Source organism: Roseovarius sp. MMSF_3350 (assembly GCF_030733425.1).
Taxonomy (GTDB): Bacteria; Pseudomonadota; Alphaproteobacteria; order Rhodobacterales; family Rhodobacteraceae; genus Roseovarius.
Genome location: NZ_JASHIZ010000008.1, coordinates 1 through 54,164 on the forward strand (window position 1 = coordinate 1; position 54,164 = coordinate 54,164).

At 64.7% G+C, this 54,164-nt stretch carries 60 protein-coding genes (1 of these 60 running past the window's edge); 28 read left to right on the forward strand and 32 right to left on the reverse strand.

The genetic code is table 11. From position 1 onward, the window contains the following. The first annotated feature begins 113 nt into the window (after window positions 1–113). Both RBB31_RS09090 and RBB31_RS09095 read left to right on the forward strand, forming a co-directional pair. Window positions 114–998: an ABC transporter permease gene (locus RBB31_RS09090; RefSeq protein ID WP_306128973.1), complete on the forward strand. Its 885-nt coding sequence runs from the start codon at window positions 114–116 to the stop codon at window positions 996–998. Next, window positions 998–1,804: an ABC transporter permease gene (locus RBB31_RS09095; RefSeq protein ID WP_306128974.1), complete on the forward strand. Its 807-nt coding sequence runs from the start codon at window positions 998–1,000 to the stop codon at window positions 1,802–1,804. The genes RBB31_RS09090 and RBB31_RS09095 overlap by 1 nt, the downstream gene beginning before the upstream one ends. 57 nt (window positions 1,805–1,861) lie before the next feature. Here the strand turns inward: RBB31_RS09095 and RBB31_RS09100 are convergent, their stop codons facing one another. From RBB31_RS09100 to RBB31_RS09110, 3 genes are read right to left on the reverse strand one after another with little or no spacing between them, the layout of a single operon-like run. Further along, on the reverse strand, window positions 1,862–2,659 hold the full coding sequence (locus RBB31_RS09100) for a DUF4336 domain-containing protein (protein WP_306128975.1): 798 nt from the start codon (window positions 2,657–2,659) through the stop codon (window positions 1,862–1,864). A gap of 5 nt (window positions 2,660–2,664) precedes the next feature. Continuing rightward, window positions 2,665–3,210, reverse strand: a complete 546-nt coding sequence (locus tag RBB31_RS09105; protein WP_306128976.1) for a peptidylprolyl isomerase — start codon at window positions 3,208–3,210, stop codon at window positions 2,665–2,667. Then, entirely contained in the window at window positions 3,203–3,709 is a 507-nt protein-coding gene (locus RBB31_RS09110; RefSeq protein ID WP_306128977.1) for a peptidylprolyl isomerase, read from the reverse strand. Before RBB31_RS09110 ends, RBB31_RS09105 begins: the two co-directional genes overlap by 8 nt. Before the next feature lie 130 nt (window positions 3,710–3,839). Here RBB31_RS09110 and pgk point away from each other — a divergent pair, with 130 nt between their 5' ends. The 8 genes from pgk (at window position 3,840) to RBB31_RS09150 (ending at window position 13,869) form a co-directional block, all read left to right on the forward strand. Next, entirely contained in the window at window positions 3,840–5,024 is a 1,185-nt protein-coding gene (gene pgk, locus RBB31_RS09115) for a phosphoglycerate kinase (protein WP_306128978.1), read from the forward strand. A gap of 121 nt (window positions 5,025–5,145) precedes the next feature. Beyond that, complete coding sequence (locus RBB31_RS09120; RefSeq protein WP_306128979.1) at window positions 5,146–6,744, forward strand: hypothetical protein; 1,599 nt, start codon at window positions 5,146–5,148, stop codon at window positions 6,742–6,744. A gap of 134 nt (window positions 6,745–6,878) precedes the next feature. After that, window positions 6,879–7,772 (forward strand): fructose bisphosphate aldolase, encoded by an 894-nt coding sequence (locus RBB31_RS09125; protein WP_306128980.1) that lies wholly within the window; start codon window positions 6,879–6,881, stop codon window positions 7,770–7,772. Between the two features lie 90 nt (window positions 7,773–7,862). After that, window positions 7,863–9,179, forward strand: coding sequence for a glutamine synthetase family protein (locus tag RBB31_RS09130; protein ID WP_306128981.1), 1,317 nt, complete (start codon window positions 7,863–7,865; stop codon window positions 9,177–9,179). A 204-nt stretch (window positions 9,180–9,383) separates the two neighbouring features. After that, entirely contained in the window at window positions 9,384–10,061 is a 678-nt protein-coding gene (locus RBB31_RS09135) for a type 1 glutamine amidotransferase (protein ID WP_306128982.1), read from the forward strand. 1 nt (window position 10,062) lies between these two features. Further along, a complete protein-coding gene (locus RBB31_RS09140) occupies window positions 10,063–11,424 on the forward strand; it encodes a glutamine synthetase family protein (RefSeq protein WP_306128983.1) in 1,362 nt (453 codons plus the stop codon). Continuing rightward, window positions 11,417–12,565, forward strand: a complete 1,149-nt coding sequence (locus tag RBB31_RS09145) for a hypothetical protein (protein ID WP_306128984.1) — start codon at window positions 11,417–11,419, stop codon at window positions 12,563–12,565. The genes RBB31_RS09140 and RBB31_RS09145 overlap by 8 nt, the downstream gene beginning before the upstream one ends. Further along, the gene (locus tag RBB31_RS09150) at window positions 12,565–13,869 is read left to right on the forward strand and encodes an FAD-binding oxidoreductase (RefSeq protein ID WP_306128985.1); all 1,305 of its coding nucleotides are present in this window, start codon (window positions 12,565–12,567) and stop codon (window positions 13,867–13,869) included. Before RBB31_RS09145 ends, RBB31_RS09150 begins: the two co-directional genes overlap by 1 nt. A gap of 6 nt (window positions 13,870–13,875) precedes the next feature. Here the strand turns inward: RBB31_RS09150 and RBB31_RS09155 are convergent, their stop codons facing one another. Continuing rightward, window positions 13,876–14,082 carry a hypothetical protein gene (locus tag RBB31_RS09155; RefSeq protein WP_306128986.1) on the reverse strand — a complete coding sequence of 69 codons (207 nt, stop codon included), beginning with the start codon at window positions 14,080–14,082 and terminating at the stop codon, window positions 13,876–13,878. 184 nt (window positions 14,083–14,266) lie between these two features. On the opposite strand from RBB31_RS09155, the gene RBB31_RS09160 reads away from it, so the two are divergent. Together RBB31_RS09160 and RBB31_RS09165 are read left to right on the forward strand one after the other, a co-directional pair. Further along, window positions 14,267–15,154, forward strand: coding sequence for a LysR substrate-binding domain-containing protein (locus RBB31_RS09160; protein ID WP_306128987.1), 888 nt, complete (start codon window positions 14,267–14,269; stop codon window positions 15,152–15,154). 186 nt (window positions 15,155–15,340) lie between these two features. Beyond that, complete coding sequence (locus RBB31_RS09165; protein ID WP_306128988.1) at window positions 15,341–16,561, forward strand: DegT/DnrJ/EryC1/StrS aminotransferase family protein; 1,221 nt, start codon at window positions 15,341–15,343, stop codon at window positions 16,559–16,561. A gap of 18 nt (window positions 16,562–16,579) precedes the next feature. Here RBB31_RS09165 and RBB31_RS09170 read toward each other — a convergent pair whose 3' ends face one another. From RBB31_RS09170 to RBB31_RS09195, 6 genes are all read right to left on the reverse strand, one after another. Continuing rightward, a complete protein-coding gene (locus RBB31_RS09170) occupies window positions 16,580–17,545 on the reverse strand; it encodes a LysR family transcriptional regulator (RefSeq protein WP_306128989.1) in 966 nt (321 codons plus the stop codon). A gap of 10 nt (window positions 17,546–17,555) precedes the next feature. Further along, window positions 17,556–18,134, reverse strand: coding sequence for a polyhydroxyalkanoate synthesis repressor PhaR (gene phaR, locus RBB31_RS09175; RefSeq protein WP_306128990.1), 579 nt, complete (start codon window positions 18,132–18,134; stop codon window positions 17,556–17,558). 227 nt (window positions 18,135–18,361) lie between these two features. Beyond that, window positions 18,362–19,069 (reverse strand): L,D-transpeptidase, encoded by a 708-nt coding sequence (locus RBB31_RS09180; protein WP_306128991.1) that lies wholly within the window; start codon window positions 19,067–19,069, stop codon window positions 18,362–18,364. 578 nt (window positions 19,070–19,647) lie between these two features. Continuing rightward, window positions 19,648–19,842: a hypothetical protein gene (locus RBB31_RS09185; RefSeq protein ID WP_306128992.1), complete on the reverse strand. Its 195-nt coding sequence runs from the start codon at window positions 19,840–19,842 to the stop codon at window positions 19,648–19,650. 488 nt (window positions 19,843–20,330) lie between these two features. Beyond that, window positions 20,331–20,789, reverse strand: coding sequence for a phasin family protein (locus RBB31_RS09190; RefSeq protein WP_306128993.1), 459 nt, complete (start codon window positions 20,787–20,789; stop codon window positions 20,331–20,333). Between the two features lie 160 nt (window positions 20,790–20,949). Further along, a complete protein-coding gene (locus tag RBB31_RS09195; RefSeq protein WP_306128994.1) occupies window positions 20,950–22,758 on the reverse strand; it encodes an alpha/beta hydrolase in 1,809 nt (602 codons plus the stop codon). A gap of 159 nt (window positions 22,759–22,917) precedes the next feature. On the opposite strand from RBB31_RS09195, the gene phaZ reads away from it, so the two are divergent. Beyond that, window positions 22,918–24,216, forward strand: coding sequence for a polyhydroxyalkanoate depolymerase (gene phaZ, locus RBB31_RS09200; protein ID WP_306128995.1), 1,299 nt, complete (start codon window positions 22,918–22,920; stop codon window positions 24,214–24,216). Window positions 24,217–24,349: 133 nt separating this feature from the next. Here phaZ and RBB31_RS09205 read toward each other — a convergent pair whose 3' ends face one another. The 5 genes from RBB31_RS09205 to RBB31_RS09225 all read right to left on the reverse strand — a co-directional run bounded on the left by RBB31_RS09205 (window position 24,350) and on the right by RBB31_RS09225 (window position 27,854). Then, window positions 24,350–25,078 carry an alpha/beta fold hydrolase gene (locus tag RBB31_RS09205; RefSeq protein ID WP_306128996.1) on the reverse strand — a complete coding sequence of 243 codons (729 nt, stop codon included), beginning with the start codon at window positions 25,076–25,078 and terminating at the stop codon, window positions 24,350–24,352. A gap of 134 nt (window positions 25,079–25,212) precedes the next feature. Beyond that, on the reverse strand, window positions 25,213–25,965 hold the full coding sequence (locus RBB31_RS09210; protein WP_306128997.1) for a carboxylesterase: 753 nt from the start codon (window positions 25,963–25,965) through the stop codon (window positions 25,213–25,215). 86 nt (window positions 25,966–26,051) lie between these two features. Then, window positions 26,052–26,228 carry a hypothetical protein gene (locus RBB31_RS09215; protein ID WP_306128998.1) on the reverse strand — a complete coding sequence of 59 codons (177 nt, stop codon included), beginning with the start codon at window positions 26,226–26,228 and terminating at the stop codon, window positions 26,052–26,054. 174 nt (window positions 26,229–26,402) lie between these two features. Continuing rightward, a complete protein-coding gene (locus RBB31_RS09220) occupies window positions 26,403–27,644 on the reverse strand; it encodes an MFS transporter (RefSeq protein WP_306128999.1) in 1,242 nt (413 codons plus the stop codon). Between the two features lie 24 nt (window positions 27,645–27,668). After that, window positions 27,669–27,854 (reverse strand): hypothetical protein, encoded by a 186-nt coding sequence (locus RBB31_RS09225; RefSeq protein ID WP_306129000.1) that lies wholly within the window; start codon window positions 27,852–27,854, stop codon window positions 27,669–27,671. A gap of 318 nt (window positions 27,855–28,172) precedes the next feature. Between RBB31_RS09225 and thrS the strand changes: the two genes are divergently transcribed. Next, a complete protein-coding gene (gene thrS / locus RBB31_RS09230; RefSeq protein ID WP_306129001.1) occupies window positions 28,173–30,152 on the forward strand; it encodes a threonine--tRNA ligase in 1,980 nt (659 codons plus the stop codon). A gap of 90 nt (window positions 30,153–30,242) precedes the next feature. Here thrS and RBB31_RS09235 read toward each other — a convergent pair whose 3' ends face one another. Then, window positions 30,243–30,611, reverse strand: a complete 369-nt coding sequence (locus RBB31_RS09235) for a hypothetical protein (RefSeq protein WP_306129002.1) — start codon at window positions 30,609–30,611, stop codon at window positions 30,243–30,245. An 18-nt stretch (window positions 30,612–30,629) separates the two neighbouring features. Further along, window positions 30,630–30,941: an arsenate reductase family protein gene (locus RBB31_RS09240; RefSeq protein WP_306129154.1), complete on the reverse strand. Its 312-nt coding sequence runs from the start codon at window positions 30,939–30,941 to the stop codon at window positions 30,630–30,632. Window positions 30,942–31,151: 210 nt separating this feature from the next. Between RBB31_RS09240 and RBB31_RS09245 the strand changes: the two genes are divergently transcribed. Further along, window positions 31,152–31,358, forward strand: a complete 207-nt coding sequence (locus RBB31_RS09245; protein ID WP_306129003.1) for a cold-shock protein — start codon at window positions 31,152–31,154, stop codon at window positions 31,356–31,358. A gap of 34 nt (window positions 31,359–31,392) precedes the next feature. On the opposite strand, the gene RBB31_RS09250 is transcribed toward RBB31_RS09245, so the two are convergent. The 4 genes from RBB31_RS09250 to RBB31_RS09265 form a co-directional block, all read right to left on the reverse strand. Continuing rightward, the gene (locus RBB31_RS09250) at window positions 31,393–31,689 is read right to left on the reverse strand and encodes a hypothetical protein (protein ID WP_306129004.1); all 297 of its coding nucleotides are present in this window, start codon (window positions 31,687–31,689) and stop codon (window positions 31,393–31,395) included. Between the two features lie 176 nt (window positions 31,690–31,865). Next, on the reverse strand, window positions 31,866–32,144 hold the full coding sequence (locus RBB31_RS09255; protein ID WP_306129005.1) for a hypothetical protein: 279 nt from the start codon (window positions 32,142–32,144) through the stop codon (window positions 31,866–31,868). Between the two features lie 292 nt (window positions 32,145–32,436). Further along, entirely contained in the window at window positions 32,437–32,925 is a 489-nt protein-coding gene (locus RBB31_RS09260; protein WP_306129006.1) for a dihydrofolate reductase, read from the reverse strand. Further along, on the reverse strand, window positions 32,925–33,716 hold the full coding sequence (locus RBB31_RS09265) for a thymidylate synthase (protein WP_306129007.1): 792 nt from the start codon (window positions 33,714–33,716) through the stop codon (window positions 32,925–32,927). Before RBB31_RS09265 ends, RBB31_RS09260 begins: the two co-directional genes overlap by 1 nt. Window positions 33,717–33,950: 234 nt before the next feature. Here RBB31_RS09265 and RBB31_RS09270 point away from each other — a divergent pair, with 234 nt between their 5' ends. The 6 genes from RBB31_RS09270 (at window position 33,951) to RBB31_RS09295 (ending at window position 38,911) form a co-directional block, all read left to right on the forward strand. Further along, window positions 33,951–34,922, forward strand: coding sequence for a thymidylate synthase (locus RBB31_RS09270; RefSeq protein ID WP_306129008.1), 972 nt, complete (start codon window positions 33,951–33,953; stop codon window positions 34,920–34,922). Beyond that, window positions 34,903–36,303 carry a surface lipoprotein assembly modifier gene (locus RBB31_RS09275; RefSeq protein ID WP_306129009.1) on the forward strand — a complete coding sequence of 467 codons (1,401 nt, stop codon included), beginning with the start codon at window positions 34,903–34,905 and terminating at the stop codon, window positions 36,301–36,303. Before RBB31_RS09270 ends, RBB31_RS09275 begins: the two co-directional genes overlap by 20 nt. 79 nt (window positions 36,304–36,382) lie before the next feature. Continuing rightward, window positions 36,383–36,811, forward strand: coding sequence for a VOC family protein (locus tag RBB31_RS09280; RefSeq protein WP_306129010.1), 429 nt, complete (start codon window positions 36,383–36,385; stop codon window positions 36,809–36,811). After that, window positions 36,811–37,419 carry a DUF1287 domain-containing protein gene (locus RBB31_RS09285; protein WP_306129011.1) on the forward strand — a complete coding sequence of 203 codons (609 nt, stop codon included), beginning with the start codon at window positions 36,811–36,813 and terminating at the stop codon, window positions 37,417–37,419. The genes RBB31_RS09280 and RBB31_RS09285 overlap by 1 nt, the downstream gene beginning before the upstream one ends. Then, window positions 37,416–38,120, forward strand: coding sequence for a DUF1194 domain-containing protein (locus RBB31_RS09290; protein ID WP_306129012.1), 705 nt, complete (start codon window positions 37,416–37,418; stop codon window positions 38,118–38,120). Before RBB31_RS09285 ends, RBB31_RS09290 begins: the two co-directional genes overlap by 4 nt. Continuing rightward, window positions 38,117–38,911 (forward strand): DUF1194 domain-containing protein, encoded by a 795-nt coding sequence (locus RBB31_RS09295; protein WP_306129013.1) that lies wholly within the window; start codon window positions 38,117–38,119, stop codon window positions 38,909–38,911. The genes RBB31_RS09290 and RBB31_RS09295 overlap by 4 nt, the downstream gene beginning before the upstream one ends. Here RBB31_RS09295 and RBB31_RS09300 read toward each other — a convergent pair. The 3 genes from RBB31_RS09300 to RBB31_RS09310 all read right to left on the reverse strand — a co-directional run bounded on the left by RBB31_RS09300 (window position 38,905) and on the right by RBB31_RS09310 (window position 40,175). Continuing rightward, a complete protein-coding gene (locus RBB31_RS09300) occupies window positions 38,905–39,405 on the reverse strand; it encodes a MarR family winged helix-turn-helix transcriptional regulator (RefSeq protein WP_306129014.1) in 501 nt (166 codons plus the stop codon). The two genes, RBB31_RS09295 and RBB31_RS09300, sit on opposite strands and share 7 nt — an antisense overlap. A 108-nt stretch (window positions 39,406–39,513) precedes the next feature. After that, window positions 39,514–39,771, reverse strand: coding sequence for a succinate dehydrogenase assembly factor 2 (locus RBB31_RS09305; RefSeq protein WP_306129015.1), 258 nt, complete (start codon window positions 39,769–39,771; stop codon window positions 39,514–39,516). Between the two features lie 8 nt (window positions 39,772–39,779). Then, window positions 39,780–40,175 (reverse strand): helix-turn-helix transcriptional regulator, encoded by a 396-nt coding sequence (locus tag RBB31_RS09310; RefSeq protein ID WP_306129016.1) that lies wholly within the window; start codon window positions 40,173–40,175, stop codon window positions 39,780–39,782. Between the two features lie 99 nt (window positions 40,176–40,274). On the opposite strand from RBB31_RS09310, the gene RBB31_RS09315 reads away from it, so the two are divergent. Continuing rightward, window positions 40,275–41,477, forward strand: a complete 1,203-nt coding sequence (locus RBB31_RS09315) for a pyridoxal phosphate-dependent aminotransferase (protein ID WP_306129017.1) — start codon at window positions 40,275–40,277, stop codon at window positions 41,475–41,477. Window positions 41,478–41,526: 49 nt separating this feature from the next. Continuing rightward, window positions 41,527–41,943 carry a hypothetical protein gene (locus RBB31_RS09320; protein WP_306129018.1) on the forward strand — a complete coding sequence of 139 codons (417 nt, stop codon included), beginning with the start codon at window positions 41,527–41,529 and terminating at the stop codon, window positions 41,941–41,943. 132 nt (window positions 41,944–42,075) lie between these two features. On the opposite strand, the gene RBB31_RS09325 is transcribed toward RBB31_RS09320, so the two are convergent. Further along, on the reverse strand, window positions 42,076–43,545 hold the full coding sequence (locus RBB31_RS09325) for a class I adenylate-forming enzyme family protein (protein WP_306129019.1): 1,470 nt from the start codon (window positions 43,543–43,545) through the stop codon (window positions 42,076–42,078). A gap of 281 nt (window positions 43,546–43,826) precedes the next feature. Between RBB31_RS09325 and accB the strand changes: the two genes are divergently transcribed. Both accB and accC read left to right on the forward strand, forming a co-directional pair. Continuing rightward, window positions 43,827–44,336, forward strand: a complete 510-nt coding sequence (accB, locus tag RBB31_RS09330; RefSeq protein WP_306129020.1) for an acetyl-CoA carboxylase biotin carboxyl carrier protein — start codon at window positions 43,827–43,829, stop codon at window positions 44,334–44,336. Between the two features lie 10 nt (window positions 44,337–44,346). Further along, complete coding sequence (gene accC, locus RBB31_RS09335) at window positions 44,347–45,699, forward strand: acetyl-CoA carboxylase biotin carboxylase subunit (RefSeq protein WP_306129021.1); 1,353 nt, start codon at window positions 44,347–44,349, stop codon at window positions 45,697–45,699. 184 nt (window positions 45,700–45,883) lie between these two features. Here accC and RBB31_RS09340 read toward each other — a convergent pair whose 3' ends face one another. Continuing rightward, entirely contained in the window at window positions 45,884–46,588 is a 705-nt protein-coding gene (locus RBB31_RS09340; RefSeq protein ID WP_306129022.1) for a bifunctional 2-polyprenyl-6-hydroxyphenol methylase/3-demethylubiquinol 3-O-methyltransferase UbiG, read from the reverse strand. A gap of 86 nt (window positions 46,589–46,674) precedes the next feature. On the opposite strand from RBB31_RS09340, the gene aat reads away from it, so the two are divergent. Beyond that, entirely contained in the window at window positions 46,675–47,325 is a 651-nt protein-coding gene (aat, locus tag RBB31_RS09345; protein WP_306129023.1) for a leucyl/phenylalanyl-tRNA--protein transferase, read from the forward strand. Here the strand turns inward: aat and RBB31_RS09350 are convergent. The 5 genes from RBB31_RS09350 to RBB31_RS09370 all read right to left on the reverse strand — a co-directional run bounded on the left by RBB31_RS09350 (window position 47,289) and on the right by RBB31_RS09370 (window position 50,878). Further along, complete coding sequence (locus tag RBB31_RS09350; RefSeq protein ID WP_306129024.1) at window positions 47,289–47,666, reverse strand: DUF2155 domain-containing protein; 378 nt, start codon at window positions 47,664–47,666, stop codon at window positions 47,289–47,291. The genes aat and RBB31_RS09350 overlap by 37 nt on opposite strands. Beyond that, on the reverse strand, window positions 47,663–48,130 hold the full coding sequence (gene mlaD / locus RBB31_RS09355) for an outer membrane lipid asymmetry maintenance protein MlaD (protein WP_306129025.1): 468 nt from the start codon (window positions 48,128–48,130) through the stop codon (window positions 47,663–47,665). Before mlaD ends, RBB31_RS09350 begins: the two co-directional genes overlap by 4 nt. A 29-nt stretch (window positions 48,131–48,159) precedes the next feature. Beyond that, window positions 48,160–48,543, reverse strand: a complete 384-nt coding sequence (locus tag RBB31_RS09360; RefSeq protein WP_306129026.1) for an NADH:ubiquinone oxidoreductase subunit NDUFA12 — start codon at window positions 48,541–48,543, stop codon at window positions 48,160–48,162. Window positions 48,544–48,791: 248 nt separating this feature from the next. Further along, on the reverse strand, window positions 48,792–50,054 hold the full coding sequence (gene clpX, locus RBB31_RS09365) for an ATP-dependent Clp protease ATP-binding subunit ClpX (protein WP_306129027.1): 1,263 nt from the start codon (window positions 50,052–50,054) through the stop codon (window positions 48,792–48,794). A 191-nt stretch (window positions 50,055–50,245) separates the two neighbouring features. Next, window positions 50,246–50,878, reverse strand: coding sequence for an ATP-dependent Clp protease proteolytic subunit (locus RBB31_RS09370; RefSeq protein ID WP_306129028.1), 633 nt, complete (start codon window positions 50,876–50,878; stop codon window positions 50,246–50,248). Window positions 50,879–51,245: 367 nt separating this feature from the next. On the opposite strand from RBB31_RS09370, the gene ctaD reads away from it, so the two are divergent. Then, window positions 51,246–52,922, forward strand: a complete 1,677-nt coding sequence (gene ctaD, locus RBB31_RS09375; RefSeq protein WP_306129029.1) for a cytochrome c oxidase subunit I — start codon at window positions 51,246–51,248, stop codon at window positions 52,920–52,922. Window positions 52,923–53,002: 80 nt separating this feature from the next. Next, window positions 53,003–53,554 carry a hypothetical protein gene (locus RBB31_RS09380; RefSeq protein ID WP_306129030.1) on the forward strand — a complete coding sequence of 184 codons (552 nt, stop codon included), beginning with the start codon at window positions 53,003–53,005 and terminating at the stop codon, window positions 53,552–53,554. Window positions 53,555–53,687: 133 nt separating this feature from the next. Here RBB31_RS09380 and RBB31_RS09385 read toward each other — a convergent pair whose 3' ends face one another. Beyond that, window positions 53,688–54,164, reverse strand: partial view of a MipA/OmpV family protein gene (locus tag RBB31_RS09385; protein WP_306129031.1) — the 3' portion only. 279 nt of this gene lie beyond the right edge of the window; the window shows 477 of its 756 coding nt (coding positions 280–756); the start codon falls outside the window, past its right edge — the gene reads right to left on this strand; it ends in the stop codon at window positions 53,688–53,690.

Sequence of the window (54,164 nt, forward strand, 5' to 3'; positions counted from 1 at the left end):
TCCGGGGCGCGCGCTTCTGGCCTGACGGGGACACATGGCCGATACCACTTGCAAAGTCGCACCCGGCGTCACGCGATGGCCGATGCCCATGAGCGGGGCCTCGGGACGTTGCCATGTTTGAGTTCTGCACCGACCCTTCCGTGCTGGGCGATGTTCAGTGGCTGGCCTGCTACCTGACCACGGCCAAGCACGCCAATCTCTATTTCGCCGTCGGACTGGTGCTGGTGTTGCTGGCAATCACGGCGCCGACCGCTCTGGCGTTCGGCTTTGCCGCCGCCTCGGCCGCGCGGTCGAAATTCCGCCCGCTCGCTTGGGTGGCGCATGGCTATATCAACCTGGTGCGCGGCGTGCCCGACACGGCGTTTTTTCTCTTTTTCATCATCGCGCTCGACCAGGGCTTCGAATGGGTCCGGCACAAGGTCAGGTGCCCGGACTGGGACGCACCGATCCGGCAAGGTAATGACTTCATCGTCTGCCAAGCGGCCAAACTGCCCCTGGGCGAGGCCGATCAGTGGGTGCACGAGATCTACGGCTTTTTCCTCGCCGTTCTTACTTTTTCCATCGTCTTCGGCGCCTTTGCCGGCAACGTGCTTTACGGCGCCATGCGCGCCGTGCCCCGCGCACAGATGGAAACTGCCGAAGCCTACGGCATGACACCGCGCCAGAGCTTCTGGCGCATTCTCGTCCCGCAGATGTGGATCTACGCCCTGCCCGGCCTCAGTAACGTGTGGATGGTGCTGACCAAGGCGACGCCGCTGCTGTTCCTGCTGGGCGTCGAGGATATCGTCTATTGGGCGCGGGAACTGGCCGGGACGGCCCTGCCGAAGTTCACCGATTACCCGCATGGCGACTGGCGCATGTGGTATTTCCTGGCGCTGCTGGTCTTCTACCTTGGCCTGACGCGGGTGTCCGAGATCGTGCTCGACCGGCTGATGATCAAGCTGTCGCACGGTCAGGCCACCACGGGCGGCGAAGCCCTGCGAAAGGCGGCGGCGTGATGAGTTGCTGGCAGACCATCCAGGATTACGGGCTGCGCTCCATCGGGCTGGGAGAACGCCTGCTGCCGCGCGAGGACTTTACCCTCTGCCAGCAGGTCACGCTGATCGGCTCCGGCATGATCTGGAACATCTATTTCGGCGTTCTGGCGATCATCCTCGGCTTTGGCCTCGCCACGGTGGTGGCCGTGGGCAAGGCCTCGCCCAACCGCCTGCTGCAAAAGCCCTCGGCCTGGTTCATCTACATTTTCCGGGGCTCGCCGCTCTTCATACAATTCTTCTTTGCTTACGCGGCCTTCCTGAACCTCAAATCCGTCTACCCGGCCTTCGACCCGTTCACCGCCGCCTGGCTGGGCGCGTTGATCGTGCTTTTCCTCAACACGGCCGCCTATTCCGGCGAGATCTTCTATGGCGCGCTGCGCTCTATCCCAAAGGGCGAGGTCGAGGCGGCCGATGCCTACGGGTTCTCGGGGTTCACCCGGTTCCGGCGGATCATTTGGCCCACCATGCTGCGACTGGCCTGGCCCGCCTACACCAACGAGGCGATCTTCCTGTTTCACGCCACCACGCTGGTCTTCTTCTCGGCCTTTCCGGCGTGGCAACAGCGGGGCGACGCGCTTTATTACGCGAACTACTTTGCGGACAAGACCTTCAACCCTTTCGTGCCCTACCCGATCCTGGCGGGGTATTTCATCCTGCTGACACTGGTGGTGATCTCGATCTTCGGGCTGGTGAACCGGCGGCTGAACCGTCACCTGCCACAGGAACGGCGCGCCAGGATGCGTTTTCGCCCGACCTTAATTCGCTGAGACCGGCAGCACGCACGAAAAAGCCTGCCTGAGCTGCGCGCCCGCCCTAAGAGCACCCTAGCGAGGGTCGTCCTTCCGCTCGCGCGCCTTCATGTCCCGCATCGCCCGGTCCCACTGGCGCGGACCGAGCAACTTGCGAAAGGCCCGCTCCAACTCAGCCGTGCCATTGCGTTCGTACCAGCGCCCGTGTGCGATGATCACGCGCCGCGCGCCCCAGCCGACGATGGTCTCGATATCCTCGGCAAAGGCCTCCTTGTCACGAAATGTCCAGCGGATCAGGGGCGGTGTCTTGCCATCGCTGTCGTCGATGCCGTTCAGCCAAACGAATGGCCGGCAGCGCGCGGGCAGCTTGTCGGTCTCGAAGGCTTCGATCAAGTCGGTCAGGATCGTCGTGGTAGAGGCCTTATGGTGGAAAATCATCTCCTTGTGCGTCCGGCTGCCGCGCACCAGGAGCTGGTCGATCTGTCCATTCCAAGGGGCCTCTGCCGCGCGGGGCATTAGTTCCTGCCCTTTTGGCAAACAGATCCCAAGCTTTGCTGCACGTTCATGCGTACCGGGTGCAGACCAGAAAGCCGCATCGGGATAGGCCTCAGCCCATTCGGGAATGTGCAGAAAATGAAACTGGTTGGGTGCAATCAGGTGCCGCACCGGCCCCAGCACCGCCAGCGCCTCCTGCAAATCGTCAGTGACCGGGGTCGGAGAATGCACCCACAGGTCGTCATTCTCCAGTTGGATCACCGTGGCCCGGGTGGGAAAGGGAAAGCCCATCACCGTCACCGGCGCACCGTCGATGATCCAGATGCGGTCGGCCACGGGTTTGAGCACGTTCAACGGCTCGTACCCCGTGGCCGTCACGCGCCTTACTCCGTGACCGTGACAGACACCATGCGGTCCGGCTCGCCGATAACGGCACCGTTGGGGCCTTCACCGCGCTTGATGTCGTCCAGCACGTCCAGCCCTTCGGTCACGCGTCCCACGACGGTGTATTCCCCGTCAAGGAACGGGCCCGGCGCGAACATGATGAAGAATTGGCTGTTGGCGCTGTCCGGGCTCTGGCTGCGTGCCATGCCCACAACACCCCGGTCAAAGGTGATGTCCGAGAACTCGGCGGCCAGGTCCGGGCGATCGCTGCCGCCGCGGCCGGCCATGGACATGTCGCCGCCCATCTTGCCGAACTCGACGTCGCCTGTCTGGGCCATGAAGCCATCGATCACGCGGTGGAAAACCACGTTGTCATAGGCGCCTTCGCGGGCCAGTTCGGTGATCTGTTCGACATGACCGGGCGCCACGTCCTCCAGCAGGTCGACCTTGATCGTTCCGTTGGCCTCGCCCGCGACCTCGATTTCAAGGCCGGTGGCCAGCGCCGGAGCGGCCAGAATGGTGAAGAGTGCAGAAAGCTTAAGCATCGGCGGCCACCTTTACGCTGATCATCCGATCGGGGCTCGCGGGTGGCTCGCCGCGGGTGATGGAGTCGACATGCTCCATGCCGTCGATGACCCGGCCATAGACCGTGTATTGCCGGTTGAGGAAATGGTTGTCAGAGAAGTTGATGAAGAACTGGCTGTTGGCACTGTCCGGGTTCTGGCTGCGCGCGGCGCCCAGCGTGCCGCGGTCGTGCGGTACGCCCGAGAACTCTGCCTTGAGATTGGGCAGATCGCTGCCCCCCGTACCCGCCATGCGAAGGTTGAAATCGTTTTCCATGTTGCCGTTGGCCACGTCGCCGGTCTGGGCCATGAAGCCGTCGATCACCCGGTGGAAGGCCACGTTGTCGTACTGACCAGACCGCGCCAGTTCCTTCATGCGTTCGCAATGGCCCGGGGCCACGTCGGGCAGCAGCTCGATCGTCACGGTGCCGTCCTTCAGCTCCATCAGGATCGTGTTCTCGGGGTCTTTGATCTCGGCCATCCGGGGCCTCCTTTTTGACTTGGGCTGGGCAATACCTAGGCGCTTGGGCCGGGATTGCCAAGCCAGAGCTTGACGCCCCTGCAAGGTCGCGCCAAAAGGCCCGCGACTGGCATCCGTGGGAGGGATCGTGATGGGCTGGAAGACGCTTGATGACATGGACCTGGACGGCAAGACGGTGCTGACGCGGGTCGACATCAACGTGCCCGTCGAGAACGGACGTGTCACCGATGCCACGCGGCTGGAGCGGATCAAGCCCACCATTGACGCGATCCTTGCCGCGGGCGGCAAGCCCTTGCTGCTGGCGCATTTCGGACGGCCCAAGGGCAAGGTCGTGGACGAGATGTCGCTGCGCCAGGTGGTCCCCGCCCTGCAAGAAGCCACAGGCCACAGCGTACAGTTCATCGAAACGCTGGAGGGGGCCGAGAACCCCACCGCAGAGGCCAAGTCGGCCGAGGTCCTGCTGCTTGAAAACATCCGTTTTCACCCGGGCGAAGAGGCGAACGACCCCGATTTCGCCGCGCGCCTTGCGGGCCTTGGCGACGTTTATTGCAACGATGCCTTCTCTGCCGCGCACCGCGCCCATGCCTCGACCGAGGCGCTGGCCCGCCACCTGCCCGCCTGTGCCGGTCGGTTGATGCAGGCGGAGCTGTCGGCGCTGGAAGCCGCTCTTGGACGACCCGAGCGCCCGTTGGTGGCGGTCGTGGGCGGGGCCAAGGTCTCGACCAAGCTGGACCTTCTGGGAAACCTTGTCGAGAAGGTGGACAAGCTGGTGATCGGCGGCGGGATGGCGAACACATTCCTTGCCGCACAGGGCCTGAGCGTCGGCAAGTCACTGTGCGAGCACGATATGGCCGGCACCGCACGCCAGATCATGGTCAAGGCCGGCGGCGCGGGCTGCGAAATCCTGCTGCCTGCCGACGTGGTGGTCGCCGAGGAGTTCCGCGCCGGTGCCGCGCACCGGACCGTGCCCGCCCACGCCTGCCCTGAGGATGCGATGATCCTGGATGCCGGGCCACAGGCCGTCGCCCGGATCACCGCCGCTTTCGATACCGCGCGGACACTGATCTGGAATGGCCCCCTGGGCGCGTTCGAGATCGAGCCCTTCGATGCGGCCACCAACACCGCAGCCGCCCATGCCGCCCAGCGCAGCCGCGACGGAAAGCTGACATCGGTCGCAGGCGGCGGCGACACTGTGGCGGCCCTCAACCAAGCGGGCGCGGCCGAGGATTTCACCTATATTTCCACCGCCGGTGGCGCGTTCCTTGAGTGGATGGAAGGCAAGACCCTGCCTGGTGTGGCGGCTTTGGGTGGTTGACTTCTTCCTCGCCCCACACAGGCGCCGTGACCGCTTTTAAAAGGTATGGATTCCCGGACTGTGGTATCTGTTGATGCGGGCCTAGCCTGCCCGCAGCACGATTTCACCGGGGGAGCCCATCATGCGCCGTTTCACATCTGCCATCGCCGCCGTACTTTGCTTCGGCCTTGCCACGCCGTGCAGCGCCGAAGGCGACCCGAAGCCGGGCCTGCTTGACCTGATTACCGTCGACAGGATCGCCGAAAGTCTCGCCAGTGTGGCCATTTCGGCGCTGCGCACGCAGATGGAGGTCGAGTACGAGCATCTGCAGACCGATATCCTGCGCGGCACCGTGGCCCTGACCGGCGTGACCCTGCGCCCGCAACTGCCGCATGACCGCGCCCGTCAGTGCGAGATCACGGTGCAGCGCATCAGCGTCGATCTGGGCCAGCCGGCGGCGGCGTTCGGCGTGGCGACGATTTCAAGCACGATGGTCGGGGCGAATGCCGCCATCGCCTGTGTGCCGCGCGATGTGGGGCTTGGCCTGCGTTCGGCCGGGTACAACGCGATCGAGGTGGACCGCCTGACCTACGAGGCCGAATACGTGCACAGCACCGGCGAGATTCGGGTCAACGGCTCGGCCGCGGTCAATGAGCTTGCGATCCTCGATCTCGCGGCGGCAGGGGCGGTCCTGCCGCGGCTGGACCAGTTCGGCCTGCCGGGCGATCCGGCGGTCCGCGTGCGCCGCGCTGTCGTGGGCCTGCAGGACCAGGGCGGCTGGGAGCGGCTGTCGTCGCTCATCCCCGAGAACCTGCGCCAGCCCGAGGTGATCCAGAGTCTTGGAACCGAAGAGCTGACCAACATGCTCAGCAACAACGGGACCCGCGCCCTGACCGCGACCGAACGGCGGTTTATCGACGACCTGATGAACCATGTCGCGGATTTCGTGCGCGACCCCGGCGAGATCACCATCGAGGCGCAGCTTCCCGCCAGCGGCATCGTGCTGGAACCCGAGATTTACGAGAGACCCGAAGAGCTCTTGCAAGCGCTGGCGCCCGATGCCCGAACCGCGTCCATCGCCCGGGCGAACTTGATGGGCGCCGACACGTTGGGGCGGCTTGATGAAGGCGATGTCAGCGCGACGGAACGTCTCGACATCGCAAAGGCGCTGTTACAGGGCGACGGCGTGCCGCGCACCGAGGCGCTGGTGCCGGATATCCTGGCTCCCCTGCTGGTCGAAGGTGGCGCCGAGGCGCCCGAGGCGGCGCTTCTGACCGCTCAGGCGCAGGCGGCGACCGATCCCGCCGCAGCCTACCAGAACACGCTGACCGCCGCGGCGGGGCGGCAGCCGGGGGCAATTGCCATGCTCGACCGGCTGGAAGAACGGCTGACCACGACGCAGGTCCTGGCGGCACAGGACGCGCATATCGAGATGCAGCCGAGCGCGCCGGCCCTGCCGGCAGGGAATGACATCCGTGCCGTGCGCTCGCAGGCACTGGCTTATTTCACCGGGCTTGGCGCGCCGCGTTCTTACCGACAGGCCTACTATTTCGCCCTGCTTGCCGAAGCGGCGGGCGATATCGGCGCCCGCCCCTTGCGCGAGGATATCGAGAACCGCTTTGCGAACCGCGGGTTGGATGTGGGTGCGACGTGGCAGGCGCTGAGGACCGAGGTGCAGACCCGGGCGCTGACCGATTGGATCGAGAGCGACCTCGCGGACCGGTATTCGGCGGCGGACTGACGGTTGCACAAGCTTGCGGCGGTGGGCGCGCGATGTTCGCGCAGCCCCGCCGCCTTGGCGTCACCGAGCATTGCGCGGCGAGCGGCCCTCACGTATGAAACGGGAAAATCTTATCTACCGGCAAGAGGGTTGGCATGTCGAAGGCGGAACAAACGGAGCAGATGCGCGCGGGACAAGGGTTTATCGCGGCGCTGGACCAGTCGGGCGGCTCGACCCCCAAGGCGCTGCGGCTTTATGGCGTCGAGGAAGACGCCTACAGCTCGGACGAAGAAATGTTCGACCTTGTCCACGACATGCGGACCCGCATCGCACAGGCGCCGGCCTTTACCGGCGACAAGGTGCTGGGCGCGATCCTTTTCGAGATGACCATGGACCGCGAGATGGGCGGGAAGCCCTCGGCGCAATACATGTGGGAAGAGCGTGGCGTGGTGCCATTCTTGAAGGTTGACAAGGGCTTGGCGGACGAGGCGGACGGCGTTCAACTGATGAAGCCGATCCCGGATCTTGAAAGCCTGTTGGGCCGGGCCAATGACGCGGGCATCTTCGGCACCAAGATGCGGTCGGTGATCAACGCGGCCTCCCGCTCGGGCATTGCCGCCGTGGTGGACCAGCAATTCGAGATCGGCAACATCATCCTCGATCACGGGCTGGTGCCGATCATCGAGCCGGAGGTCACGATTTCAATCGATGACAAGGCGGAGGCTGAAACGATCCTGCGCGACGAGATTGCAAGACAGCTCGACACCCTGCCCGAGGGGCGCGAGGTGATGTTGAAGCTGACGCTGCCCGAGACACCGAACCACTACAAGGCGCTGGTGGATCATCCCCGGGTGCTGCGGGTCGTGGCGCTGTCGGGCGGCTACAGCCGGGAGGAGGCCAATGACCGGCTGGCGAAGAACACCGGCATGATCGCAAGTTTCTCTCGCGCGCTGACCGAAGGGCTGTCGGCCCAGCAATCTGACGCGGAGTTCAATGACACGATCGCGGCGTCGATCGACAGCATCCATCGGGCGTCAGTTTCCGGGTAAACCCTTGGAATTGAGTATTTCTAGCAAGAAAAAGGCGGGCGGTCGAATGTATCTGGCCCCCCGCTTTATTCTTGGATAAAGAAACGCTTCATGGACCTTTCGACCTACCAGACCTTTCGCGTGGCGGCGTGCGACCTTAACGGGCGCATGCGCGGCAAGCGCGTGCCCGGCGACTATGCCAGCAAGCTGGAGAAAGGCGCGGTGCGGATGCCGATCTCGGCGCTGAACCTCGATATCTTCGGGGCCGACATCGAGGACAGCCCGCTGGTGTTCGAAACCGGCGACGCCGATGGCATCCTGTTGCCCACCGGGCGCGGCGCCCTGCCCCTGCCCTGGCTGGAAACCGAGCAGCCGCTGGTGCCGATGGCGATGTATCACGAGGATGGCCGCCCCTTTGAGGGCGACCCGCGCCATGCCCTGGACGCCGTACTGGCGCGCTATGCCAAGCGGGGATGGCGCGTGGTGGCCGCGACCGAGCTGGAATTCACCCTGGTCGATGACAGTGACGATACGCTCAGCCCGGTTAAGAACCCCCTAACGGGCCGTGAAATCGGGTCGGAAGAGATCCTGTCGATGGCGCAGCTGGACCTCTTTGACCCCTTCCTGTCAGAGCTTTACGACGCCTGTGCCGCCATGGGCATCCCGGCGCAGACCATGACCAGCGAAAGCGGTGTGGGGCAGTTCGAGATCACGCTGAACCACCAGGATGCGATGCGCGCGGCTGACGATACGTGGCTGTTCAAGCGGCTCATTCGCAACCTGGCGCGCAACCACGGCTTTGCCGCGACCTTCATGGCCAAGCCCTTTGCCGACGATGCGGGCAACGGGATGCACCTGCATTTCTCGGTCTGGGACGAGGATGGAAAGAACGTCTTTGACAATGGCGGGGACGAGGGAACATCCCTTTTGAAACAAGCGGTCGCGGGGTGCATCGCGGCGATGCGGGAAAGCACGCTGCTGTTTGCGCCACATGCCAACAGCTATGACAGGTTGGTGCCGGGGGCCCATGCGCCGACGGGGGTGGCCTGGGCCTATGAGAACCGCACGGCGGCCATTCGGGTGCCCGGCGGCAGCCCCAAGGCGCGGCGGATCGAGCACCGCGTGGCGGGCGGCGATACGAACCCCTACCTGACCTTTGCGGGCGTGATGGGTGCGGCCCTGACGGGCATCGAGGACGGGCTGGAGCCGCCCGAGCCGATCACCGGAAATGCCTATGATCTCAACCTCTTGCAGCTTTGCGAAGATTGGGAGAGTGCCATCGACCTGTTCGAGCAGGCGCCCATATTGGCGCGCGTTTTCACGCCGATGCTGATCGAGAACCTGGTGATGACCAAGCGGCAGGAACTGGCGCTTTTCGCAGAGTTGGACGCGGCGGAGCACTGGAAAATCTATCTGGAGACGGTCTGAGCGACTCAAATGTTAATGCCACAATCCCGCGTCGGTATTTCGTCGGTATCCGGGTGGTATCGCGTCGGTCATTTTCTCAAATCGAAATCGTTAACGTGCCGGACCCGCGGAGCCCGTGGCGTGGGCGCCGGAAATGGCCTAGAACGACCTTGAACGGGCCGTTTGGCTCGGCTAGCGTAAATTTGATCAAATTTCTGGTGTGACATGAAAATCGGCATCCTGATGACCGGCCACGCCCTGCCCGACCTGATCGAGAGCACGGGAGACTACGACGCGATGTTCGCCGACCTGCTGGGGCGGGACGGCTTTACCTTCGAGCGGTATGACGTGGTGGACGAGGTTTATCCCAAGAGCCCCGACGACGCCGATGGCTGGTTGATTACCGGCTCCAAACACGGTGCTTACGAGGATCACCCGTGGATCAAGCCGTTGGAGGCGTTCATCCGGGATATCCGCGATGCGGGCAAGCCGCTGATCGGGGTGTGCTTTGGCCATCAGATCATCGCGCAGGCCCTGGGCGGCAAGGTGGTGAAATTTCCCGGCGGCTGGTCGGTGGGGCGCACCGAATACGAGATCGAGGGCAAGCCGATGGCCCTGCATGCCTGGCACCAGGACCAGGTTGTCGAGCTGCCCGAGGGCGCGGAGGTGATCGGGCATTCGGACTTCTGCGAGAACGCGGCTCTGATGATCGGGGACACGATCCTGACGATCCAGCCGCATCCAGAATTCACCGCGCATGTGTTGCAGACCATCATCGACCAGCGCGGCGCGGGCGTGGTGCCGGACGATCAGCTGGCCCAGGCGACCGCCAGTGCCGAGACGCCCACGGACGCCGCCGCCTTTGCCGCGCGCATGGCGGCGCATTTCAGAAAGGGGGCCTGACATGGCCGAGGACTGGACAAGCGGACTGCCCGAGGCGGCACAGGCCTATCTGGAAAACCGCCGGCTGGACGAGGTGGAATGCATCGTCGCCGACCTGCCCGGCATCGCGCGGGGCAAGGCGGTGCCGGCGACCAAGTTCGCGCGGCAGGAGTATTTCCACCTGCCCGATTCGATCTTCTACCAGACGATAACCGGAGACTGGGGCGAGGCTGCGGGAGCCGAAGGGTTCATCGAGCGCGACATGATCCTGACGCCCGACCTGAGCACGGCCACCGCCGCGCCCTGGACCGGGGACTGGACGCTGCAGGTGATCCACGACGCCTATGATCGGGACCACGACCCCATCCATTTCGCCCCGCGCAACGTGCTGAAACGGGTGGTGAAGCAATATGAAAAACTGGGGCTGAAGCCGGTCGTGGCGCCGGAGATGGAGTTCTTCCTGATCGCCCGCAACCTGGACCCGCGGCAGGAGATCGAGCCGATGGTGGGCCGCTCGGGACGTCCGGCCGCCGCGCGGCAGGCCTACAGCATGACGGCGGTGGACGAGTTCGGCCCCGTGATCGACGATATCTACGATTTCGCCGAGGCGCAGGGCTTCGAGATCGACGGGATCACGCAGGAAGGCGGCGCGGGCCAGCTGGAGATCAACCTGCGGCATGGCAGCCCTGTGAAACTGGCCGACGAGGTGTTCTACTTCAAGCGGCTCATTCGCGAGGCGGCGCTGCGGCACGATTGTTTCGCCACCTTCATGGCCAAGCCGATCGCCGCCGAGCCGGGCAGTGCGATGCATATTCACCACTCGATCATCGACATGGAGACGGGCAAGAACGCCTTTTCCGGCCCCCAGGGCGGCGAGACGGACATGTTCTATCACTTCATCGGCGGCTTGCAGGAATACATGCCGGCGGCGATTGCGGTGATGGCGCCCTACGTCAATTCGTATCGGCGGTATGTGAAGGACAATGCCGCACCCATCAACCTGGAATGGGGGCGCGACAACCGCACCACGGGCATCCGTGTGCCGCTGTCCAAGCCCGAGGCGCGGCGGGTGGAGAACCGGATCGCGGGGATGGATTGCAACCCCTATCTGGGCATCGCGGTCAGCCTGGCCTGCGGTCTGTTGGGGATCAAGAACGAGCTGCGGGCCAAGCCGCAATACCGCGGCGACGCCTATGAGGGCGAGCCGGATTTCCCAGACGGGCTGGGCGCGGCGCTGGACCTGTTCGACGAGGCGGAAGAGCTGCACGACGTGCTGCACCCCGAATTCGCGCGGGTCTATTCCATCGTCAAGCGCACGGAATATGCCGAGTTCCTGCAGGTGATTTCCCCGTGGGAGCGCGAGCATCTGCTGATGAATGTCTAAGGTCCCGGTCCTTGCCGTTGGTGCGATGACCCTGTTGGCGGCAGGGCTTTGGGCGTTGCGCGACGACCCTGCCCCGGCACCGGCACCGGCGGCCCAGGACACATCCGGGATCGAGCGGCATGACTTTCTGGAGGGGCTGCCGCTGGACGAAGGTGGCTATGCGCTCATGCTGCATGAACAGGTGACCGGCGACGGGCTGCGCGTGGTGCGGGACGCCGCCGCGCTGAAGGCGGCGCAGGGGCGGGCCTATTACACCGACAATCCCGGTGCGCAGTTGAAGCGGACGTTGCTGTCGGTCGTGTTCCTGAGCCCGCCGGGCATGCCGCCCGACGGTGCCTTCGTGACGGTGCTGCAAAACAAGCAGGCGGTCGAGACGTACCGCTGTTACCGGGCCTTTTGTTCCGGTGACGAGGCCTTCGATCCGCCGCACGAGCGGGACATGGCGGGGCTGGTCGAGGCGTCGGAGCCGGTGGAACTGGTGACCGAGAGCTTCGGCCACCACGACACGGCGCGGGCGCAGATGTTCAAGCTGATGCAGGATGCGGACGTGGTGATGATCGAGTCGCCGAGCCTGCCGGCGCCGGGGACGATCGTGTTTCCCAAGCGAGTGCGGCTGAGCCTGCCCGCGATCCTGGTTGAGACCGATGACAGCGGGCACCAGCCCGTAGAGCCATTTGACGAGGCGGCGCTTGAGGCGCGGTTCATCGCCGGGTTCACCCATGCGTTTCCCGAGACCGATGCCTATCGGCTGAACCCGATGCGGATCGGGCGGCAGTATCCGTCGCCGCGGGGCTGGCCGGTCGTGGGCGAAGGGATCGACGGGTATTTGCGCGACACGAACGGAGAGCTGCGCGGGGTGGGCGGGATCATGGTGATCGAGCCGTCGCTGACGGTCGATCTGACCGAGCGGATGGTCGAGGCGCTGCAGGCCGAGGACGCGTTTGCCGCGATGCCTGAGTTTGCGCCGCCCGAGCCGCCCTTTGTGGCGGACCGGCTGGCGGAGATGGCCGAGACGCACCTAGGCCGCCCCTGCCCTGACTGTTTCAAGATCGAGTTGGATGTCGCGACGGTCGACGGCATCCGGGTGGAAACGCTCGATGCGCCCACCTATTCGCTGAGCCATTACAGGATCGGAAACTGATGAACCTGCTTTATTCCAACGACAAGCCGGGGCAGTACCCCGACAGCTGGTACGCCGCCACGACCCCGCAGCTGGAGCCTTTCGCGCCTTTGAGAGGCGAGGAGAAAGCCGATGTCTGCGTGGTGGGTGGCGGGTTCACCGGGCTGTCGGCGGCGCTGCATCTGGCCGAGGCGGGGCTGGACGTGGTGCTGCTGGAGGCGCATCGCGTCGGCTTTGGCGCGTCGGGGCGCAATGGTGGGCAGCTGGGCTCGGGGCAGCGGCAGGATCAGCGGACGCTGGAAAAGATGGTGGGCCGCGCCGATGCGGCCAAGCTGTGGGAACTGGCGGAAGGCTCCAAGGCGCTGGTGAAAGGGCTGGTGGCGAAGCACGGGATCGACTGCCACCTGAAGCCCGGCGTGGCGCATATGTGCTTTTCCAGGGCGGAGGTGCGCGAAGAGCATGAGTATGCCGATTTTCTCTTCCGCCGTTATGGCCATGACCAGATCGAGAGACTGGACCGGGACGCGGCGCAGGCGCTCTGCCCCTCGCCGAAATACGTGGGCGGGTCGCTGGACATGTCGGCGGCGCATCTGCACCCGCTGGCCTTTGCATTCGGACTGGCGCGGGCGGCGCGGGACGCGGGCGTGCGGATCTTCGAGCGGGCCGAGGTGCACCGCATCGACGAGGGATCGCCGGCGGTGGTGGCCACGGATGCGGGCCGGGTGACTGCGGATCACGTGATCCTTGGGTGCAACGGGTATCTGGGCGGGCTCGACCGCAAGGTCGCCGCAAAGGTGATGCCGATCAACAATTTCGTGGTGGCGACCGAGCCTCTGGGGGACGATGCCGACAAGGTGCTGACGCGGGACGTGGCGGTGGCGGATTCGAAGTTCGTGGTGAATTACTTTCGCCTGAGCCATGACGGGCGGCTGCTGTTCGGAGGCGGCGAGAGCTATGGCTATCGCTTCCCGGACGATATCGCGGCGCTGGTGCGCAAACCGATGACGCAGATTTTCCCGCATCTGCGGGACGTGAGAATCGATCACGCCTGGGGCGGGACGCTGGCGATCACGATGAAGCGGATGCCGTACCTGGCGCGGGTGGCGCCGAATGTCCTGTCGGCTTCGGGGTATTCCGGGCACGGTGTGGGCATGGCCACGTTCTCGGGCAAGCTGATGGCCGACGCGGTGCGGGGCGACACGCTGGGCTTTGACACTCTGGCGCGGGTGCCGGCGCCGACCTTTCCGGGGGGCACGGCGTTTCGTTCGCCGCTTCTGGTGCTGGCGATGACGTGGTACGCGACGCGGGACCGGATGGGGATCTGAGGCGGGTCAGCCGCGAGGCACGCGAAAGGCATGGCAGGCATCCGCGCCGGTGTGGCGGACGACCCTCAGGCGTCCGCGCCGCCAGGACGTGAATCCGGACGGGCCAGTGCGGATGTCCTCAAAGCCGAGGTCCGCCAGAAGGTGCGGCGAGATATCGGCGAGGCGTTCGAGATCGGCCAGCATCATCCCTTCGGTCGGATCAGGATTTCTCACGGTCCGCATCCAAAGGCGCAGACGCTGCGCGAGCGATGGGCGTGACGGTTTTGACAGGGCGAGATCAAACATGGAAAGGCCTCGGGTGATCGGGTTGCCTAGTGAGGATAGAGCGCGACGCGGCTTGCCCTCAAACCATTCTTTCTGGCATCATTGGTGAGAAAACCTCACCTCGGGAGGGATCATGAGACTGCCCCCGCTGAATGCCTTGCGCGCCTTCGAGGCCGCTGCCCGCCACGGTGGCTTTGTCGGGGCGGCCGACGAGTTGCACGTCACGCGCGGGGCGATCAGCCGGCAGATCAAGCTGCTGGAAGAGCATCTTGGCACGCTGCTGTTTCGCCGCCACGGCAAGGGCGTCGAATTGACCGAGGCCGGGCGGCGGTTGCAGCCCGTGCTGACCCGGGCGTTCGGCGAGATCCTGGTCGAGACCTCGCGGATCGGGACGGAGGCGGCGGATTTGCGGATCATCTGCCCACCCGCCACCTCGATCCGCTGGCTGCTGCCACGGCTTGAGAGATTCCGCGCCCTGCACCCAGAAATCGGTGTGCGGCTGACCACGGATTTCGTGGGTCCCTATGGCTTTGACGCGCACCAGTATGACGTGGGCTTTTCGGTCACGAACTGGCCGGACCGGCCCGATCACCTGAGGGTCGAGACGTTGTTCCCGGTGGAGGTGACCCCGGCCTGCGCGCCGGCGCTGCTGGCGGCAAAGGGACGGCCGGAGCGGCCGGAAGACCTGGCGGATTTCCTGCTGCTGCACGAAACGCCGCGCCATGCCGATTGGCGCGCATGGCTGGAGGCCTTCGAGGTGCGCGGCGTGGACCCCGACAGCGGCAGCGATTTTCCCAATCTCGACATGGCGGCAAAGGCGGCGACACTGGGCGCGGGCGTGGTGATGGCGGACCTTGCGCTGAACCGCGACGAGCTGGAGTCGGGCCTGCTGGTGAAGCTGTTCCCGGAGATGGTCTGCACCTCGCCCATGGGCGGCGTCTGCCTGATCGCGACACGGGAGAGGTGGGACGACCCGAAGGTGGCGGCGTTTCGCGATTGGGCCCTGGCCGAGACGCGGTGAACCGGTCCGCGCGGCGGAGGGGGACCAGTCCCCCGCGTCGAAACGGGTTTCGACGCCCCCCTGGGATATTTGTCGCCAGAGGAAGAGAGGCGGAGCGGCGCCGTTACCAAATCTTTGCTTTGGGGTGGGACGGTTTTGGTGTAATACTTTCGGAAAATCGAAAAACGATATACAGGAAATCCGAACATGACCCTTGCACCGAATGTCTATGACGCCGAACCCATCCCCGAGGCGGCCCGGGCCGAGATTGACCGGATGCTGCAATCGGGCGACCTGTTCCGCTATACCGCGCCCGAGGATGCGCCGGTCAGCCTGCTGGAGCGGGAATTCGCCGCGCTGATGGGGACGCGCTATGCGCTGGCGGTGTCTTCCTGTTCAGCCGCGCTGTTTTTGTCGCTGAAGGCACTGGGCCTGCCGCGGGATGCGCGGGTGCTGATCCCGGGGTTCACCTTTGCCGCGGTGCCGTCGTCGGTCATCCATGCCGATTGCGTTCCGGTGCTGTGCGAGGTGGGTGAAAACTACCGGATCGACATGGCCGATTTCGAGGCCAAGCTCGACTCGGGCATCGACGCGGTGATCGTCAGCCACATGCGGGGCCATACCTCGGACATGGATGCGATCATGGGGCTGTGCGACGTGCGCGGCATCCCGGTGATCGAGGACGCCGCCCACAGCCTGGGAACCGTCTGGGGCGGGCGCAAGATCGGCACGATAGGCCGCGTGGGCTGCTTCAGTTTCCAGTCCTACAAGCTGGTGAACGCGGGCGAAGGCGGGATCCTGGTGACCGACGATGCCGACCTGGTGGCTCGGGCGGTGATCATGTCGGGGGCCTATGAGCATAACTGGGCCAAGCATATGGCGGGCGACGACCCGATGCTGGCGGCCGCCTTTGCCGACTGGCAGAACCGGCTGCCGCTCTACAACCTGCGCATGGGCAACCTGAGCGCGGCGATCATCCGCCCGCAACTGCCAGAGGTGGCGCGGCGGGTGCGCGACGGGCGTGCCAACCACGATTACGTGGCCGGGCGGCTGAACACCTCGCCCTGGATGCAGGTGCCCGACAAGCTGGAGCCCGAGGAGCGGGCGCCGGATTCGATCCAGTTCAACCTTGTGGACATGAGCGATGCGGAGGTGCGGGCCTTTGCCGCCGCCGCCGCCGAGCGCGGGGTGAAGGTGCAGGTGTTCGGCATGTCCGCGGACAATGCGCGGGCCTTCTGGAACTGGCAGTTCCTGCCGGGGCCGACCCCGGCCCTGCCGCGGACGCGGGCGATGCTGATGCGGGCCTGTGACGTGCGGCTGCCCGCGCGGCTGAGCCGGGCTGATCTCGACTTCGTGGCCGAGGCATTGATCGCGGCGGCAGAGGCGGCGGCGGGGCCGGTGGAGCCGGAACGGGCCTACGGCACATGAAGAGTTTGCGCGACCGCGCTAGAGCAGGTCGAGCTGATCGCGCAGAAACGGATACTCGGCCAGCGCCGGGTTGACGATCGTGTCACGCAGGATCGGGCGCAGGGTTTCGGCCAGCTGGGCCGGCAGGTCCTGCAGGATGTGCTTGCGCGCGGTCAGGCTGATCGTGCGGGTCAGCGGCTCGAACGGGAGCGGCATCACATCGATCTGGTCGGCAAAGCGGCGGGCGCGCATCAGTGCGAGCGGCGGCAGGATGGTCCAGCCGGTCCCCTGCCCCACCAGCGCCAGGATGGCGTGATAGCTGTCGAGTTCGAAGCGGTGTGGCAGGCTGAGTTTCTGCCGGGCGAGATGGGCCGAGAGCAGCCGGCCCATGTAGTGGCGCTGTGTGTACTGAATGAGCGGCAGGCGCTTGAGTTGGCGCAGCACGTCGCCATCCGGCTTGATCCGGGCCCTGGGGGCGGCCACGACGAAGCCCTCGCGCAGCAGGGGATGGACCTCGGCCCAGTCGTCGCCTGCGTTGAGCTCGGCGGCCACGATCATGTCGAGCGTGCGGCTTTCCAGAAGATCGTAGAGGTAATGGCTGGCGCCGGTTTCCAGCAGGAACTGGCTGGTCTTGAGCTCGGCAGCCACGTGGGTCAGAAGCTGCGGCGTCACGTCGGCCTCGAAATCCTCGATCATGCCGAGACGGAATCGGGTCAGCATCGACATGTCGGACATTGCGAGTTCCGCGCGGGCCTGTGCGGCCTCGTTCAGGATGACCTGGGCGCGGCGTTTCAGGATCTCGCCTGCGGGGGTCAGGCGGATGGGGCGCGCGTTGCGCTGCAGCAAGGTCGCACCGACCGCGCCCTCGAGGTTGGTGAGTTGCTGGCTGACCGCCGAGGGGCTGGCACCCAAGCGCTTGGCGGCGGCGGAGATCGAGCGTTCGTCGGCCGCGGCCATGAACACCTCGATCCCCCACAGGGTGATGCGGCCGGGGCTGTCGACCATGCGGGCGCCCCTACTTGCTGAGCTTGGACAGCTTGTCCTGCAGGTCGGCCAGTTGCTTCTTGATGTCGTCGAGACCTTCGTCGCCGGTGTCGCCCTTGGCGGGCGCACCCTCTTCGGGCGCCTTGCCGGTCATGCCGGGAACGCCGCCGCCGGTCATGGCCTTGAGGAACGCCTCCTGCTGGGCGCGGATCGTGTCCATCCCGGGCATCTGGTTGAAGGATTTGGCCAGCGGGTTCGCCTTGGCCATGTTTTCCATCATCTGGGACTGACCCTGTTGCAGCATCTCGAAGCTGGCGGCCAGAAAATCCGGCACCATCGAGGTTGCCTGGGTGGTGTAGCTGCGCACGAGATCGGTGAGGACGTTGATCGGCAGCACGTTCTCGCCACGGCTTTCGTGTTCGGCAATGATCTGGAGCAGGTATTGCCGGGTGAGGTCGTCGCCCGATTTGAGGTCGATGATCTGCACCTCGCGACCCCCGCGTATGAACTCGGAAATATCCTCGAGCGTCACGTAATCCGATGTCTCGGTGTTATACAGCCGGCGGCTGGCATACCGTTTGATAAGGAGCGGTTTTTCATCTTCGGCCACGTGTGTCCTCCCCGGAATGCGTGCACTGCAGCAAAGCCTATGCCAGTGCAGAACAAAAAGAAAGAGCGTGTGGTGGTTGGGAGCGTGGCCGGACCGCCATGGGACGCAGGCCCGGCTGTCAGGCCATGCTCCGCAAAGATCGGCGGGATCACGTTAGATCCGTGCGATGCGACAGGTCGCCCGTCAGCCGCTCGCCCATCCTTGCGCAGCGAGAACGCCCCGGCGCCTCATTCGCTGCCTTCATACTCGGCCTTGCGCCGCGCCTCTTCGGCGACATAGGCATAGACGCTTTCCGGATCGACAGGTTTCGGCACCATTTCGCCGCCCCGGTTGGCCGTCTCGACACCTTCCGCAGCGACAGATTGTTCGTAGCTGCGGACAACGACCGGAGCGCCGACCGAGACGCGCGCGTGAAGGTCGATGATGTCCTGGTTGAAGAGACGGATGCATCCGGCGCTGCCCTGGTTGCCGATCGTGGCCGGGTCGTTCGTGCCGTGGATGCGGTAATAGGTGTCGCGGCCGCCCCGGTAGAGGTAAAGCGCGCGGGCGCCCAGCGGGCTGGCCTTGCCGCCCGGGATGCCCTTGGCGAATGGCGCGTAGGCCTCGGGGTCGGAGCGGATCATGTTGGCCGTGGGCGTCCAGCCCGGCCATTCCGCCTTGCGCCCGATCGTGGCGCGCCCGCTGAAGCCGCGCCCTTCACGGCCGACGGCGACGGGGTAGCGGATGGCGTTCTGGCTGTCCTGGACGTAGTAGAGGAACTTGGCGTAGGGATCGACGACGATGGTGCCGGGGGCTTCCTGCCCGTTGTATTCCACAGATGTCCGGCGGTTCGGCTCGCGCAGGTATTGCGGGTCGATGGCGTCGATGGTGAGGTGGCCTTCCTGCATCTCGCTATACTCGGGGTATGTCGACCCGCCGGGTAGGTCCGAAGGCATCGTTCCCGCGCAGGCCGCGAGAAGAAGGCTGCACGCCAGGAGAACGAGGTTTCTTGCTGCGGCAAAGGGCATGTGTCCGTCCGATGAGTCGTTGAAATCACCGGCCACCTTAAAGCCCTGCCATCTGATGGCAATCGCTCGGTCCCGCGAGTGTGGTTGTGCGGTCACAAGTGCATGTCCACCGTAGGCCGATACCCGCCAATTGTACGTGTGGTAGCGGAGGTCCTGAGTGAGCCCATATTTGCCTTAGTCACAAAGCGCCCGCGCGGAACAAGGGCGAAGCCCGCCGGGCATCGCCGGGCCGTCCCGTCACGCCAGAGGCGTGCCGACTATAGTTGGCGCACCTTTGGTGCGACGGCACGGAGATTTGGCAGATGAAGTGCTACGCTCTCGGGTTGGAAGTGCTTGGCAGGCATAAATGCCCATCACCCTCTTCGGTTCACCGCGCCACGGCCCGTCGATGCGCGTCTGCTCGGGAAATTACATCCACTTCGTCCCGCATTTGCGACCTTCATGCACCTTGCGGAGAAAGCCTGGTGCGAGCGCATGTGAAACACTGGCATCGAACCCGCAGCCGGTTAACAGCCGCGAAGCGGCCCGGCCATCGTCAGCCCCACCCTTGGGCTGGCGATTTGGCTGAGGCTGGGCGCACCGATCATTCCGAGGATGTATTTGGCAGGCATAAAGTGCTTCAGAATTGCCGTCGGATCGCCACCCCAGGGGCTGACGCTCGCCTGTGTCGTGAACAGCAGCAGAACCTGCATATCGGCCATTCATTTTTATCGCAGCGAATATATGGTGCGAACCCTTTTTACCACACTCGCGAAGCGCCCGCGCGGACCAAGCGCGAAGCCCGCCGGGCATCGCCGGGCCGTCTCCCGCGGCGCAGCGATTTGGCAGGTGACGTGCCACGCTCTGAGGTTGAATGTGCTTGGCCGGCATGAATTGCCCGTCACCATCGCCGGGTCGGCGCACCACGGCCCGTCGATGCGCCTCCTCAGCGTCAGACCATAACGGCAGCAATGTCCCGCACAGCCGAGGCTCAAGCGGCCTTGCCCGAACGGCGGCTCTGAGCGCAACCCGCTACATCAAGCAGGGACCCAGGCGGACCCGCGGGACGGCATTCAGCGCGCCGGCAGGCCCGGCCCTCTCCGACAGGGATACGAAAAAAGGGCGAGCCTGTGAGGCTCGCCCTTCGCTGTTCCGGGCCAGAAAGGGAGGAAGTTGGCCCGTACTCGGTAAACCGGTGACCGGCTGCGACTTATTTGGCAGCGGTGGTCGAGGCTTTCTTCGCCGCGGCGGTCACGTCGTCGGTGGCTTTCTTGACGGCCTTGGTGGCGTCTTCCTGAAAGTCTTTTCCAGCAGCCATCATCAGCTCGACCGTGTCCATCTGGACCTTCTTCGCGATTTCGGCGAAGGCGGCCATGTGCTCGGCAGCCGATTCAGCATTGGCCGACGCGAAGTCGGTCATGGCCTTGGCATAGTCTGCCGGCTCGGATTTCGCCTTGGTGACGTCCTGAAGCTTGGTCAGGGTGTCCTGGGTCCACTTGCCCGACAGCTCGGCCGATTTGGTGGCGGCCTCGAGGGCGACGCCCGACATCTTCTCGCTCAGCGCGGCCTGGTTCTTGAACGCTTCTTCCATCGCCTTGGTGTCGACGGGGAATGCGCCCATCATGTCTTTCATCATCGCGTTGAAGTCTTGTGCTTGTGCTTTTGCCATGGGTACGGCTCCTTAATGTTCGGTTTCGGTCGTGTTCTGTTTGCCAGCGGCTGACCCGCTGTTTGCATCTGCAGCATATATAGACGCTGCAATGCAGCATTGCAACCCCTTTTGCTGCACTGCAGCAGAACCTTCATGTAACCGAAAAAGGTATTTCGCGTCAGGAGTTTGCCTTGCGCAGCACGTAGGTTCCGGGCGCCGGGCCGAGGCTGGGATGCTCGGAATCACCGGGGTCGCGGGCCTTTACCTTGGTGCCCGAGCGCTTGCGCAGCCACGATTCCCACATCGTCCACCACGAGCCTTCGCGCTCTGTCGCGCCTTCCAGCCACTCTTCTGGCGTGGGCGGCAGATCCTTGTTCATGTAATAGCCGTACTTCTTTTTCGACGGCGGATTGACGATGCCGGCAATGTGGCCGGACTCGGACACGATGAAGCTGCGGTCTTTTGAACCAGTCTGCATGAAGCCGCGGTAGCAGTCGCGCCACGCGGCGATGTGATCGCTCTCGCAGGTCACCGCCATGATCGGCACGGTCACGTCGCTGATATGCACGGTTTCGCCGCAGACTTTCATGCCCTTGTCGGCGAAGGCGTTGGCCTGGCAGAGGTCGCGCAGGTACTGCCTGGTCATGGCGGCGGGCAGGTTGGCGCCGTCGCCGTTCCAGTAGAGCAGGTCGAAGGCGGGGGGCGTTTCGCCCATCATGTAGCTGCGGATCGCGGGCTTGTAGATCAGGTCGTTCGAGCGCAGGAAGGACATGGTGCGCCCCATGATGAAGGACCGCAGAACTCCCTGCTCTTCGACTTCCTTTTCGATGCCGTCGACGAAATCGTCCTGCAGGAAGGGCACGAACTCTCCCTGCTCGCCGAAGTCGGTCAGCGCGGTGAAGAAGGTGGCGGACTTGACGGAGGTATCGCCCCTCTTGGCCATCAGCGCCAGGGTCAGGTGCAGCGTGGTGCCGGCGATGCAATAGCCCACGGCATTGACCTGTTTCTCGCCGGTGATCGCCTTGGCCTCGCGGATGGCGGTGAGGAAACCTTCCTCGATATAGTCGTCGATGCGCACGTCACGGTAGGACGCGTCGGGATTGACCCAGGAGGCGACGAAGAGCGTGTAACCCTGATCGGTGATCCACTTGATCAGGCTGTTTTCCTGCTTGAGATCGAGGATGTAGTACTTATTGATCCAGGGCGGGAAGATCACCAGCGGCGTCTTGTGGACCTGCGCGGTTGTGGGGGCGTACTGGATCAGTTCCATCAGGCGGTTGCGGTACACAACCTCGCCCTCGGTCACGGCGACGTTCTCGCCCAGTTTGAACGCCCCTTCATCGGCGAGGCGCACGACCATCTCGCCATTGTTGGCCTCAAGATCCGACACCAGGTTTTCCAGCCCCTTCACCAGGCTTTCGCCCTCGGTCTCGATCGCGCGTTCCAGCGCGTCGGGGTTGGTGCCGAGAAAATTGGTCGGGCTCATCATGTCGACGATCTGGCTGGCAAAGTAGTTCAGGCGCTTGCGATCCTTGGGATCGAGGTCGTCGGCCTCGGCCACGGCCTTTTCCACCGCCTGCTTGTTGAGGGCGTATTGCTGCTTCACGAGGCGGAAATAGGGGTGCGTCTTCCACAGGGGATTCGTGAAGCGCTTGTCGCCCTCCAGCAGGTCGGGATCGTCCTCGGCGGCGTCGGCGGGGGACTGGCCCTGCAACAGCGCCTGCTGCGCTTCCATGAAATGGCGTACGGACTTGCCCCAGTATTCCAGTTGCTGTTCGTAGATCTTGCCGGGGTTTTCCATCAGCGCCTGCCAGTACGAAGCCGCTGCACGTGCATAAAGATCCTGTCCCGGACCGTTCAGTTCAGGCATCGGTGGGTTGCGGTGGCTTAGCGCCTGAACGAGCCTTTGTGACAAGGCTTCGACCTTTGCGAGATTTTCGTTCATCCGCTCCAGATTTTTTTCGTCAGCGGTGTCGGGCGTTGCCATTTCTACGAAATCCTCTAATCTTTCTGCCATGCAGCATGGCGCGGAATGCGTGCGTCTGGTAAGCACAGCGCAACGTCAGCCCGCCTATACTGGCCGCGCAGGCCCGTGGGACTGCGACGAATGGAACCAACTCGGCGGTTTGCGCCGAAGGAGCAAGTAATGCGGTACATGGCCACCTACGACCTGATGGAAACCATGCGAAACACCAACCAGTGGTTGGGCGCGACGGCGTTTTCCATGGCATCTTACCCCATCTTCGCGCTGACCCCAAACCCCGCGTTTCAATGGCTGGCCGCCTGGGGCGAGGTGACCGAGCGCACCTTTCAGCGGATGGTGGCGAAACCCGACTGGGGGATCGAATCGATCACCGGCGAGGACGGGCGCGACCACCTGATCAGCATCGAGACGGTGGTGGAAAAGCCGTTTGGCGACCTCATCCACTTCAACGTGCAGGGGCGCGACGAGATGGACCGCCGCGTTCTGCTGGTCGCGCCGATGTCCGGGCATTACGCGACCCTGTTGCGCTCGACCGTGAAATCGCTGCTGCCGGATTGCGAGGTTTACGTGACCGACTGGCACAACGCCCGCGACATCCCCGTCAGCGAAGGCAAGTTCGATGTCGAGGATTATACGCTTTACCTGGTGGAATTCATGCGGGAGCTTGGCCATGACCTGCACGTCATTGCCGTCTGCCAGCCCGCGCCGCTGACACTCGCGGCGACGGCCTACCTCGCCGAGCAGGACCCCGATGCACAGCCCCGTTCGCTGACGCTTATCGGCGGGCCGATCGACCCTGACGCGACACCGACCGAGGTGACGGATTTCGGCCATAGCGTGACGATGGGCCAGCTGGAAGGCACCATGATCCAGCGCGTCGGGTTCAAGTACAAGGGCGTAGGGCGCAAGGTCTATCCGGGGCTGTTGCAACTGGCCTCGTTCATGTCGATGAACGCCGAGCGTCACAGCCAGGCGTTCCTGAATCAGATCAGCCGCGTGGCGCAGGGCGAGGCGAGCGACCGCGACCCGCACAACAAGTTCTACGACGAATACCTTGCCGTGATGGACATGCCGGCGGAGTTCTACCTGTCGACGGTCGAACGCATCTTCAAGGCGGGCGAGATCGCCAGGAACGAATTCGTGGTCGATGGCCACAAGGTGGATATCGGCGCGATCAGCAAGGTCGCGGTCAAGACGGTCGAGGGCGGCAAGGACGACATCTCGGCGCCCGGGCAATGCGTGGCGGCGCTGGACCTGCTGACCGGACTGCCCGACGACATGAAGGCCAGCCACCTGGAGCCCGAGGCGGGCCATTACGGCATCTTCGCGGGCCGGTCCTGGCGCAACAACATCCGGCCCCTGGTGCTGGACTTCATCGACGCCAATTCCGAGGACCCGGCGGCGCGCAGCCGCACGAAGTCGCGCAAGGACAAGAAGAAGGCCAAGATCGCGGCGGAGTGAAGGTGCGCCTTGGGCGGAGAGATCCCGGATCAGGTCCGGGATTACCCCGTCTTTGTCCACGCGCGGAAGAAAGGCGCGGCAAGGCCGCGCCGCCGCGCATCGCCGGGCCCCGGCACAGCGATGCGCGGCCGCCCTACCCCGCCTCGACCCGCCGGTGCAGAACCAGCGGCTGTTTCAGCCAGACGCGCAGCGCGGCCGTCACGGCTTCGGGCGACTCAAGCGTCGGCAGGTGGCCGGCCTCCTGCACCAGCGCAAGCTCGGCATTGGGGATGAGACCGGCCATGAACTCGTGCCGCTTTACCGGCGTGAGGGTGTCATGCACGCCGCACATCACCAGCGTCGGGACGTGGATCTTGCGCAGCGTCGCCTGGTAGTCGCGGCGGCGCTGCAGCGCGCGGACCTGGCGGGTGATCGCCTCGGGGCCGAGGTTCTCGGCCATCTTGGTCACCATGTGCAGGATCGAGGTGCGGTCTGCATTGGGTGCCAGGTGTTCGGGGCGCAGGAGCGCCGCCACGGCCTGGTCGGTGAAGCCCGCGCGCAACTTGGTCACGATGGGTTCGTAATTGGCGGCCGATTGCGGCGTCTCGGCCAGCGAGTTCGTGTCCATCAGGCAGAGTCTTGTCACCCGGTCGGGCGCGCGGCGCACGATTTCCAGCGCCACGATGCCGCCCATCGACAGCCCCGCCAGCGCAAAGCGGCGCGGAAGATGGTCGAGCAGGCCCGAGGCGATTTCCTCGACCCGGTCGCCGTGGGAGATGGGCGCGACCGTGACAGGCAAATCGGGGCTGAGCGCCGCGATCTGGGGGCCGAACAGACGTGCGTCACACATCATGCCCGGCAGAAACACCAAGGGGTCCTTCATTGCTGCTTTCCTTAGCCTGCCCGCGCGCTTTGCGCTGTTTTATGAAGGTGATTCTGCCACAGGCGCGGCGGAAAACCAAGGAAAGTTGCGCAGGCTACTGCAATCCGCCGAACTGGCGGGGACGATGTCGGCGCTCACCCGATGCGCTCGAGCACGTCTTCGATGGAGCGTGTCATGAGCGCGAGGCAGTCCGGGTCGGAAAAGCGGTGATCGGCGCCGTCCACGAGGGTCAGGCGCATGTCGCGGCCCTTGACATGATCCAGCAGACGTAGCGCCACCGACATGTCCACGTCCGCGTCCGCCGTGCCTTGCAGGAAGCGCACCGGGAAGAGCAGCTTGAGGTCCGAGCGCAGCACGAGGTTGTCACGCCCTTCCTCGATCAGGCGATGGGTGATGATGTAGGGCTCGTCATACTCGCTGGGCAGGGCGAGACGGCCCTTGGCCTTGAGTTCGGCGCGCTGCGCCTCGGTAAAGCCTGCCCACATGCTGTCTTCGGTGAAATCCGGCGCGGCGGCGATGGTGACGAGGCCCGCGATGCGGTCGGGGATGGCGCGGGCCATGAGCAGGGCGATCCAGCCGCCCATGGAGGAGCCGACGAGGATTTGCGGGCCGTCGGTCAGTTCTTCGATCGCGGCCTGTGCGTCCGCCGCCCAGTCGCCGATGCAGCCATCTGTGAACGCTTCGCTGCTTTGTCCATGTCCGGAATAGTCGAACCGCAGGAAGGCGCGGCCCGTGCGCTTGGCCCAGTCTTCGAGGTGCAACGCCTTGGTGCCTTCCATGTCGGACTTGAAGCCGCCGAGAAAGACCACGCCCGGCCCGTCACCGTCGGTCTTGTGATAGGCCAGACGCCGCCCTTGCGGCGAGGTCAGCAACTCTGTCTCTGCCATCGGTGTTCCCTTTCACGCGTTGAAGGGAACCTGTCACCCAAAGGGCGGCGTTTCAAGCCGCTTGCCCCCGTCAGGGGCGTCAAGCGTCAGAGGATGGAACCGATGGTCCGCTCGATGCGGTCGAGCGTGTATTCCCGCTCGCGCCCCGGCTTGTCGGGGACCGCGCTGGCGGGGAAGCCCTGGTAGGGCGTTTCGTCATTGTCGATCCCGTCGCGATCCTCGCCGCGTTCGGCATGTGTTAAACCTGTCTCGGAGCGTGCCATTGATCTGCCATTTTGTTGCGTTCGCGTCTGCAGGCCTCGTTGGACCTGACATTCGATATAGCACAGCGCGCTGGCTTGAAAATTCCCTATATTTCACAATATGTTACAGTGACCCGTGGCATACGGGCGGATACAATCCGGTGCAATTGCATACCGCCTGGTATCTGCTAGGCCTCAGGTGACATCGCGCAAACCGAGCGCCGCAAGACCGCCCAAGGCCGACATGGCCGCGAACCCGATCAGCGCGGCATTTGGACCGACCCAGCTGAGCACGCCGCCGAAGGCCCCGGCCAGCAGCAGGATGATCCCGATGGCGAGGTTGGCGACGGCGGAATTTACCGTGCGGCGATCCTCGGGCGAGATGTCGACGAGGTAGGTGGAGCGCGCCTGCCGCACGCCGTGATAGGCGACCATCAGAACGAAGAGCACGCCGGGGATGATGGCGGTGGTCTGCGCCCATCCGGCAAGGTTGGCGGCCACACCCGCAGCCATGGCCAGCGCGCCCAAAAGGCCCGCCGCCAGAAGCATCAGGCGGCTGGACCGGTCGGCCAGCCAGCCCCAGGCGTAGGAACTGACGAAGCCCGCCGCCGAGGAAGCCACGAGCAGCGCGCCAAGGGTGCGCAGGTTGTCCGTCTCTTCGTTGCCTTGCGTGGTCATCACGGCCAGGAAAGGTGGCGCCAGCGCGGTGGCGGTCAGCAGGCCGCGCACGAGGATGAAGCGGCGCAGGTTCGCGTCCTCGCGGATCACATCGCGGAAACGGTGCAGGCCGGTGTCCTTTTGCGGAGTGCTGTCGTCTTCGTCGAGGGTCGAGAAGATGACGGCGGCGGTGATCCAGAGGCAGGCCGCGAGGGCGATGGCGGCGATCACGGCGGTCCTGGACTGGATGAGGCCCGCCAGCATCAGCCCGGCAAAGACCAGCACGGCGATGGACGCCACCGAGCCCGCCATGCCGGTCACCGCGCCGCGCTTGGTCTGGCCGACGGTCTTGCCCAGAATGTCCTTGTAGGAGACAGAGCAGGCCGCGCGAAAGAGCGCCAGCGTGGCCAGCAGCACGCAGATGGCAAGGCCCGCGGCCCAACCTTGCAGGAAGAGGGCCGAGGCGGCGATGCCGGCGGCCATGGCCCCCTGCCCCCCGCTGCCTACGACCCACATCCAGCGTCGCTGTTTGCGGTGTTCCAGCCACGGCGCGAGCAGGACCTGCGGCAAGAGCGCACCGGCCTCGCGCAAGGGCACCAGTAGCGCGACAAGGCTGCCCGGCGCGCCGAGAACGCCCAAGAGCCAGCTGAGCACCAGCTTGGGGTCGATCAAGCCATCGGCAATTTTGGTGAGGCTGAGAGAAAAGATATGCCGAAGCCCGTTGCGGGCCTCGGCCTTGTCACTTTCCTGTCCTGTCAGTCGTTCGAATGAGGCTTGCACTGCGCACCTTGTCGTTGAGGCGGGTTAGCCTCCGACATAGGGCGCGGACTTGGGACGGTAAAAGATTTTCTGGTTGTGCAGGCGACCCAGCAGGTCGTGAATGCGGCGCGTCACCGGCTCGGGCTGGTGCGCCTTCGACTGGTGCAGGGCGCTTTCGATCAATTCCATGTCTTCGACCGAAAGTTCGAAATGTTCGTTAAAGCGGCTCATGACGTTCTGCTCCTTCGCTGTGCTGCAGTCGGCGATAACTAAAACGGAATGTACGTTTCGTTTTACTTATATAGGGAATCGCAGCGAGTCGTAAAGTGTGATTTTTCTCATATTCTTGGTGCGTTGCGGCTCATGTCGCCGCAATGCGGCCCGGCGGAAAAGCATACATTTGCACACCGAATCCCCTGCCGCACGGCCATTCAGGCCCAGGATCCGGGAGGTTTACTTGACTTGCTCGCGCGCGCAGGCCACAAGCCGCGCAGACCATAACTTGCAACCGGGCGTTCCGTGGGCGCCAAACTGACGAGGAGGCCAGACATGGCTCAGATCTCCCTTACCCTTCCCGATGGCAATGCGCGACAATACGACGCCGGAGTGACCCCGGCCGAGGTGGCCGCTGATATCTCGACCTCGCTGGCGAAGAAGGCGATTTCGGCCCATGTGGACGGCAAGCACTGGGACCTGGCCTGGCCCATCGAGCAGGATGCCGAGATCGCCATCAACACGATGAAGGACGAGGAAGCCGCCAACGAGCTTGTGCGCCACGACCTTGCCCACATCATGGCCCGCGCGGTGCAGGAGATCTGGCCCGACACGAAAGTCACCATCGGGCCGGTGATCGAGAATGGCTGGTATTACGATTTCGACCGGGCCGAGCCGTTCTCGCCCGAGGATCTGGGTGCCATCGAGAAGAAGATGCGCGAGATCATCAACCTGCGCGACCCCGTGCGCACCGAGGTGTGGGAGCGCGACCGCGCCGTGCAGCACTACAAGGACAATAATGAGCCCTACAAGGTGGAGCTGATCGACGCCATTCCGGGCGACGAGCCGTTGCGGATGTACTGGCATGGCGACTGGCAGGACCTGTGCCGGGGTCCGCATTTGCAGCACACCGGACAGGTGCCGGCGGATGCGTTCAAGCTGATGTCCATCGCCGGGGCCTATTGGCGTGGGGATTCCAGCCGGCAGATGTTGCAACGGATCTATGGCGTGGCCTTCACCGGCAAGGAAAAGCTGAAGGCGTACCTGAACTTCCTGGAAGAGGCCGAGAAGCGCGACCACCGCAAGCTGGGCCGCGAGATGAGCCTGTTTCACATGCAGGAAGAGGCCCCGGGACAGGTGTTCTGGCACCCCAACGGCTGGACGATCTATACCCAGTTGCAGGATTACATGCGCCGCAAGCAGCGCGCCGGAGGCTATCGCGAGATCAACACGCCGCAGGTCGTCGACCGCAAGCTGTGGGAGAAATCCGGCCACTGGGACAAGTACCAGCACCACATGTTCATCGTGGAAGTGGACGAGTCCCGCGACGGCGAGGATGACGACGCGGGCGTCAAGAACAAGGACCAGACGCGGATCAACGCGCTGAAGCCGATGAATTGCCCCTGCCACGTGCAGGTGTTCAACCAGGGTCTGAAATCCTATCGCGACCTGCCCCTGCGGCTGGCCGAGTTCGGGTCTTGCGCCCGGTTCGAGCCGTCGGGCGCGCTGCACGGGATCATGCGGGTGCGCGGATTCACCCAGGACGACGCGCATATCTTCTGCACCGAAGAGCAGATCCAAGAGGAATGCGCGCGGTTCATCGACTTTCTCGCGGATGTCTACCGCGAGCTGGGCTTTCCCGAATTCGAGATCCGGTTCGCCACGCGCCCCGAAAAGCGCGTGGGCAGCGACGAGTCGTGGGATTACGTCGAGGGCGCGCTGGAAAACGCGATCAAGGCGGTGGGGCGTGAGTATACGCTGGAGCCGGGGGATGGCGCGTTCTACGGGCCGAAGCTGGACTTCTACCTGACCGACGCCATTGGCCGGGTCTGGCAGTGCGGCACGTTCCAGGTGGACCCCAACCTGCCCGAGCGCCTGGACGCGACATATATCGGCGCGGATGGCGAGAAGCACCGGCCCTTCATGCTGCACCGCGCCTGCCTTGGGTCGTTCGAGCGGTTCGTCGGCATCCTGATCGAGAACTGGGAAGGCAAGCTGCCCTTCTGGCTGGCCCCGCGTCAGGTGGTCGTGGCCTCGATCGTGTCGGAGGCGAACGAGTACGTGCTGGACGTGGTCGAGCAGCTGAAGGCGGCGGGCGTGCGGGCCGAGGCCGACCTGCGCAACGAGAAGATCAACTACAAGGTCCGCGAGCATTCGGTGGGAAAGGTGCCGGTGATCCTGGCCGTGGGCATGCGCGAGGTCGAGGAAAAGACCGTGTCGGTGCGCCGCCTGGGCGAAAAGCAGACCAGCGTTCAGAGCCTCGAGGAGGTCACGGCATCGCTGGCCAAGGACGCGACGCCGCCGGATCTGGGCTGACAGGTCAATTCAAGGAAAACCCGCCCCGGCCCCCGAGCCAGGGCCTCCCGCAACAAGAGGCCCCGGGTCAAGCCCGGGGCGGGTCTCACCTCAGAAATGCGCCTTGGGTTCGTCCGGTTTGCCCGCCGCGATGGCCAGCAGACCGGCCAGTCCGACGAAACCGATGGGGAAAAGCGTGAAGGCACCGATGCCGAAGGTGTAGGCCATCAGCCCGGCCGAGATCAGCATCAGGACGCCGCCCCACAGCGCCCGCGCCTTGGACATGGCCGCCCCGGCAATGGCCAGAAGCGGCGAGACAAAGCTGGCGGTGCGCACCAGCCCCTCGCGGTCGAGCGCGGAGGCAAGCCCCTCGACCTCGCCATATTCCCGGATGAACTCGGTATAGCCGAAGCTGAAGAACCCGACGATCAGGGCGAGGCAGCCGCCGATGATTCCCAGGACAAGTGCCGCGTTGCGCATGACGGTCTCCCTTCTCGGTCAGGCCAGCGCGGCCTGCACGTCCTTGCCCCAGCCGAGGTAGAGCGTGCCGCCATCGTCGATCAGCGGGCGCTTCATCAGCGTCGGGTGCGCGGCCAGCAGATCCAGAGGGTCTTTGACACGCTCCGACTCGCCGAGGCCGCGCCATGTGGTGGAGCGGGTGTTGAGCAGGGCTGCGCCGAACCGTTTATGGGCCTTTTCGAGAACGTCGGCGGGCACGCCATCGGTGCGGACATCGCGGAATTCTGCGTTTCCAAGGGATTTCAGCGCCTTGCGGCAGGTATCGCAATTTTTCAGCCCGTAGAGGATCATTTTCGCTCCGCTCATGTTTTCATCGTGCCCCCCTACCTAAGCATCGGGAACGCGTGTTTCACTTGCTTTTTACACGATGCGCACAATCTTCTTATCTGTGGTCTTGGTTCTGCCTCCCGCGGCCTTCGGGCCGACGCGCGGGATCGCGGTCCCCCTTGGCGACATGGCCCGGCATATCCGGGGAAGACAACGGCAAGAAGGAGAAGCGGAATGCCGACCGGCACCGTTAAGTGGTTCAATACGACGAAGGGCTATGGCTTCATCGCCCCGGAAGAAGGCGGCAAGGACGTCTTCGTGCATATCAGCCAGGTGGAACAATCCGGGATGACCGGCCTGGCCGACAATCAGAAAGTCGAATACGAGCTTCAGGACGGCCGCGACGGCCGCCCGATGGCCGTCAACATAAAGGCGGTCTGATCCCGCCTTTCACCCGCGCGAGGCAGCACTCTCTTCAGGCCGGGTTCTCGGCCTGAACCTTATCCCAGTTCTCTCCCATCGCGACGATGCACGATGTGCCGGTGGCGTAAGTCACGACCAGTGTCCAGCCGCCAGCGTCGTCCGTCCAGACCTCCATCACCTGATCCGGGCCTTGCGTGCCGCGGGCAAAGCGCGCCTCGCCGAACTGGCGCGACAGTTTCTGCACGAGCGCATGGCTGGGTTCGCAGAGAATGTCCGCGATCGGGCTGGTCGCCGCCGCCGGCGTGGTGCCGAGAACGATGAGCGCGAGGCCGATGATATGCCTGAACATGGCGGTGCTCCTGTAATTGCCTGCACCGCCCGAATGTAACAGATTCATGACGTCACGTATAGTGCCTGTATATACGCAGCATATACGCAACCACGAGCCGACCCGATTGCGCCGGACAAAGAAAGGGCGCGCCACAGGCACGCCCTTTCCCGAAACCCGGAATTGTCAGTGGCGGGTCAGAAACAACCCTTTTCGCCTTCCGCACAGTTGGAGGAGCGGCGCGGCTTGTAGACGTGCAGCCGTTTCTTAGGCGTGGGATGCTGCATCACCTGTTTGTAGCTTTGCGACTGGTTCGGACTCCCGCAGGAGATGACACCGGAAATGGTGATCGGCTGCAGGCCGTAGGGGCAATAGTTTTCCTTGGAGTGGTACGGATAGATCTTGGCGTCGGCAAACGCCGGCCCGGCGATGGCGGTGATGGCCAGCGCGGCCACGATGGGTTTAAGAATTTGCATAAGATCCTCGTTCGCTATGAATTTTTCCAAGCCCGTCCCACGGATACCGGATATGGTACGCAGTGGCGGGGGTGTGTCAATTTTTAATGTGGGAGCGTGTGGTGCCGGTGCGTGGTGCCGGTGCGTGGACGGGGGCTCTGCCGGGGCGCGCCCGACCTGGAGGGCGCATGGTGGTTCCGATCCGGGTGGTCTCGCCCACAGGCTCGCGCCGGTCATTTTGGGTCTGACATCGCAAACGCGCCCTCCGGGGGGAGGTCGGGCGCGGCCCGGCAGGGCCGGGCGGAACGGTTGATCAGCGTTTGCGCAGAAGCTCCACCACCTCGCAGCGCGGGTCGTCGGACTGGAGCACAAAGCGGGTCGTTTCCTCCCACTCCGCCGCCTCATACTCCGGGAACCACGTATCGGCGTCCTCGACGGCCAGATCGACCTCGGTGATCACCAGACGGTCGGCGCGGGGCAGAAGCGCGTCGTAGATCCCCGCCCCGCCGATGCCGCAGATATGGGCGTAGCCGGCGTCATGGGCGGCGGCGATGGCGCTGTCGATGGAGCGATGGACGTGCTCGGCGCCGTCGGGCGTGCCGGAGGACACGACCAGATTCAGGCGGTTCGGCAGGGGGCGGAAGCGCTCGGGCAGGCTTTGCCACGTGCGGCGGCCCATGATGCAGGCGGTGCCGGTGGTTTCACGCGAAAAGAACTTGAGGTCGGCGGGGATGTGCCACGGGATGCCCCCCTGTCGCCCGATGGCGCGGTTGCGGTCGGTCGCCACCACCAGCGAGATCATCAGACCGCCACCGGGGCAGGAATGTGCGGATCGGGGTCGTAGCCGGTGATTTCGAAATCCTCGTACCGGAAATCGAAGATCGATTTGACGTCCCGGGTGATGCGCAGCGTCGGCAGCGGCTTGGGTGTGCGGGAGAGTTGCAGTTTCACCTGATCCACATGGTTGGAATAGATATGCGCGTCGCCGAAGCTGTGCACGAAATCGCCGGGTTCGTAGCCGGTGACATGCGCCAGCATGTGCAGCAGCAGCGCGTAGGAGGCGATGTTGAACGGCACGCCGAGGAACATGTCGGCGGACCGCTGGTAGAGCTGCAGGTGCAACTTGCCCCCCGCAATGCGCACCTGCCAGAGCGTGTGGCAGGGCGGCAGCGCCATGTCGGGCACGTCGCCCGGATTCCAGGCCGAGACGATCAGGCGGCGACTGTCGGGGGTTTCGCGGATCATCTGCATCAGGGTTTCGATTTGGTCGATCTCGCCCACCGGCCCCGGCCAGTGGCGCCACTGGTGGCCATAGACGGGGCCGAGGTCGCCGTCCGCGTCCGCCCATTCATCCCAGATCGAGACGCCGTTTTCCTTGAGATAGGCAATGTTGGTCTCGCCCGAGAGGAACCACAGCAGTTCGTGGATGATCGAGCGCAGGTGCAGCTTCTTGGTGGTCACCAGCGGAAAGCCGTCGGCCATGGCATAGCGCGATTGCAGCCCGAAGGCCGAGATCGTGCCGGTGCCGGTGCGGTCGGTCGAGGGCACGCCATGCTCCATCACATGGGCCAATGCGTCGTGATATTGCTTCATCGGGTCTTTCCGCCTTTGGGCATTTGCGGGGCGCGGACAACTAATGCGAGTCGCGCCCCACTATATCTTGTGACGCGGCGCAAACAATCCTCCAGATCGGGTGGAGGTTGCATGGCAACACAGCCTGAATTTCCTGGGCAAGCCCATGAAAAAAACTTTGACTTTGCCCGCTAGACCCCTGACTCTTGGGCAAAACAAAGAAAAAACGAACACATATTGAGGGCAGTACTCATCATGAACCGTTTCGTGGCATCACTCGTGCTGCCGGCGTTCCTGCTGGCATGTGGCGGGGGCAGCAACCCGTTCGATCCCGATCCCGCGGCGCCGGACCCCGACCCTGGCGACGAGGACAATCCTGTCACCGAGGCTGGCATTCCGACGGTACTTGCCGGCGATGTGGGCCAGATAAGCTTCAACGCAACCGCCGGCACCATGACGGTCACGGGCCTGACGCAGGATGGCTCACCCGTTCCGCTGACATACCGGCGGCGCCCCGGGCTCGATCGGAACGGGTACCAGGCCTATACGTACCAGGACGATCCCCTTGACCGCCACGTGACGGTCTACGCCGCCGAGGCGAACAACGGCTCGGGTGTCCGGGCCGGTGTGGCCGGTTCCGGCGGGCCGCGGAACCGCTATTTCGGCGGCGGGTTCTACGAACGCGACGGCGCCTACTCTCCCGGAACGGGACAGGTCAGCTACGCAGGCAACTATGTGGGCGTGACCAATGGCGACGGGAGCAGCGAAGATCTCGCACCCGTGCCCGGCGGTACTCCGGGCCAGTTGGTCCCCTCTCAGGCAGCCGAGGTCACCGGTCGCGTGTTCCTGAACGCCGACTTTGCCGACGGTGCGGTCGAAGGCAACGTCATCAACCGTCAGCTTGTAGATGGCGGCACCGCCTTGCCATCCCTCGTGCTAATCAATACGCCAATCGATAGCGAAGGAACCTTCCAGGGCACGGTCGAATACCAGAACGGGGAGTTTCCCGGCGAGAACGTCGTCGGTCAGGGCATAGGGTCGTATGGCGGGATCTTCGGCGGGACGAACGCATCTGGCGTGGCCGGCATCATACGCCTGGAAGAGTTCGACGGACCGAATGACGTCGTGCTGGGCGCCGACTCGGAAGAGGAATACGGCGTCTTCGTGCTCGACCAATGTGGCCAACCTGTCGAAGACGCCGCGGGCTGTGCCGGCACCAACCCGTAACGCACGCGGAGCCGCCGCACTGGCGCTGATTGCGGCGCTGTCGGCCTGGGGGCTTTCGGCCCCGGCCGACAGTGCCGATACGCCCGAAAGTGTGGAACTGTCCCTGCCCAATGCGCAGGCGCTGGCCGTGGAGGCGCTCAAGCAGAAGCGGCCCAAACTGGCCTATCGCCTGAGCGAAGGACTGCTCAAGGCCAACCCGCGCGATGGCCAGGCGCATTACACCCAGGCGCTGGCATTCGCGCAGGTCAAGGCCTACGGGTTCGGCCGCAGATCCGCGCGCAAGGCGTTCAACACGGCCCGGACGCCGGTGCAGAAATACGAGGCGGCTCAGTTGGCCTCTCAGATGGCCTATGCCGACGACCGGCTGACGCTGTCGCAATTCTGGCTGCGCCGCGCGGTGCAGCACGCCCCGACCGAAGAGGTACGGAAGGATTCGATCAAGGCTTTCCGCACGGTGCGCGCCCATAACCCGCTTAACTTCGACCTGAAATTCTCGGTCTCGCCCTCGGACAACGTCAATAACGGGTCCAACAGCCCCTATAACATCATCGACGGCGTGCCGGTGGTGGGCGTGCTGTCGCCCAGCGCGCAGGCCATTGACGGGATCGTCGCCACCACCGATCTGCAAGCCAGCTACCGCATCGCCTATGGCGAGCGGTTCATGACCCGGCTGACCGGACGGGCCTATACGCGACGTGTGAAATTCAACAACGCCGTGCCGGGGCTGAGCGGGTCGGACCTTTCGTCCTCGCGCCTGCAGGTCGGGGTGAACCATATCATGGTCGATGCGTCGGAGCGGGGCCAGTGGGAATTCGATGTCACCGGCGGGCGCACGTGGTACGGTGACAGCCCGCTATACGATTTCGCACGGCTGGGGATCGAGCGTCACAATCGCCTTGGCGAGAACACGCAACTCAGCTTTGGCAGCGCGGTGGAGTTTCAGGAAGACGAGACCTGGCCCCATAACGACGCCACGCAATACGAAGCCTTCGCACAGGTCGGTTACAAGCTGGCGAATGGCGCGCGCATCGGCGGATACGTCAATTACCGCACCACCGAGACCGACGGCGTGAACCAGGCGCGCGAGCAATGGACCGGGATTGTCAGCTACACGATGGGGCGCGAGATCGGGCCGGCGAAGCTCAGTTTTCAACTGGGCCACAGTGTCGTGGATTACGACAGCTACCGGATCTTCCTGACGGTCCCCGGCGGGCGCAGCGACTCCAGCACCTTTGGCGGCGTCACGGCGACCTTCCAGGACTGGAGCTACATGGGGTTCGTGCCCACAGTATCGCTGAATGCCGAGCAGACGCGGTCGAACATCAGCCGCTTCGACGTGGACGAAACCTCGGTCAGTTTCGGCATCCGCTCGGAATTCTGAGGTCCCTGCCCCGCTCTGGACAGCGCGGCGCTTTCGGCTAACTGTGGGGGGTATCCAAAAACGAAGGAGCCGCACGCTTATGGCGCTGAAGTACCTGCACACGATGGTCCGGGTAAAGGACCTGGAGACCTCCATGGCCTTCTACGAACTGCTGGGCCTGAAAGAGACACGCCGGATGGACAGCGAGCAGGGCCGGTTTTCGCTGATCTTCATGGCGCCCCCGGGGCAGGAGGAATGCCCGGTGGAGCTGACTTGGAACTGGGATGGCGACGACGACCTGCCCGATGACAGCCGGCATTTCGGGCACCTGGCCTATTCGGTCGATAACATCTACGACATGTGCAAACATCTGCAGGACAACGGCGTGACGATCAACCGTCCGCCGCGCGACGGGCGCATGGCCTTCGTGCGCAGCCCCGACAACATCTCGGTGGAACTGCTGCAGGAGGGCGACGCGCTGGAACCGGCGGAGCCCTGGGCCAGCATGGAAAATACCGGACACTGGTGATGGGTCTGCGCCGCCTTGCACTTGTCCTGGCGGCGCTGGCCGCCACCCCTGCCCTCGCCAACCCGCTGGCAAAGGCGGCGGCGGAACAGGTGGGCGTGACGGTGATCTACGATCCGTCCTATGTCGGGCTGGACTTTCCCGGCGGCGACGTGCCGCGCGACCGGGGCGTGTGCACCGACGTGGTGATCCGGGCCTTGCGCGATGCGCACGGGATCGACCTGCAACTGGCGGTGAACCGTGACATGAATGCCGATTTCGCCGCCTACCCCGCGATCTGGGGCCTGAGGATGACCGATCGCAACATCGACCACCGGCGGGTGCCGAACCTGGAAACCCTGCTGCGCCGGATGGGCGCGGCAGAGGGCCCGAGCGACGACCCGGACGATTTTGCGCCGGGCGATATCGTCAGCTGGCGGCTGACCGGATCGGGCCTGCCGCATATCGGGATCGTGGCCGAGGGGCGCAGCGCCGATGGCGCGCGGCCGCTGGTGACGCACAATATCGGTTGGGGGACGCGGACCGAAGATATCCTTTTCGCCCACGACATGGTGCTGCGCGCGCGTCTTGACGAGGCGACGCGGGCGCGTCTGAGGGACTTGATGGAATGAGGGCGGCGCGCGGCCTTGCCCTTGCGCTCATGGCGCTGATGCCGCTGAAGGCCGGGGCCGAGGGATGCCGGCTGGCGCTGGTGCTGGCGGTGGATGTGTCGTCCTCGGTGAACGCGGCCGAGTACGATTTGCAACGCGTGGGGCTGGCCGCCGCTCTGGATGCCGAGGAAGTGCGCCACGCGATCCTGCGGGGCGCGCCAGGGCATGTGGCGCTGGCGGTCTACGAGTGGTCGGGGTTCTACCAGCACAAGCTGCAACTGGACTGGACGGTGCTGGACCGCCCCGCCGCGATCGACGCCGCTGTCGAGACCCTGCTGAGGATGCGCCGCAGCCATGACGAATTTCCCACCTCGATGGGCCCGGCGCTTGGCTATGGCGCGCAGTTGCTGCAGCGGGGTCCGGCCTGCGAGCGGCGGGTAATCGACGTGTCGGGCGACGGGGTGAACAACTATCGCTACGGGCCGCGCGAGGCGTACCGGCATTTCCCGATGCAGGACGTCACGGTGAACGGGCTGGTGGTGCTGGGCGAGGACCCCGGCGTGCTGACGTGGTACGGCGCCGAGGTGCTGCACGGCCCCGGCGCGTTTCTGGTGGTGGCCAACGGGTTCGACGAGTTCACCGAGGCGATGACCCGTAAACTCTATCGTGAAATCAACGACATCATCTTGGGCAGCGTGACGCGGCCCGGACCGCACGGATGAGATTGCGATCGCTGGTTCTGGCCTGTGCCGCGCTGTGGCCGGGACTGGCACAGGCAGAGTGCCGACAGGCGCTGGCGCTGGGGCTGGACGTGTCGGGATCGGTGGATGCGGCCGAATACCGGCTTCAGACCGACGGGCTGGCCGCCGCCCTGATGGCGCCAGACGTGCAGGCGGCGTTTCTGGCCGTCCCCGAGGCGCCGGTGCGGCTGATGATCTATGAATGGAGCGGGGTGCGGGACCAGCGGCTGTTGCTGGACTGGACCACGATCGATGGTGCGGCGCGTCTGGCCGAGGTCGCGGCCCGCCTGCGGGCGACGCGCAAGGCCACGGGCGACGACCCGACCACGGCAATCAGCGCGGCGGTCCTCTACGGCGTGGCGGCTCTGAACCGGCAGGCCGTCTGCCTGCGCCGGACGCTGGATATCTCGGGTGACGGACCAGCCAATATCGGGCTGCACCCGCGCGACCTGTCCCCGACGGATCTGGGCGACGTGACCGTCAACGGGCTGGTGATCGGGCCGCAGTCGCGCTCGAACACCTCGAAGAACCTGCACAACGTGAAGTCGCTGGCGGGCTATTACCGCGCCTATGTGCTGCACGGCCCCGGTGCCTTTGCCGAGGTGGCGCAGGACCACGCCGACTTCGCCGCCGCCATGCGCCGCAAGCTGATCCGCGAACTGCAACTGCCGAACCTGTCCCGGCTCGTGCCGCCACAGCCCGCGGACCTGCGCCTGCCTCAAGGCGTTTTGCGAAAATCTGTTTCCCCGGTTTCTCGCGAAATGTTTCAGTAGATATAGCGGATCTGATCGGTCCAGTAGCGTTCGACCCGGCGCAGGGCGCTGGTGATCTGGTCGATGCCGTCATGGGTGATGACACCGCGCGATTGCAGCCCCTCGGCGTGCCGTTCGAACAGGCCCGCCACCACATCGCGGATGCCCCGCCCCTTCTGCGTCAGCCGCACGCGGACCGAGCGGCGGTCGATCTCGCAGCGCTGGTGGTGCATGTAGTCCATCTCGACCAATTTCTTGAGGTTGTAGCTGACATTGCTGCCCTGATAATACCCGCGCGTTTTGAGTTCGCCCGCCGTCACCTCGTTGTCGCCCACATTGAACAGCAGCAGCGCCTGCACCGCGTTGATCTCGAGCACGCCGATGCGCTCGAACTCGTCCTTGATGACATCCAGGAGCAGCCGGTGCAGCCGCTCCACCAGGGACAGCGCATCGAGATACCCCGCCATGAATCCATCCGACTGCACAGCGGTCGGCATCGGTTGTTGAAAACTCATCACTGTCTCCGTGCGCTACTGCTCGGGGACCGATGTGACAAAGAAAGCCGAATAATCGGTTAAATGCAGCCAATATAAGGTAAAATGCGAAGTATTTCGCGGCTTGCGTCAACCCGCGGACACGGCGCGGACCTGCCCGATCAGCGGGGCCAGGTGTGGCGGTGGCGGCGTCTGCCCCGTGATCCACTGGTAGAGGTCCTGGTCGTTTTCCTCCAGCAGTGCCTCGTAAAGGTCCAGTTCGGCCGGGGACAGCGCCGCCAGACGCGCCTCGGAGAAGCGCATCAGCAGGATGTCCATCTCCTTGGTGCCACGGCGCATCGAGCGCATCCGCAGCCGCTTGAGCCTGGTGTCGTCGGTTTCTGCCACGGAGCGGGTCAGGCCCGGTCCTGCAGGACCTTGCGCAGGGTCTTTTCGAGACGACCCAGACGCTCCGCGGTGCCGACGATCTGGGTGCGCAGGGCGCGGATCTCGGTCATCATGGCCGTGACGTCGGCGTTGGCCTCGATATCGGCAGGAGCCTCGGGGCCGTCACCCTCGGCCATCAGAAGCCAGCGCAGGCTGACATTCAGCAGGCCCGACACGGTGCTGAGCTTGTTGGCCCGCGGTTCGCTGATGTCGTCTTCCCAGCCTTGCAGGGTCTTGAGCTTGACGCCAAGGCGCTGTGCCATTTCCTTCTGGGTCATGCCCGCCGCCTCGCGTGCGCCCGCCAGACGGTCACCGAACGTGGTGGCCTCGGGATCGTACCAGTTGTCTTGCGTCTCGGCGGTCATGGTCTTCCTTTCCGGGGCTCGGCCCTTCGAATGCGTCTTGCCTAGCATATGGACCATGACCTACGAAGACCACAGCGTAAAAACCACCCGAGGTGCGACATGAATCCGCTGTCCGCGACATTGGCCCGCGTGAAACCTTCGCCGACCATGGCGATATCCGCCAAGGCGCTGGAGATGAAGGCAGCGGGCGAGGACGTGATCGGGCTGAGCGCGGGCGAGCCCGATTTCGACACGCCCGAGAACATCCGCGCCGCGGGCATCCGCGCCATCGAGGAAGGCAAGACGCGCTATACCGCGCCCGACGGCATCCCCGAGCTGAAAGACGCGGTCTGTGCCAAGTTCAAGCGGGACAACGGGCTGGAGTACACGCGCGCGCAGGTCAGCATCGGGTCGGGCGGCAAGCAGATCCTTTACAACGCGCTGATGGCCACGCTGAACCCGGGCGACGAGGTGGTGATTCCGGCCCCCTACTGGGTCAGCTACCCCGACATGGTGCGGCTTGCGGGCGGCGCGCCGGTGATCGTGGAGGCCGGGCTGGAGACCGGGTTCAAGCTGACGCCGGAGGCGCTCGAGGCGGCGATCACGCCCAGGACCCGCTGGTTCATCTTCAACTCGCCGTCCAACCCCACCGGCGCGGGGTATTCGTGGGACGAGCTGAAGGCGCTGACGGACGTGCTGATGCGCCACACCCATGTCTGGGTCATGACCGACGACATGTACGAGCACCTGGCGTATGGAGATTTCCGGTTCTGCACCCCCGCGCAGGTCGAGCCGGGATTGTACGAGCGCACGCTGACCTGCAATGGGGTTTCCAAGGCCTATGCAATGACCGGTTGGCGGATCGGCTATGCCGCCGGGCCCGAGGTGCTGATCGGGGGGATGCGCAAGATCCAGTCGCAATCCACCTCGAACCCCTGCTCGATCAGCCAGTGGGCTGCGATCGAGGCGCTGAACGGCACGCAGGATTTCATCGCCCCGCATAACGAGATGTTCGTCCGCCGCCGCGATCTGGTGGTCGAGGCGCTGAACGCCGTTCCCGGCATCACCTGCCCGCGGCCCGAGGGGGCGTTCTATGTCTATCCGTCGATCGAGGGTCTGGTCGGCAAGACAAGCGCGGGTGGCACCGTGATCGACAGCGACGAGGCTTTCGTGACCGCCCTGCTGGAGGAAACCGGCGTCGCGGTGGTGCACGGCGCGGCCTTCGGCCTGTCGCCCTATTTTCGTGTCAGTTACGCCACATCGGATGCCGCCCTGAAGGAGGCCTGCGCCCGGATTGCGGACTTTTGCGGAAAATTGTCGTAATGGGTCAGGCAATTGGCCACCGTCACGTCACGACGCATGGGAGACCCGCTTGAGCAGCGAGTTGCCAGACTACTACTTCCGCGTCCGCGAGAACGGGGCCTTCGTGTTTCGCGTGGACACAGAGAACCGCCAGCGGCGTATCGAGATGGACCAGATCGCGGTCATCAACATCAAGAACGGCCAGGTCAAACCTCATGGCGACCGCGAACTGACGGAAGAGGATGCGCGGGTCATCAAGGAATGGATGGACGCGCGCACCGAACTGCTGGCGCGGCGGGATATCGACGACATTCACCGGGCGGTCGATTACCTGAACCTGACCACGCACTGGGCACAGTCGCGGGCCACGGACGATCAACTGGAAGACGTGACAGACGCGCTCTTGCTGGCGATGCACGACCTGCGCTCGGTGCTGGTGCGCAAGAAGGCGGACAGGCTGCTGGCTGGTGACAAGGACGACGATTGAGCGGGCGATTTCTGCGCAGAAATCGATCCGGAAAATGCGTATTTTCCGGGTGAGGATTTGCGCAAATCCTGACCCATTTTCTTGCAAGAGAATGGCGCGGAAATTTGCAAATTTCCGCCGGCGCCCGGGGCATCATGGCTGCGCCAGACGCTCCCGCAGCGCGGTCTTGACCACCTTGCCGTAATTGTTCTTGGGCAGTTCCTCGACCGCGAAATAGGCCTTGGGGCGCTTGAACCGGGCAATCCGGTTCAGGCAGTGGGCATCCAGCGCGTTCCGGTCCAGCGTTCCGGCCTTCGGCACAACGAAAGCCACCACCTCCTCGCCCCACTCGTCACTTGGGCGGCCCACCACGGCAACCTCGGAGACGTCAGGATGGGTCAAGAGCACCTCCTCGACCTCGCGCGGATACACGTTTTGCCCGCCCGAGATGATCACGTCCTTCGAGCGGTCCTGCAAGGTGAGATAGCCCGCCTCGTCAAGACACCCCATGTCGCCGGTCATCAGCCAGCCGTCGCGAATGGTCTCGGCGGTGGCCGCATCGTTGCGCCAATAGCCCGGCATCACCAGGTCGCCGCGCACCATGATCTCGCCCACAGCGCCGGGCGGCAGGGGCCGGCCCGCTTCGTCGCCCACGCGCAGTTCGACTCCGGCCTGGGCGCGGCCCACGGTGGCAAGGGCGCGCCGGGCCGCCACGTCTTCGCGGCCGAGGGCCGTGATCGCCATGGGCGCCTCACCCTGGCCGTAGATCTGGAGGAAGACAGGCCCGAACACGTCCAGCGCCGCCTTAACATCGGCGACGTACATCGGCCCGCCGCCGTAGACCACGCTGCGCAGGCCGGTGCCGTCCCGGCCGTGGTGCCGGGCATGGTCGGTCAGACGCCGGACCATCGTGGGCGCGGCGAACATGTGCATCCGCCCGAAATGCGCCGCGAGGTCGAGAATCTCGCCCGGATCCACACCGCCGCTTTCGGGCACCACGTGGCGGGCGCCCATCAATACGTGCACCAGGCTGTAGAGCCCGGCGCCGTGGCTCATCGGTGCGGCGTAAAGCGTGGCGTCCTCGGCGCTGACCGCATCGACCGAGGCAAGGTAGGCCAGGCTCATCGCCTGAAGCATCCGGTGGGTGATCTGCACGCCCTTGGGTCGTCCCGTGGTGCCGGAGGTGTAGAAGAGCCAGGCAAGGTCCGTCGGCGCCCGTGGCACGAGGTGAAGCGGTGCGCCCGCAACCTCGCCCGGTGCCGCGACAGGACAGGCGGCGTCCTGCAGCGCACTGGCCTGCTCTCCGGTCGCGATGCAGAGCGACGCATCGGCGTTGTCGAGGATCCAGGCCACCTCCTGCCCGTGCAGACGGGCGTTGACGGGCACGGCCACCGCCCCGGCGATCCAGCTGCCGAAAAGCGCCACGAGATACTCGGGGTGGTTGGCCATGAAGAGCGCCACGCGGTCGCCGGGCCGCAAGCCGCGCGCGACGAGACCGCCGGCGAAGGCGGCCGCGCGGGCGTGGAACCCGGCGTAGTCGGCCAAGCATTTCGTGCCGTGAAAGAGCGCGGGCGCGGTCCCGCCGGCCTCTGCCTGGCGCTGGAGCCAATGGGCGATGTTCATGCGCATCCTCGCGGTCTATGTTTTGCGACCAGTGTTTCGCCGACCGCCGGTCAGTGCAATCGCAAACTCCGTCGCCGCCCGGCGGCGCGGTCTTTCCAGCGCGGAAAGCCACCTGCTTGCGGCGGATGTGATTTTTCCCTCGCAATCCTGTACCGGATCCCCCAGATTTCCTTGCAAATAGGCGCTTTCCAGGAGGCCCGTCCTGGCCTATAAGCGCGCAAAACAAGACAGGCGTGGCCCGGCGGGACAGCAGGCCGCGATCCAAGCTTCGAGGATACGGGATGCCGGACAAGACTTCCAAGACGAACCACGACGCGGATGTGGCTTTCATCAAGGCGCTGGCCGAGGTGCTGAACGACAACGACCTGACCGAACTGGAGGTCAAGCGCGAGTATGGCGACGACGACACGCTGAACGTGCGCGTCAGCCGCAAGCAGAAGGTGGTGCAGCAGATGGCGGCGCCGACGCAGGCCGCGGCTCCCGCGCCCATGGCCTCTGCCCCGTCGGCGGCGCCGGCGGCGGACGCCTCTGGCCCGTCCGAGGACCCCGCCAGCCATCCCGGCGCCGTGACCTCGCCCATGGTGGGCACCGTCTACATGCAGGCCGAACCGGGCGCGCCGGCCTTCGTGTCGACCGGCCAGCAGGTGGCCGAGGGCGACACGCTGCTGATCGTCGAGGCGATGAAGACCATGAACCACATCCCCGCCCCCCGTGCCGGGACCGTCAAGCGCATCCTGGTCGAGGACGGCGCCGCGGTGGAATACGGCGCGCCCCTGATGATCATCGAATAAGGGCCAGGCGATGTTCGACAAGATCCTTGTGGCCAACCGGGGCGAGATCGCCCTGCGGGTGATCCGCGCCGCCCGCGAGATGGGCATCCGCACCGTGGCGGTGCATTCCACCGCCGATGCCGACGCGATGCATGTGCGCATGGCCGACGAATCGGTCTGCATCGGCCCGCCGCCGGGCTCTGAAAGCTACCTGTCGATCCCGTCGATCATCGCCGCCTGCGAGGTGACGGGAGCGCAGGCCATTCACCCCGGGTATGGCTTTCTCAGCGAGAACGCCAATTTCGTGCAGATCGTCGAGGACCACGACCTGACCTTCATCGGACCCACCGCCGAGCATATCCGGGTGATGGGTGACAAGATCACCGCCAAGGACACGATGAAGGCGCTTGGCGTGCCATGCGTGCCCGGCTCCGAAGGCGGTGTGCCCGATCTCGCCGCCGCCAAGGCGCTTGGCGACGAGATGGGATACCCGGTGATCGTCAAGGCCACAGCTGGCGGTGGCGGGCGTGGCATGAAGGTGGCGCAGACGGCTGCCGACATGGAAAGCGCCTTTCTGACCGCGCGGTCCGAGGCCAAGGCGGCCTTTGGCAACGACGAGGTCTATATCGAGAAGTACCTGACCACGCCGCGCCACATCGAGATCCAGGTCTTTGGCGACGGCAAGGGCCGCGCGGTGCACTTGGGCGAGCGGGACTGTTCGCTGCAGCGCCGGCACCAGAAGGTGTTCGAAGAGGCCCCCGGCCCCTGCATCACCGAGGAAGAGCGGGCACGCATCGGCAAGATCTGCGCCGATGCGGTGGCCAAGATCGACTATGCCGGTGCGGGAACGATCGAGTTCCTTTACGAGAAGGGCGAGTTCTATTTCATCGAGATGAACACCCGCCTTCAGGTCGAACACCCGGTGACCGAGGCGATCTTCGGCGTCGACCTGGTGCAGGAACAGATCCGCGTGGCCGAAGGGCTGCCCATGTCCTTCAAGCAGGAGGATCTGAAGATCAACGGCCATGCCATCGAGGTGCGCATCAACGCCGAGAAACTGCCGACCTTCTCGCCCCGGCCGGGCAGGATCACGCAGTTCCATGCGCCCGGCGGGCTGGGCGTGCGGATGGATTCAGCGCTGTACGATGGCTATTCCATCCCGCCCTATTACGATTCGCTGATCGGCAAGCTGATCGTACACGGGCAGGACCGCGCCACGGCATTGGCCCGTCTGAACCGCGCCTTGGGCGAATTGATCGTGGATGGCGTCGACACCACCGTGCCGCTGTTTCACGCGCTGCTGCAGGAGGCCGACATCCATTCGGGCGACTACAACATCCATTGGCTGGAAAACTGGCTGAAGACAAACCTGCAAAACGGCTGACCCCGCCCCCGGCGGCGCGGCGGGAAAGAGCGCTTCGGACGCGCGATCACGCACGATGCGCAACGGTCTCGCGCCGCTGACGCAGGGCGGCGTCGAGGGCGAGACTTTCAGACCTTGGCGGCGTTGGTCATGACAACAGCCGCTTGCCGCTGCGCCGCCTTGGCGGCACGTCCTTGCGGCGCGCTCAGCCGTGTCTGGCGATCAGCGTAAAGCTTGACCGGCTGATCGGCCCGTTGCGATAGTAATCTGCCAGACCGTCGCGCAGGCCTTGGGGCAGCTGGGTCCAGTCGGTCCAGTCCACCTCGAATTCCGCGGCCTCGGCCGCCTGGGTGATCGCGCCGCGGCTTGGGATCATGTGCGGCGGGCGGGCCGTGCCACCGGTGGCGCGCCGCGGCTCCAGCCGCAGGATGGGGTCGCAGGTGTTGGCCATCACCCCGTCGCCCAGCACCATCCGCGGACGCAACGCCGCGACATCGGCAAAGATGCCGTGCAGGTCGCTGACGTCGCGCAGCACGTCCATCAGCACCACCAGTTCGAACCGCTTGTCCCTGTCGGCGGCGTTTTGCAGAAAGTCGAGCGGCGGGGCATGGCGCATCTCGACCCGTTCGCGGGCGCCGATGGCGGGCAGGTTATCGAACCGCGCGACGAGCTCCGCCTGCGCCTCGACGCCCACGACCTGCAACGCGCCGGCCTGCGCGAGGTCGGCGCACCACCTGCCGTCGCCCGCGCCGAGATAGAGCACACTGCTGTCTGTGATCACGTGGCGGAAACAGTCGAACAGCATGCCGTAGCGGGCCTGTCGTCGGTTGGCCCGCTGGCGCAGGGTGTCGTCCACCGCGCCGCTGTCATCATTCTTGCCGGGTGCGGTTGCATCGTTCAGGCCGTCCATGTCATCTCCTTTGCCATGCAGCGTGCAAAAGCTTAGCATGGGGTCATGTAACGAAGCCTTAACGCGGGCCCGCCCTCCGATCGCCCATGTCAGACCGCCAGCTGCCTCTCGACCCCGACCTGTTGTTGCAGGCCTATGCCGCGGGCATTTTCCCGATGGCCGAATCGCGCAATGATCCCGAGCTGTTCTGGGTCGACCCGCGGCTGCGCGGCGTGCTGCCGCTGGAGGGGTTCCACGTATCGCGCTCGCTTGCGCGACGGCTGCGGCGGGCTGAGTATACCGCGACGCTGAACGCCGATTTCGCGGGCACGGTCGATGGTTGCGCCGACCGGGCGGAGACCTGGATCAACGGCCAGATTCGCAGCCTTTACATGGAGTTGCACGCCAGGGGCCATGCCCATTCGCTGGAGATCTGGCAAGACGACGTGCTGGCGGGCGGGGTCTATGGCGTGACCCTCGGCGGCGCGTTCTTCGGCGAAAGCATGTTTTCGCGCCGCACCGACGCGTCCAAGCTGGCGCTGGCGCATTTGACCGGGCACCTGCGGCGCTGCGGTTTCGTCCTGTTCGACACGCAGTTCCAGACCGATCACCTGGCCAGCCTAGGCGCGGAGGAGATCCCGCGGGCCGTGTACCGCGACCTGCTCAGGGCCGCGCTGGAGGTGACGGCGGATATCAATTACCCGCCCTTCGATCCGTCCTCTCACTGGGTGGTGCAACGCAACACCCAAATATCGTAGCGTTGATGTTCCACCGCGTTCAGCGCGGGCGACGAGGCCAGCATCCAGCCCGAAAAGATTGGGGGTGCCGCGTCTTCGGGGTGAACGGTCAGGAAGGCATAGGCATCGCCCGCCGGGTTGCCCGCGGGATAGCGGCATTCGCCCAGTTCCACGCGCATCCGGCCGATGTTGCCGGCGCTGGCATTGGCGATCTCGAGGTCGCCGGATTCGGTGGTGATCTTGTCGACCCAGCGCAAGACGACGCCGGTGCCGACCTCTACCTCGTCCTGCGCCGCGACCGGCGCGGCGAGAACCAGCGCCACCAGTGCGGCAGTCAGGGTGCTGCGGTGCCTCAGGCTCATTCGGGAGCGTCTCCGGTCATGTCGTCGCCGGCCACGAACTTGGTCAGAAGCCCGATCAGGCTGACCGAGCCTTGCGTGAATTCGATCTCGTCGCCGGCGGCGAAATAGAACGGCGAACCGCCGGGCATGATCTCGACGAAATTGCCCCCCAGCAGGCCCTCGGAACTGATCGCGAGCGCGCTGTCGTCGGGCACCTCGATATCCTCGCGCACGGTAAAGACGGCGCGGGCGCGGTAGGTTTCGGGGTCGAGCTGCATGTCGGTGACGCGGCCGACTTTCACTCCGGCGAGCCGCACATCGGTGCCCACGTCGATGCCGTCGGCACTGCGGAAGCTGGCGCGCAGCTCGTATTCCGGCGCGGCGCCGGAAAAACCGCTGACCTGTCCGGCATAGATCACGAAGCCCACGGCAAGAGCCAGCACGGCCCCGCCGACGGCGACCTCTGTCATGTTCTCGCTGGCCATCGCGGTGCTCCTGGCTCGAAGGGTCGGGGTTACTCGGGGCTCCAGGCCTCGTAGTCGCGGCGCTCGGCCGGGTCGGCGCGGCGGATCGAGCCGGCGGGCGCATAGGCCAGCGCGGTGCCGGTGAGGTTTTCCTCGTGCGGCTTTTCCCACGGCTTGCGCTTGAACGGCGCCTCGGTGGGCGGCTCGCGGTAGGTGTGGTGCAGCCAGCCGTGCCATTCGGGGCTGACGCGGCTGGCCTCGGCCTCGCCGTTGAAGATCACCCAGCGGCGCTTGCCGTCGCTGGTCTGGTAAAAGATGTTGCCCTGATCGTCCTCACCGACCTTCACGCCCTTGCGGCGGGTGTGAATCATCGTGTTGAGCGTGGCGCCGTTCCACCATGTGACGGCGCGCAGAAGCGAGGTGAGCAGACCCATCGTGATCCTCCGGAATGTCCCTGGCCCCGATATGCCGCAGATCGCCGCCAAGGTCCAGCCCGCAAGACCGCCGCGGCGGCCTGTCTTTGCCGGTCGCGGGCAATGGCCGGCAAAAAGGCTCTGGTCGCAGACCGGTCGTGCGCGTCGGCGCGGGACCATTTTCTTTCAAAGAAAATGGGCAAGAAAATTCGAATTTTCTTGCCCAAACTTTTCGTAAAAATTTGTGCGGCAGAAAGCCCGCCGCCGGATCAGCCGGCGCTGGTGCCTTCCTTCTTGGACTCGGCATGCACCATCAGCGGTGCGGCCTCGGAACTGACGGCCTCTTCGTTGACCACCACTTCCTCGACGTCTTCCATGCCGGGCAGCTCGAACATCGTGTCGAGCAGGATATCCTCGAGGATCGAGCGCAGGCCGCGCGCGCCGGTCTTGCGTTCGATCGCCCGCTTGGAGATCGCGGTCAGCGCGTCCTCGGTGAAGCTGAGCGTCACGTTCTCCAGCTCGAACAGGCGCTGGTACTGCTTGACCAGGGCGTTCTTGGGCTGGGTCAAGATGGTGACCAGCGCCTCCTCATCCAGGTCTTCCAGCGTGGCGATGACCGGCAGGCGGCCGACGAATTCCGGGATCAGGCCGAATTTCAGCAGATCCTCGGGTTCGAGATCCTTGAATACCTCGCCCACGTTGCGGGCGTCGTTGTCGCGCACGTCTGCACCAAAGCCCATTGCGCTGCCCTTGCCGCGCTGGCTGATGATCTTGTCGAGACCGGCGAAGGCACCGCCGCAGATGAAAAGGATGTTGGTGGTGTCCACCTGAAGGAATTCCTGTTGCGGATGCTTGCGCCCGCCTTGCGGCGGCACCGCGGCGACAGTGCCTTCCATCAGTTTCAGCAGCGCCTGCTGCACGCCCTCGCCCGACACGTCTCGGGTGATCGAGGGGTTTTCGGACTTGCGGGTGATCTTGTCGACCTCATCGATATAGACGATCCCGCGCTGCGCGCGTTCGACATTGTATTCCGACGCCTGCAACAGCTTGAGGATGATGTTCTCGACATCCTCGCCCACGTAACCGGCCTCGGTCAGGGTGGTGGCGTCTGCCATGGTGAATGGCACGTCGAGAATGCGGGCCAGCGTCTGCGCCAGAAGCGTCTTGCCACAGCCGGTCGGGCCGATCAGCAGGATGTTCGACTTCTGCAGTTCGATGTCGTTCTTGCCGGAGTGGTTCAGCCGCTTGTAGTGGTTGTGCACCGCGACCGACAGCACCCGCTTGGCGGTGAACTGGCCGATCACGTAATCGTCCAACACGTCACAGATTTCGCGCGGGGTGGGCACGCCATCGGTGGCCTTCAGCCCGGCGGTCTTGGTCTCTTCGCGGATGATGTCCATGCACAGCTCGACACATTCGTCGCAAATGAACACGGTGGGGCCCGCGATCAGTTTTCGGACCTCATGCTGGCTCTTGCCGCAGAAGCTGCAATAGAGCGTGTTCTTGCTGTCGCCACTGGAATTATTCGCCATTCTCGCACCTTTTGACGCCTTGCGTCACGTATCCGACCCGTCGTGTTGCGCCATCCGCGGGGATGTGGCCGGGTCAGCCGGCCCTTGCGCGGGTCCCTGGTTTCTCGTCCGTCCCGGGCAGCTTAGGGCAGAGCGTTTGGCACCTCAATGTCAAAATCGCCGCTGCCCCCCGTTGCGTCCGACCATGCGGATCAGCTGCCCTCTTCGTCGCCTTTCGCCCGGTTTTCCACGATTTCGTCGATCAGGCCCCAGGCCTTGGCCTCCTCGGGCGACATGAAGTTGTCGCGCTCCAGCGCATCCTCGACCTTCTTCAGGGATTGTCCGGTGTGTTTTACGTAAATTTCGTTAAGACGCCGTTTCAGCTTCAGCGTTTCCTCGGCGTGAATCATGATGTCGGTCGCCTGACCCTGATAGCCGCCCGAGGGCTGGTGCACCATGATTCGGCTGTTGGGCAGCGAATAGCGCATGCCCGCGGCCCCGGCGGTCAGCAGGAGGCTGCCCATGCTGGCGGCCTGGCCGATGACCAACGTGCTGACCTTGGGCTTGATGTACTGCATCGTGTCATAGATCGACAGGCCGGAGGTCACCACGCCGCCGGGGCTGTTGATGTACATCGAGATTTCCTTCGAGGGGTTTTCCGCCTCGAGGTGCAGCAACTGGGCCACGATCAGGCTGGACATGCCGTCATGCACCGGGCCGTTCACGAAGATGATCCGCTCCTTCAGCAGGCGCGAGAAGATGTCGTAGGCCCGTTCGCCGCGGCTGGTCTGCTCGACCACCATGGGGACGAGCGTGTTCATGTAGGTTTCCATCGGGTCTGTCATGTTGCCTGCCTCTTGATGCGCATGGTCGGGCCGTGGATCGGCCCGCGTCGGGGTGAACCTTATGCGTGGGCCGAAGGGGCTTCAAGAGCGCCCGGTCATTTTCGATTGCTGCAATCGGGCCTCCGGCCCCGCGCCCGTCAGACACCTTCACGGTGAAGAAATCGTTAAGTTTTGCGGGGACTTCAACGAATTTCGCCTCTCGGCACACTGCGACAAAAAATATCCGCATATGTCAATCTGGCGCATTGCTCATCGTCGCGGGGCATTCTAGAACCTCTCTCGTGTTGCGGGACACGTCGCGGGGGAGTCTGCCTGACCCTTTCGCCAGCTGGTGTCCCCGTATAATTGACCAGCAGGAGGCACCCAGATGGCAGACGCAGCCATTCACGGCCACGGACACGAAGACAATCGCGGGTTCTTCACCCGCTGGTTCATGTCCACCAATCACAAGGATATCGGGATTCTCTACCTGGTGACGTCCGCATTCGTCGGGCTGATCTCGGTGGCGTTCACCGTCTACATGCGGCTCGAACTGATGGAGCCGGGTGTGCAGTACATGTGCATGGAAGGCGCGCGGTTCACCGCGGCGGCCGCCGGCGAATGCACCCCGAACGGGCACCTCTGGAACGTCATGATCACCTATCACGGTGTGTTGATGATGTTCTTCGTGGTGATCCCCGCCCTCTTCGGCGGCTTCGGCAACTACTTCATGCCGCTGCAGATCGGCGCGCCGGACATGGCGTTCCCGCGCCTCAACAACCTCAGCTTCTGGCTCTATGTCGCCGGCACCTCGCTGGGGGTCGCCTCGCTTCTGGCGCCGGGCGGCAACGGGCAGTTGGGTTCCGGCGTGGGCTGGGTGCTGTATCCGCCGCTCTCGACGACCGAGGCGGGCATGTCGATGGACCTGGCGATCTTTGCCGTGCACGTGTCGGGCGCAAGCTCGATCCTGGGCGCGATCAACATGATCACCACCTTCCTGAACATGCGCGCGCCGGGCATGACACTGTTCAAGGTTCCGCTGTTCAGCTGGTCGATCTTCGTCACCGCGTGGCTGATCCTGCTGGCCCTGCCGGTCCTGGCGGGCGCGATCACGATGCTGCTGACCGACCGCAACTTCGGCACGACCTTCTTCGATCCGGCCGGCGGCGGTGACCCGGTGCTCTACCAGCACATCCTGTGGTTCTTCGGCCACCCGGAAGTGTACATCATCATCCTGCCCGGCTTCGGTATCATCAGCCACGTGATCGCGACCTTCGCGCGCAAGCCGATCTTCGGCTACCTGCCGATGGTCTGGGCGCTGATCGCCATCGGCTTCCTCGGCTTCGTCGTGTGGGCGCACCACATGTACACCGTGGGCATGTCGCTGACCCAGCAATCCTACTTCATGCTGGCCACGATGGTCATCGCGGTGCCGACGGGCGTGAAGGTGTTCAGCTGGATCGCCACGATGTGGGGCGGCGCGATCGAGTTCAAGACGCCGATGCTCTGGGCGTTCGGTTTCCTGTTCCTGTTCACCGTGGGCGGCGTCACCGGCATCGTCCTCAGCCAGGCGGGCATCGACCGGGCCTATCACGACACCTACTACGTGGTGGCACACTTCCACTACGTGATGTCGCTCGGCGCGGTGTTCGCGATCTTCGCGGGGGTCTATTTCTACTTCCCCAAGATGACCGGGCGCATGATCCCCGAATGGATGGGCCAGTTGCACTTCTGGGCGATGTTCATCGGTGCGAACCTGACCTTCTTCCCGCAACACTTCCTGGGACGTCAGGGCATGCCGCGCCGCTACATCGACTACCCCGAGGCGTTCGCCATCTGGAACTGGTGGTCTTCGATCGGTGCGTTCCTGTCCTTCGCCTCGTTCATTTTCTTCTTCGGCGTGGTGTTCTACGCACTGTTCCGGGGCGCGAAGGTGACGCAGAACAACCCGTGGAACGAATACGCGGACACGCTGGAATGGACCCTGCCCTGCCCGCCGCCCGAACACACGTTCGAGCAGCTGCCCAAGCGGGAAGACTGGGACAAGCAGCCCGCACATCACTGATCGGCGGCTGTCCAGCCTGAGCCAACACGCAGGCCCCGGAGAAATCCGGGGCCTGTTTCGTTCAAGAGAGGCTTCGCGGGATGATCTATCTTGCCTGTATCGTCGCGACCCTGATCGGTGGCATCGCCCTGCACCGGCGCGGCGCAGCGCCGTGGCGACTTTATGTCTTGGGAACCGAGATGTTCCTGCTGATCGGCGTCGCGACCGTGGTGGTGGCCCGATGGGCGCCGCACCTGATCCTGAGCTTTCCGTTCGGTTCCGGCGGGGCGATGCGACAGTGGTCCTATGGCGGCGGGCCAACCTACGAAGTCGTCGTCGCCCCTCTCATCGGTGTTCTGCTGGCGCTGATCCTGCCGGCAATGGTCTGCGCCCTGATGTGGTGGCAGCAACGCATCGGGGCGATGTTCCATCCCTCACTGACCCGCTGGCTGTTCTGGCCGATCGCGGCGAGGCTCATGCTGATCCCGGGTGCGGTGACGCTGGTGCTGGTCAATGGCGGCACGCAGATCGCCGACCCAAACTCGATCCTGAAGCTGGGCGCCCTTGCCCGCTCGACCGGACTCGTCGCATTCGCCGCACTTGCGGCGCTGACAGGCTGGTCCCTGGTGCGGTGGCTTGTAAGTCGCCGCTGAGGCGCGCCAACGACTGACCTTTGACCTGGACCTTAACCTCGCGCCGTCCCTGCCGCTGGATCGCTCGCGGGAAAGAATGCGAAGCCCCCGAAGAGACCTGGGCTATCTGACAGACACATCCGCAAAGCCCGCATCAGCGACCGAAGTTGAACCGCCGCATGACCACCAGCGAGGCGACAAAGCTGTCGTCGTCCTGCACGATCGGCGAGTCCGCTGCGTCGCCGACATACCGGTTCCAGGCCAGCGTTCCGTCGAGATACCAGTTCTGCGACAGCTCGTATTGCGCGCCCACCTCGATCCCCGCGCTGACGATGCCCGAGCCGGGCGCGTAGGCGGGAAAGGCCGATACGGCCGCCTCGGCTGGGGTGACCCCGAAATAGGTCGCGCTGTAGTCGTCCGAGCCCCACAGCACCCGCGGCCCCACGGTGACGGTCCAGTCGTCCGAGGGGCGGAAGATCGCGTCGGCGCCCAGCTCGCCCACCCAGCTTTCGTGGCCGACGACGCCATACCGCACGTCCGCGAAGGCCTGGAAATTCTCGGCGGTGTAGCCGATGCCGCCGCCGATCTCGACGCTGAAATCGACATCGTTCAACCCCGCCAGCTCTGCATG

What these genes read in the sequence shown, in the direction of transcription:
- RBB31_RS09090 (WP_306128973.1), top strand. Translation starts at nt 114, where the DNA reads ATGTTTGAGTTCTGCACCGACCCTTCCGTGCTGGGCGATGTTCAGTGG.
- RBB31_RS09095 (WP_306128974.1), top strand. Translation starts at nt 998, where the DNA reads ATGAGTTGCTGGCAGACCATCCAGGATTACGGGCTGCGCTCCATCGGG.
- RBB31_RS09105 (WP_306128976.1), bottom strand. Translation starts at nt 3,210, where the DNA reads ATGCTTAAGCTTTCTGCACTCTTCACCATTCTGGCCGCTCCGGCGCTG.
- RBB31_RS09110 (WP_306128977.1), bottom strand. Translation starts at nt 3,709, where the DNA reads ATGGCCGAGATCAAAGACCCCGAGAACACGATCCTGATGGAGCTGAAG.
- pgk (WP_306128978.1), top strand. Translation starts at nt 3,840, where the DNA reads ATGGGCTGGAAGACGCTTGATGACATGGACCTGGACGGCAAGACGGTG.
- RBB31_RS09120 (WP_306128979.1), top strand. Translation starts at nt 5,146, where the DNA reads ATGCGCCGTTTCACATCTGCCATCGCCGCCGTACTTTGCTTCGGCCTT.
- RBB31_RS09125 (WP_306128980.1), top strand. Translation starts at nt 6,879, where the DNA reads ATGTCGAAGGCGGAACAAACGGAGCAGATGCGCGCGGGACAAGGGTTT.
- RBB31_RS09130 (WP_306128981.1), top strand. Translation starts at nt 7,863, where the DNA reads ATGGACCTTTCGACCTACCAGACCTTTCGCGTGGCGGCGTGCGACCTT.
- RBB31_RS09135 (WP_306128982.1), top strand. Translation starts at nt 9,384, where the DNA reads ATGAAAATCGGCATCCTGATGACCGGCCACGCCCTGCCCGACCTGATC.
- RBB31_RS09140 (WP_306128983.1), top strand. Translation starts at nt 10,063, where the DNA reads ATGGCCGAGGACTGGACAAGCGGACTGCCCGAGGCGGCACAGGCCTAT.
- RBB31_RS09145 (WP_306128984.1), top strand. Translation starts at nt 11,417, where the DNA reads ATGTCTAAGGTCCCGGTCCTTGCCGTTGGTGCGATGACCCTGTTGGCG.
- RBB31_RS09150 (WP_306128985.1), top strand. Translation starts at nt 12,565, where the DNA reads ATGAACCTGCTTTATTCCAACGACAAGCCGGGGCAGTACCCCGACAGC.
- RBB31_RS09160 (WP_306128987.1), top strand. Translation starts at nt 14,267, where the DNA reads ATGAGACTGCCCCCGCTGAATGCCTTGCGCGCCTTCGAGGCCGCTGCC.
- RBB31_RS09165 (WP_306128988.1), top strand. Translation starts at nt 15,341, where the DNA reads ATGACCCTTGCACCGAATGTCTATGACGCCGAACCCATCCCCGAGGCG.
- RBB31_RS09170 (WP_306128989.1), bottom strand. Translation starts at nt 17,545, where the DNA reads ATGGTCGACAGCCCCGGCCGCATCACCCTGTGGGGGATCGAGGTGTTC.
- RBB31_RS09180 (WP_306128991.1), bottom strand. Translation starts at nt 19,069, where the DNA reads ATGCCTTCGGACCTACCCGGCGGGTCGACATACCCCGAGTATAGCGAG.
- RBB31_RS09185 (WP_306128992.1), bottom strand. Translation starts at nt 19,842, where the DNA reads ATGGCCGATATGCAGGTTCTGCTGCTGTTCACGACACAGGCGAGCGTC.
- RBB31_RS09190 (WP_306128993.1), bottom strand. Translation starts at nt 20,789, where the DNA reads ATGGCAAAAGCACAAGCACAAGACTTCAACGCGATGATGAAAGACATG.
- RBB31_RS09195 (WP_306128994.1), bottom strand. Translation starts at nt 22,758, where the DNA reads ATGGCAACGCCCGACACCGCTGACGAAAAAAATCTGGAGCGGATGAAC.
- phaZ (WP_306128995.1), top strand. Translation starts at nt 22,918, where the DNA reads ATGCGGTACATGGCCACCTACGACCTGATGGAAACCATGCGAAACACC.
- RBB31_RS09205 (WP_306128996.1), bottom strand. Translation starts at nt 25,078, where the DNA reads ATGAAGGACCCCTTGGTGTTTCTGCCGGGCATGATGTGTGACGCACGT.
- RBB31_RS09210 (WP_306128997.1), bottom strand. Translation starts at nt 25,965, where the DNA reads ATGGCAGAGACAGAGTTGCTGACCTCGCCGCAAGGGCGGCGTCTGGCC.
- RBB31_RS09215 (WP_306128998.1), bottom strand. Translation starts at nt 26,228, where the DNA reads ATGGCACGCTCCGAGACAGGTTTAACACATGCCGAACGCGGCGAGGAT.
- RBB31_RS09225 (WP_306129000.1), bottom strand. Translation starts at nt 27,854, where the DNA reads ATGAGCCGCTTTAACGAACATTTCGAACTTTCGGTCGAAGACATGGAA.
- thrS (WP_306129001.1), top strand. Translation starts at nt 28,173, where the DNA reads ATGGCTCAGATCTCCCTTACCCTTCCCGATGGCAATGCGCGACAATAC.
- RBB31_RS09235 (WP_306129002.1), bottom strand. Translation starts at nt 30,611, where the DNA reads ATGCGCAACGCGGCACTTGTCCTGGGAATCATCGGCGGCTGCCTCGCC.
- RBB31_RS09240 (WP_306129154.1), bottom strand. Translation starts at nt 30,941, where the DNA reads ATGATCCTCTACGGGCTGAAAAATTGCGATACCTGCCGCAAGGCGCTG.
- RBB31_RS09245 (WP_306129003.1), top strand. Translation starts at nt 31,152, where the DNA reads ATGCCGACCGGCACCGTTAAGTGGTTCAATACGACGAAGGGCTATGGC.
- RBB31_RS09250 (WP_306129004.1), bottom strand. Translation starts at nt 31,689, where the DNA reads ATGTTCAGGCATATCATCGGCCTCGCGCTCATCGTTCTCGGCACCACG.
- RBB31_RS09255 (WP_306129005.1), bottom strand. Translation starts at nt 32,144, where the DNA reads ATGCAAATTCTTAAACCCATCGTGGCCGCGCTGGCCATCACCGCCATC.
- RBB31_RS09260 (WP_306129006.1), bottom strand. Translation starts at nt 32,925, where the DNA reads ATGATCTCGCTGGTGGTGGCGACCGACCGCAACCGCGCCATCGGGCGA.
- RBB31_RS09265 (WP_306129007.1), bottom strand. Translation starts at nt 33,716, where the DNA reads ATGAAGCAATATCACGACGCATTGGCCCATGTGATGGAGCATGGCGTG.
- RBB31_RS09270 (WP_306129008.1), top strand. Translation starts at nt 33,951, where the DNA reads ATGAACCGTTTCGTGGCATCACTCGTGCTGCCGGCGTTCCTGCTGGCA.
- RBB31_RS09280 (WP_306129010.1), top strand. Translation starts at nt 36,383, where the DNA reads ATGGCGCTGAAGTACCTGCACACGATGGTCCGGGTAAAGGACCTGGAG.
- RBB31_RS09285 (WP_306129011.1), top strand. Translation starts at nt 36,811, where the DNA reads ATGGGTCTGCGCCGCCTTGCACTTGTCCTGGCGGCGCTGGCCGCCACC.
- RBB31_RS09290 (WP_306129012.1), top strand. Translation starts at nt 37,416, where the DNA reads ATGAGGGCGGCGCGCGGCCTTGCCCTTGCGCTCATGGCGCTGATGCCG.
- RBB31_RS09295 (WP_306129013.1), top strand. Translation starts at nt 38,117, where the DNA reads ATGAGATTGCGATCGCTGGTTCTGGCCTGTGCCGCGCTGTGGCCGGGA.
- RBB31_RS09300 (WP_306129014.1), bottom strand. Translation starts at nt 39,405, where the DNA reads ATGAGTTTTCAACAACCGATGCCGACCGCTGTGCAGTCGGATGGATTC.
- RBB31_RS09310 (WP_306129016.1), bottom strand. Translation starts at nt 40,175, where the DNA reads ATGACCGCCGAGACGCAAGACAACTGGTACGATCCCGAGGCCACCACG.
- RBB31_RS09315 (WP_306129017.1), top strand. Translation starts at nt 40,275, where the DNA reads ATGAATCCGCTGTCCGCGACATTGGCCCGCGTGAAACCTTCGCCGACC.
- RBB31_RS09325 (WP_306129019.1), bottom strand. Translation starts at nt 43,545, where the DNA reads ATGAACATCGCCCATTGGCTCCAGCGCCAGGCAGAGGCCGGCGGGACC.
- accB (WP_306129020.1), top strand. Translation starts at nt 43,827, where the DNA reads ATGCCGGACAAGACTTCCAAGACGAACCACGACGCGGATGTGGCTTTC.
- accC (WP_306129021.1), top strand. Translation starts at nt 44,347, where the DNA reads ATGTTCGACAAGATCCTTGTGGCCAACCGGGGCGAGATCGCCCTGCGG.
- RBB31_RS09340 (WP_306129022.1), bottom strand. Translation starts at nt 46,588, where the DNA reads ATGGACGGCCTGAACGATGCAACCGCACCCGGCAAGAATGATGACAGC.
- aat (WP_306129023.1), top strand. Translation starts at nt 46,675, where the DNA reads ATGTCAGACCGCCAGCTGCCTCTCGACCCCGACCTGTTGTTGCAGGCC.
- RBB31_RS09350 (WP_306129024.1), bottom strand. Translation starts at nt 47,666, where the DNA reads ATGAGCCTGAGGCACCGCAGCACCCTGACTGCCGCACTGGTGGCGCTG.
- mlaD (WP_306129025.1), bottom strand. Translation starts at nt 48,130, where the DNA reads ATGGCCAGCGAGAACATGACAGAGGTCGCCGTCGGCGGGGCCGTGCTG.
- RBB31_RS09360 (WP_306129026.1), bottom strand. Translation starts at nt 48,543, where the DNA reads ATGGGTCTGCTCACCTCGCTTCTGCGCGCCGTCACATGGTGGAACGGC.
- clpX (WP_306129027.1), bottom strand. Translation starts at nt 50,054, where the DNA reads ATGGCGAATAATTCCAGTGGCGACAGCAAGAACACGCTCTATTGCAGC.
- RBB31_RS09370 (WP_306129028.1), bottom strand. Translation starts at nt 50,878, where the DNA reads ATGACAGACCCGATGGAAACCTACATGAACACGCTCGTCCCCATGGTG.
- ctaD (WP_306129029.1), top strand. Translation starts at nt 51,246, where the DNA reads ATGGCAGACGCAGCCATTCACGGCCACGGACACGAAGACAATCGCGGG.
- RBB31_RS09380 (WP_306129030.1), top strand. Translation starts at nt 53,003, where the DNA reads ATGATCTATCTTGCCTGTATCGTCGCGACCCTGATCGGTGGCATCGCC.